This window comes from Sandaracinaceae bacterium (assembly GCA_016706685.1).
GTDB lineage: Bacteria > Myxococcota_A > Polyangia > Polyangiales > Houyiibacteriaceae > JADJJE01.
In genome coordinates, this window is sequence record JADJJE010000051.1 from 227,085 (window position 1) to 270,876 (window position 43,792).

General features: G+C 70.1%; 43 protein-coding genes and 2 pseudogenes (1 of these 45 running past the window's edge). 26 read left to right on the plus strand and 19 right to left on the minus strand.

The features are described from left to right. The 3 genes in view from IPI43_31605 to IPI43_31615 are tightly spaced (at most 53 nt apart) and all read right to left on the minus strand, a layout consistent with a single transcriptional unit that may run on beyond the window. Positions 1-629, minus strand: the beginning of a protein-coding gene (locus tag IPI43_31605; protein ID MBK7778611.1) for a DUF3427 domain-containing protein. 2,467 nt of this gene lie to the left of the window's left edge; 629 of the gene's 3,096 nt are visible here — the first part of the coding sequence; the start codon lies at positions 627-629; the stop codon falls past the left edge of the window. A 53-nt stretch (positions 630-682) separates the two neighbouring features. Beyond that, on the minus strand, positions 683-1,210 hold the full coding sequence (locus tag IPI43_31610; GenBank protein MBK7778612.1) for a hypothetical protein: 528 nt from the start codon (positions 1,208-1,210) through the stop codon (positions 683-685). A 51-nt stretch (positions 1,211-1,261) separates the two neighbouring features. Further along, positions 1,262-1,813: a hypothetical protein gene (locus IPI43_31615; protein ID MBK7778613.1), complete on the minus strand. Its 552-nt coding sequence runs from the start codon at positions 1,811-1,813 to the stop codon at positions 1,262-1,264. A gap of 231 nt (positions 1,814-2,044) precedes the next feature. Here IPI43_31615 and IPI43_31620 point away from each other — a divergent pair, with 231 nt between their 5' ends. Beyond that, positions 2,045-4,501: a penicillin acylase family protein gene (locus IPI43_31620; GenBank protein ID MBK7778614.1), complete on the plus strand. Its 2,457-nt coding sequence runs from the start codon at positions 2,045-2,047 to the stop codon at positions 4,499-4,501. An 88-nt stretch (positions 4,502-4,589) separates the two neighbouring features. Next, positions 4,590-5,060: a hypothetical protein gene (locus IPI43_31625; protein MBK7778615.1), complete on the plus strand. Its 471-nt coding sequence runs from the start codon at positions 4,590-4,592 to the stop codon at positions 5,058-5,060. Here IPI43_31625 and IPI43_31630 read toward each other — a convergent pair whose 3' ends face one another. Both IPI43_31630 and IPI43_31635 read right to left on the minus strand, forming a co-directional pair. Next, positions 5,061-5,675 carry a TetR/AcrR family transcriptional regulator gene (locus IPI43_31630; protein MBK7778616.1) on the minus strand — a complete coding sequence of 205 codons (615 nt, stop codon included), beginning with the start codon at positions 5,673-5,675 and terminating at the stop codon, positions 5,061-5,063. It lies immediately after the preceding gene. 65 nt (positions 5,676-5,740) lie between these two features. Then, the gene (locus IPI43_31635; GenBank protein ID MBK7778617.1) at positions 5,741-6,697 is read right to left on the minus strand and encodes a ferritin-like domain-containing protein; all 957 of its coding nucleotides are present in this window, start codon (positions 6,695-6,697) and stop codon (positions 5,741-5,743) included. A 118-nt stretch (positions 6,698-6,815) separates the two neighbouring features. Here IPI43_31635 and IPI43_31640 point away from each other — a divergent pair, with 118 nt between their 5' ends. Then, entirely contained in the window at positions 6,816-8,327 is a 1,512-nt protein-coding gene (locus IPI43_31640; GenBank protein MBK7778618.1) for an NAD(P)/FAD-dependent oxidoreductase, read from the plus strand. A 13-nt stretch (positions 8,328-8,340) separates the two neighbouring features. Here IPI43_31640 and IPI43_31645 read toward each other — a convergent pair whose 3' ends face one another. Next, positions 8,341-9,114, minus strand: coding sequence for a hypothetical protein (locus tag IPI43_31645; GenBank protein MBK7778619.1), 774 nt, complete (start codon positions 9,112-9,114; stop codon positions 8,341-8,343). Between the two features lie 233 nt (positions 9,115-9,347). Here IPI43_31645 and rnc point away from each other — a divergent pair, with 233 nt between their 5' ends. The 8 genes and pseudogenes from rnc to rpmG all read left to right on the plus strand — a co-directional run bounded on the left by rnc (position 9,348) and on the right by rpmG (position 16,414). Beyond that, positions 9,348-10,031: a ribonuclease III gene (gene rnc / locus IPI43_31650; protein ID MBK7778620.1), complete on the plus strand. Its 684-nt coding sequence runs from the start codon at positions 9,348-9,350 to the stop codon at positions 10,029-10,031. Between the two features lie 48 nt (positions 10,032-10,079). After that, positions 10,080-11,048: a DUF882 domain-containing protein gene (locus IPI43_31655; GenBank protein ID MBK7778621.1), complete on the plus strand. Its 969-nt coding sequence runs from the start codon at positions 10,080-10,082 to the stop codon at positions 11,046-11,048. Then, positions 11,045-13,225: a protein kinase gene (locus tag IPI43_31660; GenBank protein MBK7778622.1), complete on the plus strand. Its 2,181-nt coding sequence runs from the start codon at positions 11,045-11,047 to the stop codon at positions 13,223-13,225. Before IPI43_31655 ends, IPI43_31660 begins: the two co-directional genes overlap by 4 nt. A 73-nt stretch (positions 13,226-13,298) precedes the next feature. Beyond that, a complete protein-coding gene (locus tag IPI43_31665) occupies positions 13,299-13,523 on the plus strand; it encodes a hypothetical protein (GenBank protein ID MBK7778623.1) in 225 nt (74 codons plus the stop codon). Beyond that, positions 13,520-13,663, plus strand: a pseudogene (locus IPI43_31670) (FAD-dependent oxidoreductase). Before IPI43_31665 ends, IPI43_31670 begins: the two are co-directional and overlap by 4 nt. Before the next feature lie 640 nt (positions 13,664-14,303). Next, positions 14,304-14,897 carry an FAD-dependent oxidoreductase gene (locus tag IPI43_31675; GenBank protein MBK7778624.1) on the plus strand — a complete coding sequence of 198 codons (594 nt, stop codon included), beginning with the start codon at positions 14,304-14,306 and terminating at the stop codon, positions 14,895-14,897. Continuing rightward, positions 14,894-16,198: an MFS transporter gene (locus tag IPI43_31680; protein ID MBK7778625.1), complete on the plus strand. Its 1,305-nt coding sequence runs from the start codon at positions 14,894-14,896 to the stop codon at positions 16,196-16,198. Before IPI43_31675 ends, IPI43_31680 begins: the two co-directional genes overlap by 4 nt. Positions 16,199-16,252: 54 nt before the next feature. After that, positions 16,253-16,414, plus strand: coding sequence for a 50S ribosomal protein L33 (gene rpmG, locus IPI43_31685; GenBank protein MBK7778626.1), 162 nt, complete (start codon positions 16,253-16,255; stop codon positions 16,412-16,414). Positions 16,415-16,492: 78 nt separating this feature from the next. Here the strand turns inward: rpmG and IPI43_31690 are convergent, their stop codons facing one another. From IPI43_31690 to IPI43_31715, 6 genes are read right to left on the minus strand one after another with little or no spacing between them, the layout of a single operon-like run. Continuing rightward, complete coding sequence (locus IPI43_31690; protein ID MBK7778627.1) at positions 16,493-17,098, minus strand: cupin domain-containing protein; 606 nt, start codon at positions 17,096-17,098, stop codon at positions 16,493-16,495. Further along, entirely contained in the window at positions 17,095-17,643 is a 549-nt protein-coding gene (locus IPI43_31695; protein MBK7778628.1) for a sigma-70 family RNA polymerase sigma factor, read from the minus strand. The genes IPI43_31690 and IPI43_31695 overlap by 4 nt, the downstream gene beginning before the upstream one ends. A gap of 49 nt (positions 17,644-17,692) precedes the next feature. Beyond that, complete coding sequence (locus IPI43_31700) at positions 17,693-18,934, minus strand: hypothetical protein (GenBank protein MBK7778629.1); 1,242 nt, start codon at positions 18,932-18,934, stop codon at positions 17,693-17,695. Continuing rightward, positions 18,934-19,557 carry a DUF4331 family protein gene (locus tag IPI43_31705; GenBank protein MBK7778630.1) on the minus strand — a complete coding sequence of 208 codons (624 nt, stop codon included), beginning with the start codon at positions 19,555-19,557 and terminating at the stop codon, positions 18,934-18,936. Before IPI43_31705 ends, IPI43_31700 begins: the two co-directional genes overlap by 1 nt. Next, a complete protein-coding gene (locus IPI43_31710) occupies positions 19,554-20,297 on the minus strand; it encodes a DUF4331 family protein (GenBank protein MBK7778631.1) in 744 nt (247 codons plus the stop codon). Before IPI43_31710 ends, IPI43_31705 begins: the two co-directional genes overlap by 4 nt. A gap of 50 nt (positions 20,298-20,347) precedes the next feature. Continuing rightward, a complete protein-coding gene (locus IPI43_31715) occupies positions 20,348-20,941 on the minus strand; it encodes an HAD family hydrolase (protein MBK7778632.1) in 594 nt (197 codons plus the stop codon). A gap of 112 nt (positions 20,942-21,053) precedes the next feature. On the opposite strand from IPI43_31715, the gene IPI43_31720 reads away from it, so the two are divergent. From IPI43_31720 to IPI43_31785, 14 genes are all read left to right on the plus strand, one after another. Continuing rightward, entirely contained in the window at positions 21,054-21,827 is a 774-nt protein-coding gene (locus IPI43_31720; GenBank protein ID MBK7778633.1) for a hypothetical protein, read from the plus strand. Positions 21,828-22,104: 277 nt separating this feature from the next. Further along, positions 22,105-22,941: an SDR family NAD(P)-dependent oxidoreductase gene (locus IPI43_31725; protein ID MBK7778634.1), complete on the plus strand. Its 837-nt coding sequence runs from the start codon at positions 22,105-22,107 to the stop codon at positions 22,939-22,941. A 30-nt stretch (positions 22,942-22,971) separates the two neighbouring features. Next, positions 22,972-24,846: a hypothetical protein gene (locus IPI43_31730; protein MBK7778635.1), complete on the plus strand. Its 1,875-nt coding sequence runs from the start codon at positions 22,972-22,974 to the stop codon at positions 24,844-24,846. A 60-nt stretch (positions 24,847-24,906) separates the two neighbouring features. Then, the gene (gene ribA, locus IPI43_31735) at positions 24,907-25,542 is read left to right on the plus strand and encodes a GTP cyclohydrolase II (protein ID MBK7778636.1); all 636 of its coding nucleotides are present in this window, start codon (positions 24,907-24,909) and stop codon (positions 25,540-25,542) included. Between the two features lie 269 nt (positions 25,543-25,811). Continuing rightward, positions 25,812-26,057 carry a hypothetical protein gene (locus IPI43_31740; GenBank protein ID MBK7778637.1) on the plus strand — a complete coding sequence of 82 codons (246 nt, stop codon included), beginning with the start codon at positions 25,812-25,814 and terminating at the stop codon, positions 26,055-26,057. Between the two features lie 10 nt (positions 26,058-26,067). Next, positions 26,068-26,865: a PspA/IM30 family protein gene (locus IPI43_31745; protein ID MBK7778638.1), complete on the plus strand. Its 798-nt coding sequence runs from the start codon at positions 26,068-26,070 to the stop codon at positions 26,863-26,865. 66 nt (positions 26,866-26,931) lie between these two features. Then, on the plus strand, positions 26,932-27,663 hold the full coding sequence (locus IPI43_31750; protein MBK7778639.1) for a hypothetical protein: 732 nt from the start codon (positions 26,932-26,934) through the stop codon (positions 27,661-27,663). 73 nt (positions 27,664-27,736) lie between these two features. Continuing rightward, entirely contained in the window at positions 27,737-29,203 is a 1,467-nt protein-coding gene (locus tag IPI43_31755) for an MFS transporter (GenBank protein ID MBK7778640.1), read from the plus strand. Positions 29,204-29,327: 124 nt separating this feature from the next. Continuing rightward, positions 29,328-29,723 carry a hypothetical protein gene (locus IPI43_31760; GenBank protein MBK7778641.1) on the plus strand — a complete coding sequence of 132 codons (396 nt, stop codon included), beginning with the start codon at positions 29,328-29,330 and terminating at the stop codon, positions 29,721-29,723. Between the two features lie 18 nt (positions 29,724-29,741). Then, entirely contained in the window at positions 29,742-30,635 is an 894-nt protein-coding gene (locus IPI43_31765; protein MBK7778642.1) for a DUF2263 domain-containing protein, read from the plus strand. A gap of 332 nt (positions 30,636-30,967) precedes the next feature. After that, positions 30,968-31,714, plus strand: a complete 747-nt coding sequence (locus IPI43_31770; GenBank protein ID MBK7778643.1) for an Rpn family recombination-promoting nuclease/putative transposase — start codon at positions 30,968-30,970, stop codon at positions 31,712-31,714. A gap of 285 nt (positions 31,715-31,999) precedes the next feature. Then, on the plus strand, positions 32,000-33,787 hold the full coding sequence (locus IPI43_31775) for a hypothetical protein (protein ID MBK7778644.1): 1,788 nt from the start codon (positions 32,000-32,002) through the stop codon (positions 33,785-33,787). Between the two features lie 25 nt (positions 33,788-33,812). Then, positions 33,813-34,718, plus strand: a complete 906-nt coding sequence (locus IPI43_31780; protein ID MBK7778645.1) for a VCBS repeat-containing protein — start codon at positions 33,813-33,815, stop codon at positions 34,716-34,718. 227 nt (positions 34,719-34,945) lie between these two features. Continuing rightward, on the plus strand, positions 34,946-36,799 hold the full coding sequence (locus tag IPI43_31785) for a hypothetical protein (protein ID MBK7778646.1): 1,854 nt from the start codon (positions 34,946-34,948) through the stop codon (positions 36,797-36,799). Positions 36,800-37,507: 708 nt separating this feature from the next. Here the strand turns inward: IPI43_31785 and IPI43_31790 are convergent. The 5 genes from IPI43_31790 to IPI43_31810 all read right to left on the minus strand — a co-directional run bounded on the left by IPI43_31790 (position 37,508) and on the right by IPI43_31810 (position 42,430). Then, positions 37,508-38,728: a LamG domain-containing protein gene (locus IPI43_31790; protein ID MBK7778647.1), complete on the minus strand. Its 1,221-nt coding sequence runs from the start codon at positions 38,726-38,728 to the stop codon at positions 37,508-37,510. A gap of 40 nt (positions 38,729-38,768) precedes the next feature. Then, entirely contained in the window at positions 38,769-39,287 is a 519-nt protein-coding gene (locus IPI43_31795; protein ID MBK7778648.1) for a sigma-70 family RNA polymerase sigma factor, read from the minus strand. A 2-nt stretch (positions 39,288-39,289) separates the two neighbouring features. After that, positions 39,290-39,694, minus strand: a complete 405-nt coding sequence (locus IPI43_31800; GenBank protein ID MBK7778649.1) for a hypothetical protein — start codon at positions 39,692-39,694, stop codon at positions 39,290-39,292. A 555-nt stretch (positions 39,695-40,249) separates the two neighbouring features. After that, complete coding sequence (locus tag IPI43_31805; protein MBK7778650.1) at positions 40,250-40,789, minus strand: hypothetical protein; 540 nt, start codon at positions 40,787-40,789, stop codon at positions 40,250-40,252. A gap of 381 nt (positions 40,790-41,170) precedes the next feature. Then, positions 41,171-42,430: a VCBS repeat-containing protein gene (locus tag IPI43_31810; protein ID MBK7778651.1), complete on the minus strand. Its 1,260-nt coding sequence runs from the start codon at positions 42,428-42,430 to the stop codon at positions 41,171-41,173. Positions 42,431-42,582: 152 nt separating this feature from the next. Between IPI43_31810 and IPI43_31815 the strand changes: the two genes are divergently transcribed. Beyond that, positions 42,583-42,900, plus strand: a complete 318-nt coding sequence (locus IPI43_31815) for a TM2 domain-containing protein (GenBank protein ID MBK7778652.1) — start codon at positions 42,583-42,585, stop codon at positions 42,898-42,900. A gap of 44 nt (positions 42,901-42,944) precedes the next feature. On the opposite strand, the pseudogene IPI43_31820 reads toward IPI43_31815, so the two are convergent. Both IPI43_31820 and IPI43_31825 read right to left on the minus strand, forming a co-directional pair. Further along, positions 42,945-43,537 (minus strand): annotated as a pseudogene (locus IPI43_31820) (2-hydroxychromene-2-carboxylate isomerase). 5 nt (positions 43,538-43,542) lie between these two features. After that, positions 43,543-43,792, minus strand: a 250-nt coding sequence (locus IPI43_31825) for a hypothetical protein (protein MBK7778653.1), incomplete at its 5' end; no start/stop codon positions are given.

Here is a 43,792-nt window from a genome sequence, read left to right on the forward strand (position 1 = left end):
GAGACCCGCACGTCTGCCCCGATGTCGCGCAGCATCGTGAGCGCGGATAGCTCGGTGGACTGGGTGTAGGTGGTGGTCAGCACGCGCAGCGTTCCTGGCTGCGCTCCACAGTGCTTTCGTAGGGCGGCCTCGAACGGCATGAGACCGCTCCGTCGGATGAACGCCATCACTAGGTCGATGCGGTCCGCCGAGTCGATCTCACTGAGCACCTGCTGGCCCACGCGCGGCTCGCCGGGCGCGTTGGTCAACAGGGTGGTGTCGAGCAATGGGGTGAGCGGTGAGGCGATGTCCTCGAGCGAGCCATCGGGTCGGAGCTGCTGGATGGCGCGCAGCAGCTCGCCCGGTTGCACAGGGCGTGGGTCGTCCTGCGGCTTGCGGGGACGGTGGTCGCGCAGCGTGTCCAGCAGCGCTCGCGCCACCTTGACGCTCACCGCGACGCGTTCCTTGGCGGGCACGGAATAGAGCTCGCGCTCCACCACCCGGGCCAGGTGCAGGGCGATGCGGTCGGCAATCTCCTCACTCTCGGGGGACTGACGCTGCGCGTGGAGCGCAGGGTCGAGCGCGCTCAGCTCCTGCTCCAAGTCTTCGGTGATGAGGACTTCGTAGAGACCCCTGCGACGCTCGGACATGCCTCGAGCGTACAGGACACGGCGCTCCGAGAGGAACGCCACGCGAGCCCGCCTCAGCGCACGATCACGTCCCCCTGCAGCGCCGCGCCGCGCCACGGCGAGAACGTCCACCGCACGCGCGCAGGGAACGTCGGGCAGCGCGTCACCACGTACGTCACGTTGCCGCCCGCAGGCAGGGTGGCGCGGCGCGGGCTGGGGTAGACCTCGGGGCCGAGGGCTGTGAGGGGCTGGACGTCGATGTCCACCTGGAAGGGGTTGGTGGCGATGCCGATGACGCCGCCGGTGAGGTAGTCCACGGTCACGCTGCGGCTCGTGGTGTTGAGGAGCACGCCCACGATGCGCACCGCGTTGCCCGTGCGCTCCACGGTGGCGGTGAAGGTCACGCCGGGGATGGGCCAGGGGACCACAGCGTCGTCCGCCACGTCGCCGAAGGTGGTGCCCGGCGTGGAGGTGATGTCGTAGGCCTCGGTGCAGGCGTCGGACGGTCCGGTGACCGTGGCGCTGCTCTCGCCGGGGGCGCTGGGCGACGCAGCGGGCGAGCCACAACCAGCAATCAGGAGGGTGAGCAGGACCACGCGCATGGGGAACAGGCTAGCGCGCGACCGGGACCTCGTCTGCAAGTCTGTGGGCACTCACGGCGCTGCCACAGAGCTCGCAGGCAAGCAGGCCGACCGGAAGACGCGGCCCTCGGCGTCGCGCATCCACGTCTCCCACCCCGTCGGGCGAGCTCGGCAGCCGTACTCGTCCTCGTACGGGACACAGTCCCCTTCGGTCCAGGGCTCGGGGCCATCCACGCCCGCGTCGCTCACCGGGCCCGCGTCCGACTGGGCCACGCCGCCATCCAGGTCACCTCCGCACGCGCGTGCGGTGCAGCTGACGCCGCCGTTGCTGCACACGCACCAGTTGCAGCCGTCGTAGGTGGCGTAATAGGGCTGGGCGTCCACCACGCCGCAGGCTGTGCCGATGAAGCGAGCGTCGCAGGCGGAGTAGACCTCGACGCCGTCCACGTTGGTGAACCACCCGAGGGTCTGCGGTGGCCCTTGGTCGGGTGGGCCTTGATCGCCCCGGTCGTAGTCGTTTTCGGAGGGGTACACGCAGCAGCCCGAGACGCCCAACAGGCACAGCAGCCCCAGGAGCCTACCTCCTTGCCGCAGCAGCCAGCCGGTGCGTCCTCCGCTCAGCATCTAGCGAATGTAGCGGACGTCACCGGGGATCACACTCACCTCCCGCTCCCCGCCCAAACTCAACCATGCATCGAATTTGTTGCATTGACGCACAGGGTGGGGAAGTGTAAGGCTTACCCCTGCGGGTGTACCCATCCGCGCTCCCCACGCTGGAGGATGGAATGTCGCTCGACTTGGCTGACGTGCTTTACCCCTCCTTCTAGTTATACGATAGTCTATCGTAGTGTTCTCATGCGTACTCAAGAGTCCTCCCTCCGAATCCGATCGCTGGCCTTCAGCGGTCTCTCTCTGTGCCTCGCCCTGGGCCTCGCCTCATGCAGTGACAGCTCTCCCGCGCGCTACGAGGTCGAGGTCATCCGCACCGCCTACGGCGTGCCGCACATCATCGCCGACGACTGGGGCTCCGCGGGCTACGGCCTGGGCTATGCCTATGCGCAGGACAACTTCTGCGTGGTCATGCGTGAGATCGTGGCGTCCAACGGCGAGAGCGCGCGCTACTTCCTGCCGGGCGAGGGCGGCAACCTGAAGCAGGACTTCATCTGGCGGTACTACAACGCCGACGACCGGACCCAGCGCGAGTTCGTTCGGGAGCTGCCAGGCTACGCGCGGCAGACCCTCGACGGCTACGTGGAGGGCATCAACCGCCACTTCCGCGAGGTGGGCGTGGACGGCCTCGCGGAAGGCCCCGAGGGCTGCCGGGGCGCAGTGTGGGCGCGCGAGATCACGCTGCTGGACCTCGCCAAGATGTACCGCAAGCTCACGTTCCGAGCCGGCACCGAGGCGCTGGCGGGCGTGATGATCGACGCCGACGCCCCCATGGCGTCCACCGCCGCGCTCGACCCCGCCCTGCGCGAGCCGCTCAGCGCGCCCTTGGACGTGCGCCCAGAAGCCTATGCGCGCCTCGGGCTGACCGACCCGTCCGAGATGGGCAGCAACGCCGTCGCCTATGGCGCGGACGTGACGGACAACGGCCGCGGCCTGCTGCTGGGCAACCCGCACTTCCCGTGGTCCGGCATCGAGCGCTGGTACCAGAGCCACATCACCATCCGCGGCGAGTACGACGTGGCCGGCGCCAGCCTGCATGGCGTGCCCGTGATCAACATCGGCTTCAACGGTCACGTGGCGTGGTCGCACACGGTGTCCGCCACGCGGCGCTTCGTGTTCTACGAGCTCACGCTCGACCCGAACGACCCGCTTCGCTACGTGGTGGACGGCGAGTCGCGCGAGATCGAGCAGATCCCCGTCACCGCCGAGGCCCTCCTGCCCGATGGCAGCGTCGAGACGCGCTCGGAGACCATCTACATGACGGAGTACGGCCCTGTGATCAACGGCGGGTCGCTCAGCGCGCTGGCGGGGGGCTGGCCCATCAGCCTCACGGGCACGATCCTGGCCGTGACGGACATCAACCTCGAGAACACGGGCTTGGTGGAGGCGTGGGTGGAGATGGGGCGTGCCCGCAACATGGACGAGTTCGAGGACGCGCTCCGTGCGGTGACCATCCCGTGGGTGAACACCGTGGCCGCCGACCGCGATGGTCAGGCCTATTTCGGCGACGCCACGCGGACACCCGGCGTGACGGCCGAGCTGCGGGAGCGCTGCGCCAGCCGCAACTTCGGGAACATCCTCTACAGCGCCGCCGCCATCATGGCCCTCGATGGCTCACGCGCGGAGTGCGAGCTGATCACGGTGGACAGGGCCGCAGAGGGCGTGCTGCCCTACGACCAGCTGCCCACGCTGCGCACCACCGAGTATGCGGCGAACGCCAACGACACCTACTGGATCGCGAACCCACGGCAGCCCTTCGAGGGCTTCACGCCTGCCCTCGGGCCCACCGACTACGAGCAGCGCGTGCGCACGCGCCAGATGTTCCTCGAGGCTGACGCGCGCATCAACGGCACCGACGGCCGCGGTCCGGGTGGCATCAACATCGAGCAGCTGAAAGACATGATGTTCGACAGCGGGAGCTACGCGGCCACGCTCACCCTCGGCGGGTTCACCACGGCCTGCGAGGGCGTGGCCGACTGGAACGCGTATGGCGCCAACACGGCGCAGTACGCCGAGGCCTGCGCCCTGCTGGGCAGCTGGGACGGCCGGTTTCGGGGCGAGAGCGTGGGCGGCCACATCTTCTACGAGTCGTTCGTGCGGTTCGCGGACGACTTCGGCATCACGGGCGTCATCGGCGCGGGCGTATCGGATGACTACTGGCTCGTGCCGTTCGACGCGAACGACCCCGTCCACACGCCGCGCGACCTCGACCTCGCCAACCCCGTGCTCATCGAGGCGCTGCGCACTGCGCTGGCGGCGGGCGTGGACCGCTTGGTCACGGCCAGCCTGCCCATGAACGCGCCCTGGGAGGACCTTCAGTTCCGAATCGTGGGCGACGAGCGCATCCCCATCCACGGGATGGACGGCAAGCTCGGCTTCTCGGCGATGGGGTCCACGCTCGTGGACGGGGTGGGCTACATCCCGACTGGCGGAAACAGCTACATGCAGGTGGTGACGTGGGACGACAGCGAGTGCCCAGAGGCCTATGCGCTGCTGTCCTACTCGCAGAGCAGCGACCCGGCTTCGCCGTTCTACGCGGACCAGACGCGCGCCTACAGCGAGGGCACGTGGCCGGAGTTCCCGTTCTGCGACGCCGAGGTGCGCGCGGCGCAGGTCACCCGCGAGGTGCTGGTCGGGCCTTGAGAGATTGAACCCACGCCCACCGATTGACGCGTTCCGGAGGGGTGTGTTAGCTGCCGAGCGCCGTTCAACCCGTACAAGGAGTTTCGTCGTGAAGTTCTCGAGTCTCGCCTTCGTGTTTGCGTGTGCTCTCAGCGCCTCGTTCGTTGCGGGCTGCGACGAAGAGGCGGCTTGCGACCCCGGATTCGAGCGTGAAGCGGGCGCATGCGTCGACGTGCGCCTCCGGTTCGTGGGGGATTGGACGGTATCGGACACCTGCAACGCGAGCGGCACGGACATGTACAACGTCCAGATCGCGCTCGACCCCGCGGTGCCGGACGGGCTGCTCATCTCGGGCTTCTGGAATGCCTTCCTCGCTCCAGTGAGTGCGACTCTGAGCGGCGACGCGATCACCATCGACCGTCAGGAACCCGACGCTGACAGCTACTTCGTCCAAGGGAGCGCCGTCGAGGCCACGCCCGGCACCCTGGGGGCCAATTACAGAATCACGGGCGAGGACGACCCGACCGCCATCCTCACGGACATCTGCCAGTCGACGTGGACCAAGCAAGAGGGCATCTGATCACGTGGGCGGCGTGAGCGCCGGCAGCAAGATGGTGCTCACGAACGGCCGCAGGGGCCCCTTCGCGGGCGCGAGCACCAGCGTGATGGCGATGCGGATGACCCACTGGGTCAGCATCACGGGGTCGCTCTTGGCCAAGCGGCCGTCTGCCATGCCCGCCGCGATGAGGGGCGAGAACGTGGTGGTGAAGCGGTCGATCACGTCGGCGAACTGCCGATGCAAGAAGCCGCCCACCAGCTCGGGGTCGTCGGCGATGACCTTGGCCATGACGGGGTTTGCGAGCACGTGCTCCACGGCCATGCAGACCGCCTCCACCACGAGCTCGGGGCCACTCTGTGCCCCGGTGTCGAACGCCATGGCGCGGTCGATGAGCCGGTACACCTCGCGTGCGATGAGCAGCTGCCAGATCTGCTCCTTGGCGCCCAGGTTGCGGTAGATGGTGGTGCGCTCGACGCCCGCCTCCGTCGCGATGTCCTTGGGCGACACACGCGACCAGCCGTAACGCGACACGCAGCGCTCCGCGGCGTCCAAGTAGACATCGAGCGTGGCCGGCGGGCGGGGTGGCAGGCCAGCCCCGATGGCGCTCATGGGCGGCGGAGGCGGAGCGGCTTTCATCGGGCGACTATGCTCCCGAGCATTCCAGCTCGCAACGAAGCCATCATGCGGTTGCGCGACGGCCATCACGCCTGCGCAGCGGCTTGCATCTGCCGCGCGTGAGCTGCCGGTGGGTGCTCCAGCAGTGAGCGCGTCCAGCTGGGCAGGGGCCCGAGCGCGCGCTCGGGGATCGCGCCCGTCAGGCTCACGAGCGCGTCGGCCACGTAGTGATAGGGGTGGCTGCGGTCCACCATCATGCGGCCGTGGGCTCGCACGAAGCGGTAGGCTGGCAGGCGCTCGGTGGCGGGGCTGCGGCTGCCCACCTCGTCGAAGCGCCGGATGGCCTTGTAGAGGCGCTCCTCGTCGAGGCCCATCTTCATCAGGTTGTTCCGCATGCGCGAGAGCAGCGGCACATAGGCCAGCAGGCCTCCCAGATGCACGGGCTTCACGGTCTTGGCCGCGAACTTCAGCGCCTGTCGGGACCGCGCGTTCATGCCGACCAGCTCCATGACGTGGAAGTCGATGGCCAGGTGGCGCGCCTCGTCGCGGTTGATGAGCGCGAACACCTGGTGGCAGACCGGGTCGGCCACCTCGTCCAGCAGCAGCTTCACCAGCGCGCCATCGAGCGCCACCTCGAGCATGGCGATGACGCACGTGAGCGTGGCGAAGTCGAGCTGGTCGGCGTGCTGGTCGAGCCACTGCATGACCAGGCGAACGTTGGTGTTGGCCACGGGGATCTCACCCGGCGCCACCATCCCCCAGCGGCGCATCAGGGCCAGCTCGGCGCGCGCGTGCTGCTCTTCCTCGCGCTCGAAGTGGTGGTAGATCGCCACGAGCTGTGGGTCGGGCGCCAGCCGTGCGAGGGCGGCGAAGCCCTTGGCGCCCACGTGCTCGATCCACACCAGGTCGCACATGAAGTCGCGCAGCTGCGCGTACTGGTCTTCGCGAATGAGCTCCTGGCCGGGCTGGTCCCAGTCCACGTCGTCGAGGTGCCAGTAACCGGCTTCGATCTTGGCGAGCATCTGCGTGAGGTCGAGCTGCATGGCGGACTCCTTGTCGTTTGCGGGACTATGGGGCCCCTCGGCAGATTAAGCAACCAAGCAATGAAACTGTTGCACGGTTGCCAGGGCTGTGCTTCATTAACAACAAGGAGCAACGCTGATGCCGCCAACTCATGTGGATGTCCTGATCGTCGGGGCCGGACTCTCCGGTGTGGGAACGGCTGCGCAGCTGACCATGCGCTGCCCAGGGAAGTCGTTCTTGGTGCTGGAGCGGCGCGAAGCGATCGGCGGCACCTGGGACTTCTTCCGGTACCCGGGCATCCGCTGCGACTCCGACATGCACACCCTCGGGTACTCGTTCCGGCCTTGGCCGAGCGACACCATCATCACCGAGGCGGAGTCCATTCGGAGCTACATCGAGGACACCGCGCGTGAGTACGGGGTGCTCGAGCGCGTGCGTTTCCGGCACCGCGTGGTGCGCGCGTCATGGTCGTCCCGCGAGGCGCGTTGGACGGTGGACGCCGTGGTGGAGCCCACCAACGAGAAGGTCACGTTCACCGCCGGCTTCGTGGTGGGCTGCGCGGGCTACTACAACTACGACCGGGCCCACACGCCAAGCTTCCCGGGCACCGAGCGCTTCGCGGGGGACATCGTGCACGCGCAGTTCTGGGACGAGGCCTACGACTACCGCGGCAAGCGCGTGGTGGTGATTGGCAGCGGCGCCACGGCCGTCACGCTGGTCCCCGCCATGACCAAGCAGGCTTCACACGTGACCATGCTGCAGCGCTCGCCCACGTACATGGTGTCGCTGCCCAAGCACGACGCCACCGTGACGGCGCTGAAGCGGGTGCTCCCGGAGCGGCACGTGGGCGCCATCACGCGCCTGCGCAACACCGCGCTCCAGCTGGGGCTCTACAAGGTGTCGCAGCGCTATCCGGCCGCGGTGCGCAAGCTGCTACTGCGCGGGGTGGAGCGGCAGCTCGGGCCGGACGTCTCCATGCGGCACTTCACGCCGGACTACGACCCTTGGGACGAGCGCCTCTGCGTGGTGCCCGACGGCGACCTGTTCAAGGAGCTCAACGCGGGGCGCGCGTCCATCGTGACGGACCAGGTGGAGACGTTCACCGAGTCCGGCGTGCGGCTCCGGTCGGGCGAGACGCTGCCCGCGGATCTCGTGGTGTTGGCGACCGGCCTCGAGGTGCAGCTCCTGGGAGGCGTGGCCGTCACGGTGGACGGCGTGAGCGTGGACCCGAACCAGCGGCTCACCTACCGCGCGGCCATGTTCGCCGACATCCCGAACCTGGCGATGATCTTCGGCTACGTGAACGTGTCGTGGACGCGCAAGGCCGACCTGGTGGCGGAGTTCGTGTGCCGCCTGCTCAACCACATGGACCGCCATGGCTACCAGCAGGTCACGCCGGGGCACAGCGAGGGCTTCGCCACGGACGAGCCCTTCGTGGCGCTGAAGTCCGGCTACCTGAAGCGCGGTGCCTCGGGCATGCCGCTGCAGGGGAGCGCCGCGCCGTGGCGGAACAGCCAGAACGTGTTCGTGGACACCGTGCTGCTGCGCTACGGGAAGCTCCAGGACGGCTACCTGCGCTTCACGCGTCGCCCCCGTGAGGCCAAGGTGAGTCAGCCCGCTCGCACCGTGCCGCGCGTGCTCCTGAACTGACGCGGGCGCAGAGCTATTGCAGCCGCCCGAACACCACGCTGGTGCTCACGACCCAGTCCGAGTGCCGCCCGTACCAGCCGTAGCCCGTGGCGTTTCCCGCGCCGTCGGTGGTGACCAGCAGGGTGCCCTCGCCGTAGCCGCCGCCGCTTCCATCGGGGCGCGTGTCGTCTTGGTGGCCGAAGCTGGTGGCGTCGGCCGCGCGGAACACGAACGCGCCGGGCCACTCGGGGACGGGCTCGGGGCGGGAGAGCATGAAGCCCACGTGGCCGGTGGCGCCCGGGCCCCAGTCGAGCGGGCGGCGCCACGCGAACATGTCGCCGGGGCGGGCCTCGGTGAGGTGCGCGAGGCGCCGAAAGCCGCGCGAGCCGCGGTGCGTGGGCGCGCGCTCGATGGCCTGCACGTAGTTGCGCGCCACCGGCCGGGCGCGGCCGAGGCCACGCAGGGCGCTGCGGGCGTCACGCGCCAGGATCCAGCTGACCATGCCGGAGCAGTCCCAGGCGTACTCGCCGCGCGACTCGCGCACCAGGGTGCGGTGTTGGTAGCGCGTGGTCACGAGGCGCGCGCGGATGCTCGCCAGGCGCGTGAGCACGCGGGCCCCGGCGGGGCTGGCTGCGGGCTCGTCCGTGCGCAGCGCGATGGGCTCACGTGGGCGCGGCCGGCGGGGCGCCGGGATGACCGACGCCGGCATGTCGCTGGGCGGCGCGCTCGCGTGGGCGGGCGCTGCTCCCACGGCGCAGCCATGCTGGTGCGTGAGCGTCAGGAGCGTGAGCGCGGCAAAGAGCCCCATGCCCGCGCGGGGGAGGCGGGGGAGGCGAGAGCGCTGCTGGACTCGGCGGGACAACACGGGCATGAACGAGGCGCCCACACTCTAGCGCGCAGCCATAGAGTGGGGACGCATCCGTTCAACACCACGACCGCGCCGACATTCCCGTGAGCCACGATCCGCCACCCCGCGCCACCTCCGCCACTCCCCCGTCGCCTGCGCCGGTCACGCTCGGCAGTGAGCGCGCGGCGGACCCCGTGGTGGAGCTGACGCGTCGCCTCGGTCACGCCTTCCGCGATCCGCGGCTGCTGCACGAGGCGCTCACGCACCGCTCGTATCACAACGAGCGCAAGGAGCGCGCGCCGCGCCACAACGAGCGGCTCGAGTTCCTGGGCGACGCCATCTTGGGCGCCGCGGTGACCGCGCTGCTGTACGAGAGCCTGCCGGACGTGCGCGAGGGCGAGCTCACCCGGAGGCGCGCCGAGCTGGTGTGCGAGAGCGGCCTGCACGCCGTGGCCGACGAGCTGAACCTGGGCGAGGCGCTGCTGCTCGGGAAGGGCGAAGAGAAGAGCGGCGGGCGCACCAAGCCGCGCCTGCTGGCCAGCGGGGTGGAGGCGTTGGTGGGCGCCGTGCATCAAGACGCGGGCTTCGAGGCGGCGGCGGCGCTGGTGAAGCGCCTGCTGGGGGCGCGCTTGAGTGACACGCGCGGCGAGCGCGACCACAAGACGCTGTTCCAGGAGTGGGCCCAGCGGCACCGCGCGCTCACGCCGCGCTACGAGCTGCGCGAGACGGAAGGGCCCGACCACGCGCGGGTCTTCCGTGTGGCGCTGTTCCTGGGGGACGAGGCCTTCACCGAGGGCGAGGGCCGCTCGAAGACCGAGGCCGAGCAGGACGCGGCGCGCAGGGCCATGGCGGAGGCCGTGGGGCAGCAGTCTGGCTAGCCCCATCCGGTGCTCGCCAGCCCGCTGACCTTGCGACATCATCGGCCCATGCTTCGTCTCCGCGGATTGCTCGCGCCGCTCTCGCTGGGGCTCGCGCTCCTCGGTGGGCTGGGCGGGCTCGGTGGGCTGGGCGGGCTGTATCCGGAGGCCGAGGCGCAGCGGCGCCCCACGCGGTCGTCCAGCATGCAGGCGCGGTCGTCGTCCATGCGCGCGAGCTCGTCCATGCGGTCGCGCTCGTCGTCCATGCGGCCACGCTCGTCCAGCATGCAGGCGCGGTCGTCCTCCATGCGCGGCAGCTCGTCCAGCATGAGGGCGCGTGCCCGCCGCGCCAGCGCCGCCTACCGCCGCCAGGTGGTCCGTTGGCACGCGCGGCCCAGCGCCGAGGCCGTGGCCGCGTGGGAGGCGCAGACGCCGCCCCCGTTGGTGTTCCGGCCGGTGCGCTATCCGGGGGAGTACGCGCTGGTCCCCGACGCGCAGGGCCTGTTCAGCGAGTATCAGCTGCGCGCGGCGCGCAAGGCGTTCACCTATCGTGACGCGCTCACGCACGACGTGCACCCGCGCCTGATGCAGCTGGCTTACCGCATCGTGCGCGAGTTCCGCGTGCCGCACCTGTGGCTGATCAGCGGGTACCGCGACGGCAGCCGCACCAGCCGCCACGGGCAGGGGCGCGCCATGGACATCGTGGCGCCCGGGGTGAGCAACGCGCAGCTCGCGCGCTTCGCCCGGCGGCAGGGCTTCGCTGGGGTGGGCGAGTACCCCAACAGCGGCTTCGTGCACGTGGACATCCGCGCCCGCAGCTATTTCTGGGTGGACTCCTCGCAGCCCGGCGGCCGCTCGCGGGAGCGGCAGGTGCGGCGCAGCGAGGCGCAGCGGGCCGACCGTGAGGCGCGCGCGCGCGGCGAGCAGGCCATCCCCGACGTGGTCGAGGTGGACGACAGCGAGGGCGACGAAGAGGCGGACGCCGATGACGCAGCAGACGGCGCGGACGGTACGGACGGCGGTACACTGGCCCCGTGACCAGCACACCCAACGACCGCATCGCCGAGCTGGCGCGCCAGGGGGACCACCGCGCTGCCGCCGCCCTCGCGCTCTCGGCCGGCGATGCGCAGCGCGCGGCGCAGCTGTTTGCGGACGTGTGGGACTGGCCTGCGGCGCAGCGCGCGGCCGTGAGCGCGGGGCGCCGTGACCTGGCCTACCAGTACGCCATCGCGTCCAACGACGCGGGCGTGATTGCCCAGGCGCTCGAGGCGCTGCTCGGCGACGACCAGCAGTGCCTGCCCGCCGCCGAGTACGCGCGCAGCCGCGGGCGCCACCACGACGCGGCCCGCCTGCTCGAGTCTGCGGGCGATCTGGGCGCGGCCGCCGAGGCCTTCGTGGCCGCCGGCGAGCTGTTCGATGCGGCCCGCTGCCAGGAGTCTCGTGGCGAGTACCGCGAGGCCGGCAAGCTCTACGAGCTGCGCCTGAAGGACGCCCCGGACGACGCCCGCGCCGCCCTGCGTCTGGCCCGCATCCTGGCCAGCTTCGGGCGCTACAAGCCCGCCATCGCGGCGCTGCAGCGCGCGGAGGCCGACCCCGAGCAGGCCACCGGCGCGCTGCGCATGATGGTCGCGTGCTTCGCGGCCCTGCAGATGGACGAGGCCGCCGGGCGCTGCCTCGAGCGGCTGGGCGCGCGCGAGCCCGGCGTGCCCGTGACGGTGCGCGCGTTCCTGGAGCAGCACTACGGCCACGGCGAGGGCCTGGCGGCGCTGCAGAAAGAGAGCGTGCAGGCCGAGCTGCTGGCCGGGCGCTACCGCACGCTGGAAGCGCTGGGCTCCGGCGCCACGGGCCGCGTGCTGCGCGCGCGTGACACCTTCTACGACCGCGAAGTGGCCATCAAGGTGCTCACCATCGGCGGCGGCGAGCGTGGCCGCGATGCCTACGCGCGCTTCGCCCGTGAGGCGCGCATCGCCACCGCGCTCGACCACCCCAACATCGTGCGCGTCATGGAGTTCCACGCGGCAGGGCCCTTCCTGGTCATGGAGCTCATGGCGGGCGGCACGCTCGAGCGGCGCCTCCAGCCCCCGGGCAAGCGCTTGCCTCTCGACGTGGTGGCGCACGTGCTGCGTGGGCTCACGGCGGCGCTGCGCGCGGTGCACCAGCGCGGCATCACGCACCGCGACGTGAAGCCCGCCAACGTGTTCTTCGGGGCGACTGGCGAGGTGAAGCTGGGCGACTTCGGCGCGTCGCACCTGGCCGACCTGAGCGCCACGCTCACGTCGGCCATGGTGGGCACGCTGGCCTACATGGCGCCCGAGCAGGTGACCGGCGGCGGGCAGCCGAGCGCCGCCACGGACCTCTACGCGCTCGGCGTGGTGGCCTTCCAGATGCTGACCGGCACGCTGCCCTTCGCCGGGCCCGACTTCGTGACGCAGCACCTGAACGAAGCCCCGCCGCTAGTCTCACAGCGCGCGCCCGTGCTGGGCACACAGTACGACGCGCTCGTGAGCGCGCTGCTGATGAAGGACGCCGCCGCGCGCGTGCAGGACGCCAACGCGCTGCACGACTTGCTGGCTGCACTCCCATGGGTGGACCCCGAGACCGACGCGCTCGCCACGGCGTCGCCGGAGGCCCAGCGCGCGCGGGAGCTGGCCGCTGCGGCCACCGCCGCTGCGAGCGCGGCCGCCCAGGCTGCCTCGGGCGCCGCCACGGTGGCCAGCGAGCGCTTCGTCCCCGTGGACTCCCGCTCGGCGGGCGGCCCCGTGAGCTCGGAAGCTCCGCCCCATCGCGGGGCGCTCGCACTGGCCGCCGCGCCTGCGCCCCCCGGAGCGCGCTTGCTGCGCGACACCCTGCTGGGCCGCGAGGTGTTGGTGCTGCCCGTGGACGCCGCGCGTGCCGCGCACCTCACCGCGCTGGCCGCCGCCGATCACCCCCACCTCCAGGCGGTCTTCGACGTGGACCCCGAGCGCGGCGAGGCCACACTCGAGCGCCCGCGTGGGGTGCCCCTCACACAGCCCGTTCCGCCCGAGCATCACGCGCGCATCAAGGCCGAGCTGAGCGCCGCCTTGCACGCCCTGCACGAGCGCGGCCTCGCTCACGGTTCGCTCACGCCCCAGCACGCGCTGCACGGGCCCGGGCGCGCCGTGCTGCTGCTGCCCAGCGCCCCGGGCGGCGACCCGGCCGACGACCTGCTGGCGCTCGAGCGGCTCTTCGCGTGACCGCGGTGGCCCGCGCGATAGACCCACGCCCACCGTCCACAGGCTGCTAGCATCAGCGCCCCGAGCGACCACCATGAGCACGCCCGAGCCCACCACCGAGCCCCTCGCCAACGAGGACGAGACCGACGCCCCCGAAGCATCGCCAGGGCAGACGCGCCGCAGCATCTCGGAGTGGGCCGTGGTGCTGGCGCTCGCGGCGCTGATCGCGGCCGTGGCCTGGTCGCAGTTCGGGTCACTCTTCAACGCGTCCACGCAGGGCACCGAGCAGCCGAGCGCACCGGAGAACAACGAGCCATGAGCAGCAGTGACCGAGACGTGGACGTGGTGGTGGTGGGTGGCGGCCTCTCGGGTCTCACCGCCGCGCGCAAGCTGATGGACGGCGGCGCCCGCGTGGTGGTGCTGGAGGCGCGCGACCGCGTGGGTGGGCGCACCTGGTCGAAGGACATCGGCGGCGCCACGTTCGACGTGGGCGGCCAGTGGATCGGGCCCGGACAGAACCGGCTCGCCGCGCTCACCAAAGAGCTGGGCATCCGCACGTTCCCCACCTTCGACGACGGCAAGAAGGTGCTGGACCTGAACGGGAAGATCTCGGAGTACCGCAGCCAGATCCCGAACATCTCCATCCCCGCGCTGCTGCAGATGCAGGCGGCGCTCACGCTGCTGGACCGCGAGCAGAAGCGCGTGCCCGCGCGTGACCCGCTGAGCGCCCCAGGCGCGAGCGAGCTCGACCGCGCCACCCTGGACTCGTTCCGCCGCAAGTTCGTGAAACTCGAGAGCGTGAACGGGCTGCTGGACGTGGCCGTGCGCGTGATCTTCGGCGCCGAGGCCGGCGAGATTGGCCTGCTCTACTTCCTGGCCTACCTCAACGCGGGCGGCGGCCTGCTCAAGTTGGCCGAGATCCGCGGCGGCGCGCAGCAAGACCGCTTCGTCGAGGGCGCCCAGAGCGTGTCCAAGCGCCTGGCCGCGAAGCTGGGCGACGCGGTGGTGCTGAGCGCGCCCGTCTCGCACGTTCGCCAGCGCGGCGGCAGCGTGGAGGTGGTCAGCGCGCAGGGCACCTTCCGCGCCTCAGCGCTGCATCGTGGCCATCCCGCCTGCGCTCGCGGGACGCATCGAGTACGACCCGCTGCTGCCCGGCCGGCGCGATCAGCTCACGCAGCGCATGCCGATGGGCAACACCGTAAAGGTGCTGGCCACGTACAAGACGGCGTTCTGGCGCGAGCGCGGCTACTCGGGCGAGGTGGTCAGCACCACGGGCCCCATGAGCGTGGTCTTCGACAACACCTCGCACGACGGCAAGGTGCCCATGCTGCTGGGCTTCGTGGTGGCCAAGCACGCGCGGGGCTGGTCGGAGAAGCCGGAGGCGCAGCGCCGCGCGCTCATCACGGACTCGCTGGTGCGCTACTTCGGCACGGACGCGGCCGACATCGACACGCTGACCGAGCAGGACTGGTCCACCGAAGCCTACAGCCGCGGCTGCCCGGTGGGGGTGCTCGGGCCCGGGAGCTACGACACCTGCGGCGACGCGCTGCGTGAGCCCTGCGGTGGCATCCACTGGGCGGGCACCGAGACGGCCACGGAGTGGACCGGCTACCTCGAAGGCGCCATCCAGGCCGGCGAGCGCGCGGCCCAAGAGGTGCTGGTCGTGCTGGGCAGCGGGCGTGACGCCACATGAGCGCCGCGGGCACGCCGGCCGAGGGGACAGAACGCCTTCCGGTCTCGGGCCTGCTCACGCTGCTCTCGCTCTACTTCATCCAGGGCCTGCCGCAGGGCTTCCAGTCCGTGGCGGTGCCCGTCATCCTCACCACCCAGGGCGTGGCCATCGAGTCCATCACGCTGCTGAGCGTGCTGCTGGGGCTGCCCTGGATGCTCAAGCTGCTGTGGGCGCCCTTCGTGGACATCGTCTACTGGCCCAAGGTGGGGCGGCGGCGCTCGTGGATCCTGCCCATGCAGGCCGGCCTCGCGCTCACCTGCCTGCTGATGGCCTTCCTGGACATCGAGCACTCGCTCACGCTCTTGCTGGTGATGGTGACCGCGCTGAGCCTCTTCAGCGCCACCATGGACGTGGCGGTGGACGGCTACGCCATCGACACGCTGAGCGAGCAGCACCTGGGCTACGGCAACATCGCGCAGGTGGTGGGCGCCAAGCTGGGCATGCTGGTGGGCGGCGGGCTGCTGCTCAGCCAGCTGAGCACGCTCGGCTACCGCGGCGTGTTCCTCATCATGATGGGCTGCGTGCTGGTGGCGCTGGCCATGACGGCGCTGCGCCCCGAGCCGCCCGGGCACCCGCTGGCGGATGGGCCACCCCTCGGGCCGCGCGCGCGCACGTCGCTGCGGGAGTCGGCCCGGCCCGTGATCCAGGCGCTCCAGCGGGCCCTGCGCCGGCCCGACGCGCGCATGCTCTTGCTCTTCGTGCTCACCTACAAGGCGGGCGAGTCCATGGCCGACGCCCTCTTCAAGCCGTTCCTGGTGCGCGAGCTGGGCTACTCCACCGAGGACATCGGCTGGATGCTGGGCACCTGGGGCATGGCCTTCTCGCTCGCCGGCTCGTTCGTGGGCGGGCTGGTGGCAAGCCAAGTCACCCTGCTGCGGGCGGTCAGCCTGTTCGCCGTCCTGCGCGTGCTGCCCATCGCGGGCGAGTGGTGGCTGGTGTCCGGTTTCAGCAATGATCCCCAGCACGTGCTGGTCATCACCTGCGCCGAGCACTTCTTCGGGGGCGCCCTCACCACGGCCACCTTCGCCTTCATGATGTCGCGCGTGGACGCCCGCATCGGGGCCTCGCACTACACCCTGCTGGCCACCCTCGAGGTGCTGGGCAAGACCATCGCCTCCGCCCAGACCGGCTGGTGGGCCGCCAACACCAGCTTCGCGGCGGTCTTCGGCATCGCCACCGGGCTGTCGCTGCTGTTCCTGCTCGTGCTGGTCCCGCTCGGCCGGACCACCCCGCCCCCGCCCGGCGAACCCAACGCTTTCTGATCCTTGACGAGCCCGGGTCGGGAGCTACACTCGCCGGCCTTCCCGAGGAATCCAATGCGTGATTTGATCAAACTGAGCTGTGAAGAGTGTGGTCGCGACAACTACACCACCGACAAGAACAAGCGCACGATGCCCGAGAAGTTCAAGATCTCGAAGTTCTGCGGCAAGTGTCGGAAGCACACGTCGCACAAAGAAGGCAAGATCAGCAAGGGCTGATCGGGTGCGCCCTTCGGGGTGCACACCCGCTCTCGGACACAGGGCCTGCCGCACTTCGCGGCGAGGCCCGTTTCGCGTTCACAGCTCCGGGGAGCCAGGGCCCATGACGGTGTCGCCGATGCGCACGCCCGTGTAGACCACCGCTAGGTAGACCAGGTCGGTGGCGCCGGGGAGCGCTTCAATCTCGTGGGCCGTGCCGCCTGGCCGCGTGACCACCTCGCCAGGACCGGCGACGGTGCCGGTGTGGGTCTCCACGCAGTGGCCCTGCAGGATGAGCACGTGCTCGTCGCCCAGGTGCTCGTGGTGTGGAAACGCGGTCCCAGGGCCGATGCGCACGAAGCCCGTGATGGCGTTCTGCACCGCCGGCCCGCCGCTGATGTGGCGCAGCGCGATGTCCAGCCCCGGGAAGGGCCCCGGCTCGAAGGGCTCGGGTTCGTCCAGCCCGTCCAGCAGCTCTTGGGCGGTGGCGTGGTCCACGTCCATGAGCGCGGCCAGCGGCTCGGTGAAGCGGTAGAGGCGGCCGCGCAGGGGGGCGCGCGTCAGCAGGTCACGCAAGCCGCGGGGGGCCGGGCGGCTCGCGTCGGACGCCAGGGCGTCCAGCAGGGCGGCCCCGAAGCGCTCGTCCTCCACGGGCAGGTCGAGCGCGCTCGAACTCGGGCTGTCGTGGTCTCTCTGCTGGCTCATGGCTCGCCTCCAGCATGGTCCAGCTCCACGCGCAGCGCCCGCAGGCCAGCGGCAGCGCGCGACTTCACGGTGCCGAGCGGGATGCCCAGCTCCTCCGCGATCTCGCTGGTGGTGAGCCCCTGGAAGTACGCCAGCTCCAGCACGGCGCGCGGAGCGTCGGGCAGGCCGCCGAGGCGCACCCGCAGGCGTGCCCCATCCAGGTTGGCGTCGGGCGCGGGCGAGGGGCTCACGCGCTCGGGCTGCTCGTTGGTCACCCGCTCCCGCCGCACGCGCGCAGACCGGAGGCGGTCGATGGCTCGCGAGCGCGCCCGCATCAGCAGCCAGGTGCGCACGCTGCCGCGTCGCGGGTCGTAGTCCCCGGCGCGCTCCAGCACCTCCACGAACACGTCGTGGAGCAGGTCCTGCGCCTCGCTCTCCTGGCGCAAGATGCTCACGAGCACCCCGTAGACCACGTCGCCATGGGTGTCGTACAGGCTGGCCAAGGCCTCGCGGTCTCCGCGCGCGATGCGCCGGAGCGCCTCGGCCTCGCGTGACTCGTCCAACATGCCGAGATGATGCCGGCCCCTTTATCCAACGGCAACGCTTCTTCTCGGGTCATGGGCAGTCCTGTGCAGCCAGCTCGGCCGCCAAGAGCGGGTGCGTGGCGCCGAGGGGCTGCGCCGCGTGAGCCAGCGCACACGTGCCCTGCTGGTCCCCACGCGCCTCGGCCGCCGCCAGCGCCAGCCGGTACGAGCGCGGGTTGGGGCGTGCGGTCAGCAGCTCGTCGGCCAGCGAGGAGGCCTCTTCCCCGTGCATGGGCCCGTGCGCCAACGCGAACTCGAGGGCGTGATCCAGGAAGGCCGCCCGATGGCGCGCCAGCAGCGCGCGGTAGTGCTCGCCCGCCAGCGCCACCAGCTCGGCGCGCAGCGGCGCTTCGGGGGTCAGGGAGGCCAGCCGCGACGCAGGCTCCGGGTCTTCGGAGGCGAGCGCCTTGGTCAGCCGTGCACGCGCCGAGGCCACGTCGCCGCGCTCGGCCTCGAGCTCCGCCAGGTGGACGGCGGCCCGCACGAAGCCCGGCACCAGGCGCAGCGCCTCGCGGTAGTGACGCTCGCCCGCGTCGAGGTCGCCCGCGTGCTCGGCGGCGAGCACTCCGCGCTGGAACGCGATCTGCGCGATGGGCAGCGGCGACACGTCGGGCGTGGACTCCATGGCGCGCCCCAGCAGGCGGTCCGCTTCGGCCAGCTGGCCGAGCGCAGCCAGCGCGGCGGCGTGGTCCACCAGCTGCCGCATGTTCGGGCGCTGCCGGGCGCTCGCCGCGCGCCGGTCTGCGATGGCGCGCAGCACGCTGGGCTCGGCGCCGAGCGCCAGCGTGATGGTGTCGCGCTCACGCTGCACCACGTCGAGCGGGGCCCCCTGCGCGAGTGCCTGGTCGAGGCGGGCGAGCGCCTCGGGGAAGCGGTGCAGCGCAGCCAGCGTGCTGGCCTCCAGCAACAGCTCGTCCACGTGCGGCACGCTGGGCCGCCCCTCGCGCGCAGGCTGTCGGTGCTGCGCGAGCACGAGCGCCGCGTCCAGGTCGCTCACCGCGCCGGTGAAGCGCGCCCGCTCCAGCAAGTGGCCCACCAGCGCCGCGCGCAGGTCGCGCAGGCGCGGCTGCCTCTCGAGGGCCGCGCGTGCGCCGTCGATCTGCGCGCTGAGGTTGGACAGCGCCAGCGGCCCGGGGGTGTACACCCGGTGCGGTCCCTCGGGGCGCTCTTCGTTCGCCACGACCCGCAGCGACGCCCCGAGCAGCAGCCCGAGCAGGCCAGCCACGGCCCAGAAGCGCAGCGTGCGGCGCACGAAGAGGGCCCGCGAGTCCATCAGTTGGGCCCTGCCAGGAAGGGGAAGACCTCGGCCGAGTGGTCGCCTGCGTCGCCGGTCACGAGGTCGTCGATGCCCGTGAGCGTCCCGGCCGCGAGCACGCTGAAGCTGCGCTCCACCACGTCGTCGTTGGGGGTGCGGCCGCCGCAGCCGCCCATGCCGGCGGTGAGCGCGCCCACCACCTCGCCCTCGAGGCCCAGGTAGACGCCGCACGTACCGGACGCTGTGTTCACGTAGAGGCGGTCGTCCAGCAGGATGTCCGCCAGCGCGTCATAGCGGTCGGCGCCGCTGGCTTCGGCCAGCAGCTGGTCCCCGCACACGCCGTTGAGCGCGTCCAGGATGCCGAGGCTGGTGGTCACCTCGGGTGCGAAGCTCGCCCAGGTGGCGGGCAGCGCCTGGTTGTAGCGGTCACGGGCCTCGTTGCGCTCGGGCAGCGTGGCGGCGAAGGTGGCCACCAGCGCGGTGCTGATGGCCGGGCGGCCGGCGCGGTCGATCTGTGCTCCGAGCAAGGGCCGCGCGTCGGCGCCCAGCGGCGCGGGGCCACCGTCACCGCCACAGCCCGTGGCGCCGAGTGCCAGCAGCAGGGCCACGCCGAGTGTGGATGTCGAGAAGCGGGGGCTCATGGGGCACCTACGAAGCTGGGGTTGGCGTGGGTGCTGGCCCAGACCGCCAGCAGGGGTCCGTTGACGTTCACCAGGGCGGGGTCCACTTGCACCACCACGGACAGCACATTCTGTCCCCCGAACGTGTCGCTGGCGGGCGCACCGTCGGCGTTGCTCTGCAGCTGCGCCACCAGCGCAGACTGGGTTCCGGCGTCCAGCGTGGGGCAGCCGTCCACGAAGGTCAGCGACGGCGCCGCGGCCACCACCATGGCCACCGTCTCGTTGAAGCCGTCGAACTCCATGAAGAAGGGGTCGTCACGCCGGCCCGCGAACACGCGTAGCCGCCCGGAAGCGGACAGGAGGCCGGCGGGGTCGCTCGGGTCTCCTTCCACGTAGTCGTCGCCCGCCCAGCACTCGATGCGGTTCACGTCGTAGAACTGGCAGAGCACCAGCGCTTCATCGGACACCGCCCCGTACTCCGTGCCGCTCTCGATGTGGAAGGCGTACTGCACGGCCGGCGAGAAGGCGGCGGTCGGGCCGGCCGAGTAGAAGACGTTGGCCACCAGGTTCAAGCGGCTGGCGTCCGCGTTCATCCACGCGAACACGTCGCTGATGTCTGCTGCGGGGTCGATCTGCGCCGACGGGCCGTCGATGTGGTCCGCCGCCGAGGCGTCGGGCGGGCGCAGCGCAGCCGCCACCGCGAAGGGCAGCAGCACGGCCGCGAGCCCCAGCGCACGCCGGGTCACTCTCGAAGTCATCATGGGGGGCTTCCTTTTCTGCGCCAGAGGGAGAGGGCGCCTATTGGGAAGCTCTACGAGACAACCTCGCGTTCGGATCGAGCGTCGCTGGCGATTCGCAGGCCGCTCACCTCCGCGCGCCACGAGCGCTTGTCCACGCGCCGGACGTCCTTCACCGGGTGCAGCCACGACACGTAGGTGAGCAGGTCCCCCAGCTCGTCGTCCTTGGCGTCACCCGTGAAGGGGCGCACCTGGATGATGTTCTCGGTGCTGAGGCACAGCCGGTGGGGCAGGTCGTCCACGAACAGGATCCGCGACGCGTCGTAGCCCGCCAGCTCCAGCTGCCGGATGTCCTTCAACAGGTCGAAGCGCTGGGTCTCGGGGTGCGTGGCAATGGAGCAGTGCTCGCGCGACCAGATGAACTGGAAGCGCGAGACGTCGGTGAGCAGCGAGAGGATCTCGTCGGCATACGTGGCGGTGGAGGCCGTCCAGATGCCCACCGCGAAGCGCGAGAAGGCGTCTTCCAGGAAGGCGCGCACGCCGGGCCGCTCGTAGACGTGGTAGCCCAGCACGCGGTGCTCCGCGTCGCGCCCGAGGCGCGCAGGGCTGGAGTGCACGAGGGTCTCGTCCAGGTCCAGCACCAATAATTTCGCGGGTTGAAGCTCCACCTCGCCTAGGAGGCTAGCCGAACTGGGCGTTGAGGTCCACACCCCCAACCGAGGACACGATTGGGTCGCTTGGCTCATGCACGACCCACAGGTGGCGAGTATGCTGCGCGCCGTGTCCCGCCGCTGCATGCGCCCTGTCTCTCGGACCGCCCGGCGCATGCTGCCGCGGCTGCTGATGCTCTTGGCGCTGCTGCCGTCTGCACCAGGCTGCATCGCAGCCAACCCATCGCTCAGCGGCGGGGCCACCACGCCCACCCGGCGCGTGGACATGGCGCTCGGCGGGGCGGCGCGCCTGCCCACCGGTCAGCTGCGCGGCGTGCCCGGCATGCGCGGCGACCAGGCGGTGCAGCGCTCGGCGCTGGGCGAGGGCATCACCCCCATCGGCTTCGGGCGCTACGGCATCAACCGGCACACCGACGTGGAGCTGGCCGTGCTGGGCGCGAGCGCGCGCGTGGCCTACCGGCACGAGTGGCTGCTGGCCGACGGCATCAACCGCACCGTGTGGCTGGTGAGCCCGTCGTTCATGCTGGGCAAGGCCTACGACCGCGAAGCCGACGCCGCGCGCGGCGGGGTGCGCGGCAGCCTCGAGGTGCCGCTGCTGTACAGCGCCGACTATGGCGGGGTGTACGAGACCTGGATCGGGCCGCGCGTGGGGTTCGAGTACATCGTGGGCGACTTCACCATCGACACCGGCACCTCGCGCGTGCAAGCGGCCGGGCTGCGAGCGGGCGCCGTGTTGGGCTTCGCGGCCGGCTTCCGGCGCATCCACGCCATGATCGAGCTGGGCGCCGCCTACGAGCACTGGTGGGTGCGCGCCGACGGAGAGCGCCGGCAACGCGGCGGGGTAGTGTTGATCCCGGCGTTCGCCCTGCGGGTGCGGCTGTGAGCGAGAGCCTGCTTTCTGCCTCGTGAGCGTGGTCGTTGACGGCGACGGCGACGGCGACGGGCCCTGAGTCAGCATGGCGACCACCTCGCCGAGGAGGTCGTCGTCCACCGAAGCCGCCCGGCGCAAGACCGCCGCCGTGGTCCGTCGCCGTCGCCGTCGCCGTCGCCGACAACGCCCACGCCCACGCCCACGCCCACGTTCAGAAAACGTTCCGGCTGCCGTCACGGTCGATCGCCCACTGTTGACTCAAGTTCAATAGGGCACTACCCTCCCACCCATGAAGAACTTCCAGGGCAAGGTCGCGGTCATCACGGGTGCCGCTTCGGGGATTGGTCGTGGGTTGGCGCTGCGGCTCGCCAGCGAGGGCGCGCGCCTGGCGCTGAGCGACGTGCAGACCGAGGCGCTCGAGGAGACGGCTCGCTTGGCCCGTGAGCGCGGCGCGAAGGACGTGCACACGCAGCGCCTCGACGTGGCCGACAAGGAGGCGTTCTTCGCCTATGCCGAGACCGTGGCCAAGCACTTCGGCGCGGTGCACCTGGTCTTCAACAACGCGGGCGTGGCGCTGGGCGCGACCGTGAAAGACATGGAGATGAAGGACATCGAGTGGTTGATGGGCATCAACTTCTGGGGCGTGGTGTACGGCACCAAGGCGTTCCTGCCGCACCTCGAGCGCGCCGGTGAGGGCCACATCGTCAACGTGTCCAGCGTCTTCGGAATCATCGGCGTGCCCACGCAGAGCGCCTACAACGCGTCCAAGTTCGCGGTGCGCGGCTTCACCGAGGCGCTGCGCCAGGAGCTCGAGATCGAGGGCAGCAAGGTGAGCTGCACCTGCGTGCACCCCGGTGGCATCAAGACCAACATCGCCCGCAACGCGCGCATGAGCGACAAGGGCGCGCTCGGCCAAGACAAGCAGACCTCGGCCGACAACTTCGACAAGATCGCGCGCACCACCTCGGACGAAGCCGCGCGCGTCATCCTCGAAGGCGTCCGGGCCAACAAGCGGCGCGTGCTCATCGGCGCGGACGCGCACGTGATCGACGCGGCCCAACGCTCGTTCCCCACGCTGTATCAGAAGGCGCTCAGCATCGCGTCCAAGTTCGGCCCGAAGCCTTGACGCGCCGCGCGGGGCGGTGTGGGATGACGCATGTCCCGCGAAGCTCCGCCTGAGTCGCCCCCGGATGTGCGGGTGCCGCCGCCCGAAGCGCACCACGCTGCGGTCTGGCTAGCGCTGCCGCTCGTGGCGCTGGCGCTGCCCGTGGCCTACCGCCTCGTGGTCACCGGTGATCTCGACGATGCGCTGCGCGTGAGGTTCGTCTCGCGCGAGCTCACGCGCTTCTGGTACGCGGCAACCTTCGTGTCCGCGCTTGTTCTGACGGGCTTCATGGCGGCGAGGCGCCGTGGGCGCACCGTCTGGCCGGCCATGGACGTCATGGTCGCGGTGTTCCCGTGGGTCATCGCGCTCGCCGCCCAGAGCCTCGTAGGGGACCCACACCAGTCCTACTGGGAGGACGGCGACAACGGCGTGTTGCCTTGGGGTCTCATCGACGTCTCCCATACCCTCTTTTTGGGGATGAACATGGCGGACGCACGCGGCGTGGGGGCTCTGGTGGCAGCGGCCCTGTGCGCGAGCGCCGCCGTGGGCCTGCTGCTGCCGCACGCCGAGGCGCCACGCTTGCGAGGCGCGGGCCTGGTGATCGTGACGCTGCCCGCTTGGGGTGTGGCCTACGGCTTTCTCTCGAGCGGCAGCGTGCTGCCCTTCATCGGGGCCGCGCTGCTGAGCGCCGTGGTGGCCTTCGCGGGGACGCAGTCGAGCCCCGATGCACGCGGCGCGGCGGGGGCGGCCGTGCTGCTGGCCTCCCTCTCGGCCATCGCGCTTAACGTGGCCGCGGCCTGCGAGACCGTGGTCGCGAGCCGAGCGTTCCTGGCGCCGGACTTCTTCGCCGCGCATGCCGGGCTCTACGACACGCTCCGCGCCGCCAAGCTGTCCGGCATCGTGATGCTGGTCCCCGCGCTGCTGGCCCGGGCGTGGCTCGCGCATCCCGACCTCCCGCGGCCCTCGGTGGGCAGTCGTCTGCTCTTCGCCTTGGCGCTGGTGGGGATGGTGGCGCTGGACGAGGGCGGCACACACATGGCGCTCGCGCGCATCACGCCGGATGTCTGGCCGCCCTGGGCCCATGTGGAGGTCACCCCGCTGCCACTCGGAGAGGACGCGCGCTCCGACCTGCGGTGGTCGGAGCCCCCGCGGTACATCCTGGCTGCAGGCGAGCTGCGGGACGCCTCGGGCCAGCGCGTGGCGCGGCTGTCCGACGTGGCGGCGCTTCGAGCAGCCCTCGCGAGCGCGCCACTGGCGCAGCGGGAAGCACCCATGCGAGCCGAGCTGGGGGAGCGGCTGGCCATCATGCCCGTCATGGACCAGGCGCCCACGCCAGCGCCGCTGTGCCCTGGGAGAGTGGTGAGCGTACTGCTCGACCGTACGGCCTCCATGGCGGACCTGCGCGCCTTCGTGGCGGCGGCGGTGAGCAGCGGCGTGGTGGAGCTGGACGTGGTGGGGCCCCTGGTGCTCTTGCCAGCGGACAAGCAAGCGCTGCTCGTGGCGGTGCGGGCGGCGGGCCTCGAAGCTTCCTGGCCGCACGGCAGCGCGGACGAGCTGGACTACACACGCGTGGCGGGCGCCCTGCCGGCCACGGGGTTTGCTCCCCTGGACCTGCAACGCCAGCCGCTCACGGCGCACACCGCGCTCCTGCCGAGCCCGTGCTGGCTCACCCAGCTGGCCGGACCACCCGCCGACTCGGGGAGCGAAGCACCCGACCAGCCCACACCCAGCACCGTTCCGGGCACCGCCGAGCTGGGCGAGCGCTTCAACGAGATGCCCGTCGAGAGCTACCGAGTCATCGAGCTTCGCACGGTTGGGCTGTGGCTCGACCCCACGCTCACGGTGGGCGACTTCTTGCTGGCGGCCACCACGGACACGGAGCGCGACACGAGGGTGATCTGGACCCTCGAGCCCCCCGCCCCTTGACCCCCGGCCCCACCCCCCTACATTTCGACGTCCTCGCGACCGCGAGCCGACGTCCCTTCCATGCCGCGCGCTGCCACGACCGCCCCGATGGCCCACCCCCTACGCCTCCGTCTCGAGCGCTACGCCGAGTCGCAACTGCCCACCGAGTACGGGGACCTGCGCTGTGTCGTGTTCACCGAGCCCAAGACCGGCCTCGAGCACGTGGCGCTGTACTCGGGCGACATCCGTGGGGCCGAGGGCCTGCTCACCCGCGTGCACAGCGAGTGCCTCACGGGCGAGGTCTTCCACTCGCTCAAGTGCGACTGCCGTGAGCAGCTGGACATGGCGCTCAAGCGCGTGGGCGAAGCGGGTCACGGCCTGGTGCTGTACCTGCGCCAAGAGGGGCGCGGCATCGGCCTCGGCAACAAGATCCGCGCGTATGCCAAGCAGGACGAGGGCTACGACACGGTGGACGCCAACCGCGTGCTGGGCTTCGACGACGACCTGCGCAGCTACGACATCGCGGCCGCCATGCTCACGGCTCTCGACGTGCGCTCGGTGCGCCTGATGACCAACAACCCCGAGAAGGTGGCGGGCCTCGAGGCGGAGGGCGTGGTGGTCACCGAGCGTGTGGACCACATCGCCGCGCCGCACGCGCACAACCGCGAGTATCTGGCCACCAAGCGCGCCCGCATGGGCCACCTGCTGGACGAGTAGCGCTCGCGTCCGGGGCAGCGTTCCCGGGCCGCGAAACTTGGGGCGCCCGCCAGATTCGCTGTGGTAGCCTGCCGGCTCTCACCGACCTGCGACCCTCGGAGGAGCCCCTCGGCCGATGCGAACTCGAGACGACATTGAAGCGTACCTGACTCGGGCGGCCCTGCCGTTCCGAGAGCTCGCCGAGGACGGCACCATGTGGCTCGTGCGCGACACGGGCTGGGGCGAGCACGTGGTGGTCACCATGGCGGGTCCGCTGGTGCTCTTCCCGCATGAAGATCACCACGCTGGCTGCGGTGGACCGGCACCCGGAGCTGTTCCGCACGCTGCTGGAGATGAACGCCAGCGACATGATCCACGGCGCCTACGGAATCAGCGACGGCGAGGTGGTGTTGACCTGCACGTTGCGTTTGGAGAACCTGGACTACAATGAGTTCCAGGGAACGTTCGACGACTTCTCGATGGCCCTCTCCAACCACCTCGACACCCTGCACGGGTTCGCCAAGTCCAATAGCTAAGGGGTAGAACGTGGGCTTCTTCGGCAGAATGGCGACGCTCCTCAAGAGCAACATCAACGACCTGATCAGCAAGTCCGAAGACCCGGAGAAGATGCTGAACCAGGTCATCGTCGACATGAACACCCAGCTGGTGGAGGCGAAGAAGCAGGTCGCCGTCGCCATCGCCGACGAGAAGCGGCTGCAGAAGCAGCTCCAGGGCGAGACCACCGTGGCCGAGGAGTGGCAGCGCAAGGCCATGCTGGCCATCCGCGCGGGCGACGACGAACTGGCCAAGGAGGCGCTGCTCCGCAAGAAGGAGCACGACCAGCTGGCGGCCACCTTCCAGGATCAGTGGCAGAAGCAGAAGAACGCCACCGACCAGCTCAAGCTGGCTCTGCGCGCGCTCAACAACAAGATCGAAGAGGCGAAGCGCAAGAAGAACGTGCTCATCGCCCAGAAGCGCCGCGCCGAGGCCATGAAGTCCATCCAGGACACCATGAGCGGCCTCTCGCAGACCAGCGCGTTCGACACGTTCGACCGCATGGCCGAGAAGATCAACCAGATGGAGGCCGAGGCCGAAGCGGGGGCGGAGCTGTCCGAGGAGTACTCGGGCGACGTGCTCAAGCACAAGTTCAGCAAGCTCGAGGCCACCAGCGGCGCCGACGGCGACCTCGAGGCGCTCAAGCGGCAGATGGGCCTGCTCCCGGCGGTGGAAGTGGCCCCCGTGCGCGTGGAGGCCGAGGCTGCCCCCGAGGAGGCCGAGCTCTCCGAAGAAGAGATGGTGGAGCTCGAGGCGGCGCTGGCGGAGCTCAAGGCCCGCGAGGCCTGAGTCGCACTGCTCCCCCCGGTCGTCATCGCGCTCGCCCTCTACGGCTACCTGGGCGCCGTCGCCGGCGTGTCGCTGCTGCTGCGTTGGCGATGGTGGTTCGATGGGCGCTTCTCGCTGCGCAAGTTCTATGCGCTCATGGGCTGGGTCCCGCTGTGCTTCGCCCTGCTCGGGGCGTTCTCGGGGCCGCGCTACCTGGCGTTCTTCCTGGCCGCTTCGTGCGCGGGCATCGCGGGTGAGCTGCTGGTCTCCCTCGCCTACCACCGCTTCCTCGGCAGCCCGGTCTGGACGTACAGCTATGGCGCGAGGTCGAGTGGCTACACCAGCACCCTGAACGTGCTGCCGTGGGCCTTCGGCGGCCTGCTCTTCCAACAGCTCGGGCTGGTGGCCAACCTCGCGTGGCCCACCGCGGTCCCGGTGCGAGAGGTCATCGTGGTGAGCGCCGTGGCCCTGGGCTCGGGCTGCGTCCTGCTGTGGCCGCTGCGGCGCGTCACGGCAGCCGCAGGAGGGAAGTTCTCCATCGCCGCCTTCGCGGTCTTCTGTGCGCCCATCGGGGTGGTGGTCCTCGCGGTCAGCGTGCTGTGCGGCCCACGCTTCGGGCTGCTCATGCTGGCGTGCTCACCCCTGGGCTTCTTCACCGAGTACGCCTACGGCCGCATCATGAGCCTGTTCTTCGAGGAGCCCCTCTGGCGCTACCAGCACCTCCGCATCGACCACGGGCACACGAGCTTCGTCACGCTGCCCCTGTGGGCGCTGGGCGGCCTCTACTTCTACCTGTTGGCCGGGATGATCGGCCTCTGAGATGCTGCGCCGCAGGGGACTGGCTTGACAGGCGCGCGTTCGGCCTCAACTTCCACATCGGAGTTCCCCCCCGATGCCGACCTACGACTACGCCTGCGATGCTTGCGGACACGCGTTCGAGCGCGAGCAGCGCATCACCGAAGACGCCATCAAGAAGTGCCCCAAGTGCGGGAAGCAGAAGGCGCGCCGCATGATCTCGGGTGGCGGCTTCATCTTGAAGGGCGGCGGCTGGGAGTCGGACCTCTACTCGGGGGCCAGCAACCGCAAGAGCAGCGCCCCGCCGCCGACGCCAGCCCCGCCAGCAGCTCGTCCTCGGACGACTGAGCGCATGACCCTTGGCGCCCCCAGCGGCGCGGCCTCCGACAAGCCAGAACGCCTCTTCACCCCCGTGTTCGCGCAGCTGCTGCTCACGCAGGCGCTCTTCGGCCTGGGCTGGTCCATGTTCTTGGTGGTCCCCAAGTTCGTGGTGCAGCAGTTTCAGGCGGACCCGGCGCAGGTGGGCTGGATCACGGCGGTGCCGGGCATCGCCATCGTGCTCAGCATCCCGCTGGTGAGCACGTACATCGACCGCTTCCCGGCGCGCTGGTTCATGAGCGCGGGCAGCCTGATGGTGGCGCTGGCGGCGCTCGGCATGGCCACGCTCCCGGCGCTCGACTGGCGCATCTATGGGTACCAGGCGCTGCAGGGGCTGGGCTTCGTGTTCTGCTTCAACGCGGGCGGCGCCATGGCGGCCAACCTGGCCCCGCCCACCAGCTTGGGGCGCGCCATGTCGTGGTACGGCGCCGCCAACCTGTGCATGAACGGCGTGTCGCCGTACATCGGGGAGCTGCTGCAGCCCGAGTACGGGTGGCGAGGGGCGTACCTGTTCGCGGCCGCGGCCGGGTTGCTGGCCACGCTGTTCGCGGCGCTCTTGCCGCGCCAGGCCCGCCCCGAGCGGCAAGAGACCGACCTGCACGCGCGCGCCGGCACCTGGGGCTTCATGAGCTGGTCGCTCGGGCGCGTGGTCATCAGCTCGGCGCTCAGCGCGTTCGCGTTCATGGCGGTCATCGCGTTCTACCAGCCGTTCGCGTTGTCCGAGGGCGTCATCGAGGTGCGCAACTACTTCTTCGGCTTCGTGCTGTTCGCCCTGGCCGTGCGCTTCGGCATGGGCGGGCTGTCGGACCGCGTGGGCACCCACCGCGTGGCGCGCGCGGCGCAGTTTGCTTACGTGGTGCCGCCGCTGGCGCTGGCGCTCTTGGGCCCCAACTACCTCTTCGTGGTGGGTTCGCTGCACGGGCTGGTGCACGGCGCCCACTTCCCGGTCATGAGCGCGCTGGCCGTGGAGCGTGTGGACCCGCGCGCACGTGGCCGAGCGCTCACGCTCTTGGTGGGCGCCTTCAACGGCGGCACCAGCGTGGCCAGCCACGTGCTGGGGCCCATCGCCAAGGCGTACACGTTCGAGGCTGCGTTCGTGGTGGGGGCTGGCGTGGCGTTGCTCGGGGCGTTCACGCTAGGCGGGGCGGAGCCGTCGCAGTTGCCGCGCGACACCCGCGTGGACTGAGCCGCCTCAAGAGGTGCTCAACCCCGGCTGCGGGCGCAACAACGCCTGCGCTCGTCCGAGAACCTGACGTTCGCCATGCGGCGCGGACGTGAAAGGACCGGAGCATGCAGCGAGGCGAGGGCACATGGACGCGCTCATCGCGCACCTTCCGGCCTTTCAAGAGGTGCTCGAGCGAGTGGTGGAGGAGTCTCCCGATGAAGCCCTCTTCTTTCTGCGCTACATTTCCTTCACCGCGACCGAGCGCTCCTATCAGGAGTTCCGGCGCGCCATCCTCGAACACGTCCCCGCCGCGGAGGCTCCCTTGGCAACCATCGCTGAAGAACTGAAGCAACTCGGCCGGCAAGAAGGCCAGGAGGAGGCGATGCGTAACGTACTGCGTCTGCTGACCAAGCAGCGCTTCGGCCCGCTGGATCCTGCGCACGAAGCGCTCATCGCCACCGCAACGCTCGATGAACTGCAGCGTGCGGTCGAGCGTGTGGCCCTCGCGTCGGACGTCGGCAGCGTGTTTCAAGAGCACTGAGGGTTGGTGACGGGGCGCATGGCCGGACGGACACTGCGCGACGAGGCGCACTTCGCGGGAACCCACTATGCGGGGCGCGTGTTCGCGCGTCGGCGCGAGGTGCTGCGCGAGACCATAGAGCGCCTCTCGGGAGCTGGCCGCGCTCGCTATGCCGCGCTCGCCCAACAGAACCTAGAGCGGTGGAGCGCGGCGGCCCGTGATGCGGGCGAGCCCGGCCTGACGGCCACGGAACCCGGGACCATGGGTCCGCGGGTGCGCGTGGTGCCCCACGACTGGGGCGTGGCCACCGCACGCCTCACGCGCGAGACCGGAACCTGCTGCGCCGTGCTCAACATGGCGAACGCGTTCTGTCCTGGCGGGGCCTACGTGGAGGGCACGCCCGCCCAGGAGGAGAACCTCTTCCGCCGTACGGACTGCCACTTCGCGGTGGCGCGCGAGGACCTGGACCCTCGGTCCGAGCTCTACCTGCCCCACGTCACGGCGCTGCTCAGCGCGCGCGATGGGCGGGTGTACCTGGACACCGGGACGCCGCGCGTGTGCGTGCGCGGGCCGGAGGAACGCGGGCGCGAGGACCTGGGCTACGGCTGGCTGAGCGAGGACGAGGTCTTCCCCTTCTACGAGCTGCGCGCAGCCGCGGTGGACCTGCGCGACGGCACGCACTTCGACGAGCGCGAGGCTCAGCGCCGCATCGAGGCGCAGCTGCACACGCTGGCCGAGGCGCACGTCACCCACGCGGTGCTGAGCGCGTTCGGCTGCGGGGCCTTCCTGAACCCGGCGGAGCGGGTGGCCGTGCTCTACCGCGAGGCGCTCTCGAGCCACGGGGGTGCGCTCCGCGAGGTGGTGTTCGCGGTGTACGCGCCGGGCTACGGACCGGACAACTACACGCCGTTCGCCCGCGCGTTCGGGGCGTAGCCGCGACCTTCGCTCTCGCCTGCGAAGCGCAGCAGGACGGACGCAAGACGGCCCGCGCTGGTCCGAGAACCCCACGTTCGCCATGCGGCGCGAACGCGAAAGGACCGGAACATGCAGCGGTGCGCGACGAACGCAGGGGAGAGGCGAGATGGGTGACCACGACGCGCTGTTCAAGCGCGTCTTCGCGGGCCCGAACGGGCGGGATGCTGCGCAGCCGTGGGCTGGGGGCGGCGTTGGATCTCGGGCTGGGCTGCTCGGGCGAGTCGATCACCGCCACCTGGATGAGCAAGCGCGGACTTGCTGTTCCGGCGCCGCTCTGAGCCCGACGAAGGATGGCCAGGAAGAGGCGCGTTTACCTGCCGCTGCACCTGCTGGTGGAGCACCAGAGCACGCCGCCCCCGCGCATGCCCCTGCGCGCGCTCCGCTACATGCTGCCCGTCTGGCTGCAGGCGCTCAGCGAAGACCCCGCCCGGAAGACGCTGCCACCCGTGATCATGTTGGTCGTCTACCACGGACCAAGCGGCTGGACCGGTCCGCGCAGCCTGCACGAGATGGTGGCCGGGCTCGACCGGTTCCCTGCGCTGCGCGCTCACGTCCCGAACCTGGTGCTCCTGATTGATGACCTGTCGTCTCTGGAAGACGCGGCCATCCTGGCACGCCCACTCTCGCCTGTGCCCATGACCGCCGTGTGGTTGCTGCGCGACAGCCGCCACATGGACGCGCTCATCGCGCATCTCCCCGCCTTTCACGAGGTGCTCGAGCGCGTGGTGAGGGAGTCCCCGGATGAAGCCCTCTTCTTTCTGCGCTACATTTCCTTCACCGCCACCGAGCGCTCCTACCAGGAGTTCCGGCGCGCCGTTCTCGCACACGTCCCCGCCGCGGAGGCTCCCTTGGCAACCATCGCTGAAGAACTGAAGCAACTGGGCCGGCAGGAAGGCCGGCACCAGGAGAGGCCACAGAAGGCCGGCAAGAAGAGGCCAACACGAGACCTTACGGGACGTCCCCGCATGCGGGTCCCGCAGCGCTTTGGCCCGCTGGATCCGCGCACGAGCGCTCATCGCCAGCGCGACGCTCGATGAACTGCAGCGTGCAGTCGAGCGTGTGGTGCTCGCGTCGGACCTCGGCAGCGTGTTTCACGAGCACTGAGGGCCTCGATACGGCTCGAAAGCGCCCACGACGCTGACGGAATATTGCAGGGGCGTCCAATGGATGGCGTGTGGGGCGCTCTGGCTGCGCTTTGCCGTCATCAAGGATGGACTACGTGGGCGTACGTTGGGCGTGGGTTGCTCCGCTGGGGTGGATGGTGGTCATGGGGCTGTTCGCGGGGAGGGTGTGGCCCGAGTGACGGAACCCTCGACCTCGGCATGGACTCCGCCACGGAGGACCTGGGAATGGCAGACACGTCCGTGCCAGACGCTGGGCCCACGCTCACGCCCTGCGCGTCCAACGTGGAGTGTGCGGGCGGTGAGGTGTGCCGCACGGGCTTCTGCCGCACGTCGTGCTCGTCGGCGAGCGAGTGCACGGGGGCGCTCTCGGTGTGCGACGAAGACGCGGGCTACTGCGTGGGCTGCACGCTCGACGAGCACTGCGGGGCCAACGAGGCCTGCGTGGACCGCACCTGTGAGTTCTTCTGCCGAGGGAACGCTGCCTGCGACGCGGACGAGTACTGTGTGCTCGCCACGGGCGCCTGCGCGGAGCGCGAGTGCGAGCTGTCGAACCAATGCCCAGGCGGGTTTCGTTGCGACGCCTTCCTGTGCGTGCCCATCGACGACATCGTCTGTGTGGCGGACAGCGTGACCTGCAGCGGAGGGAACACGGCGGTGCTGCGCTGCAACGCCGACGGGACCATGGAGGCCATGGAGGCCTGCGATGTGGACACGCGCTGCGTGGCTGAAGCCGGCGCCGCGACCTGCGACGCGATCCTCTGCGAGGCAAACGAGCTTGGTTGCGCTGACAACGCGACGGCCTTCGTGTGTGACGCCACAGGCACGGTGCGCACCGACACGGACTGTGGCGCGGGCCGCTACTGCGCGTCCGGCGCATGCCAAGACCAGGTGTGCACCCCCTCCAGCGTCTCCTGCATGGGCGCCGGGGTGCTGAGCTGCGACGCGCTCGGCGCCGCAGAGACCTTCGAGGCGTGCTCGGCCCGCGCGGAATGCAGTGGCAGCAGCTTCGGCTGCAGCTGCGCGTCGGGCAGCTGCATGACGCGCGTGTGTGTTCCCGCGAGCACGCGCTGTGCAGTCACAGGCTTTCAGACCTGCGCGGCCGACGGCCTGAGCTGGGGCAACGTGACGGGGTGCGCCATGGACGAGACGTGCGTGCCCGCGCTCGGCACCTGCGCGCCAGTGCTGTGCACCGCCAACAGCCGTGAGTGCATGACCGACGTGCTGGTGGCGTGCGACGCCACGGGCACCGTCCGGACCACCACCAACTGCGCGGCTTCCAGCCAGATCTGCACCGGGTCCGGCCCGAGCGCGGCGTGCACCGCGCGCGTGTGTGTGCCGGGGTCGTTGGCGTGCAACGCGGGCTTCGACTCGGTCCTCGAGTGTGACGCGCGCGGCGCCTCGCTCTCCAGCACGGCCTGCCCCAGCGGCGACTACTGCAGCGCCGGAGGCTGCGTGGCCGAGGTGTGCACGCCGGGCAGCCTGTCGCGCTGCCTCGGGGGGCGACGTGCGGCAGTGCAACGCGATTGGCAGCGCGTACCAGCTCATGGACGACTGCACCGCCAGCGAGACCTGCGTGGAGAACGCCAGCGGAGGCGCGTGCGTGGCGCACGTCTGCACGCCGAGCGCGGTGAGCTGCACCGGAGACGACCTGGTGAGCTGCGCGGCCAACGGGCTGAGCCAGAGCACCACGGACTGTCAGTCCGTCATGAGCTACTGCAGCGCGGGGGCGTGTCTGCCGTGGGTGTGCACGCCGGGGTCCGTGGACTGCACGGGGACCGGCGCGACGGCCACTGTGGCGACCTGCGACGCACGCGGGGCCGTCCTTACCCAGACCATGTGCGGCGGGACGCTAGGGTGCGACGTGGGCGGCACGGCATGCAACAGCGTCCCGTGTGGTGGGACGTGCGAAACGGACGAGTTCTGCAGCGACAACATGTGCTCCACCCCGACGTGCGGCGCGGCCGGTTGGTGCGACGGGTCATGTGACTCGCCTCGTACCGCCCAGCCCGGAATGAGCGGGTCGTCCGAGATGCAGGGCTGGGGCGCCGGCGACATCAATGGGGACGGACACGATGACGTCTGGGCCATCTACCAGCTCGGAAACCGTGTGGACTTGTACCACGGGAATGGCGCGGGAGGGTTCGCGGCGCCGGTCGTCCTCGCCACGGGCCGAAACCACGGCGACTCTACCTACGGCGACTTCAACGAGGATGGCCGCGTCGACATGATCTTCAGTCAGCCGGACAGCAGTCAGTATCGATTGCTGATCGGGTCGCCTTCCGGACTCGTGGACGGAGGGACCATCGCCCAAGCGAGCACGCCCCGGTACGTCGACACCATCGACTACAACCATGATGGTCACCTCGATCTGCTCATCTATCTCGGTGGGAGCAGCTGCGTCCGGGTTCGAACTGGCAACGGCAACGGCACCTTCGCCGCAGCATCGGCCTGCTTGGCGGGCATCGCCCCGGACGTCGAGACGTACAACGCGTACAGCATCGTGGTGTTCGACTGGGACGGGGATGGCTTCGGGGACATCGCGGCCGTCAACGACACCATGCTTCGAATCCATCGCACGACGGGGTCGGGGACGACGCTCCTCTCTAGCATCCCCATCTCGACACCAGCAGGGGTGGCGGCGCGAGCGGTGGACGTTGTCTCACTGCGCACCGCAAACGGCGTTCGCGACGTGATCGCGATCCGTGGAGTGGCGAGCACCTCCAGCCTCGAGCTCGTCCGCCCAGATGGCGCGGGTGGGCACCGCATCGAGTGTCGGGGCGTCGCGGCAACGACCAGCGCGTCCGCCAGTGGCATGCAGGGGCTGTCTGGGCTCGCCGCCGACTTCGACGAGGACGGGTTCCCAGACCGCATCTGGCGCGAGAATGCAGCCAATGTGCTGCATGTCGATCTGCCCTGAGCCGACAACGGCGCACAGGGCAGCGCTCGATAGCGACGACGATTCTGACGGAACACTGCAGAAGGCCCCAATGGAGGGTGTGCGGGCGCTCTTGATGCGCTTCGCCGTCATCAGGATGGATGAAGTAGTGGACGTTGGGCGTGGGTGGCTCCGATGGGGTCGATGCTGTTCATGGCTCTTCTCGCGGGAGGATGCGGACCGTCGGACGTGTCGACGGACCAGGTGCGATGGACGCCACGCTGGATGCGCCGCTCGCAGACCTCGCAATCATGGATGCGTCCAACGGCGACGGGACCTCGTGGGACAGCGCGACGGCAGACGCCAATGGGCCTGACGACGGGACGGACGCGGGCCCGTCTCCCGACTGCCTGGTTGCGCAGGTCATGGGCTCGCGAAGTGACGCGCCAGCAACCCTGGTCGACCTCTTGAGTATCCGCGCATGTGATGGCCGCCCCGTCTCTGGGCTTGGCGCAGGCGATCTGGTTGTGAGACAAGATGATGTACTCGTCGGCGTAGACGCCGCCCTCCACGTCGAGACTCGATCGCACTCGGTGGTTCGGGTGATCCACTTCTTGGTCGACACGACGTCCGTCTCGAACCGAGTTGCTACAGTGGCCTCGCTCCGTGCTGCGTTGAGCGAACTCCAGGGGGCGGGGAACCCAGACCGAAACTATGTCGCGATCTCACTGTTCGCAGGACAGGCAGGCGTTGTGTCGGGGAGCCCTACGCTCGACTACGACACGCTCGACAGTGAACTTGTGGCGCTCGGCACATATGTCGCCCCCGACAGCGGCGCGTCCAATCTCAACGAGGCGCTCATAGACCACGTTGCTGCTGCGCGCGAAGCGCGGTTGGCGATCGCCGCACGTGCAGACGGCGGCGCCTTCGCGGTGGGATACACCGTGGTCTTGACGGCCAGGGGCGATACGGCGGGCCGCGCGTCCGATCAGGCAGCAGCCGACGCAATCGAGGCGTCGGGCGAGCAGGTCTTCGTGGCCGCCTCAGAGATCCTCGGGGCTTCCGAAAGCACGCGTCTCGAACTGGTAGCGAACCGTGACGTCCGCGATGTCATGACGGAGGGGGGCAATCCAGTGGATGGGGTCACAGCCCGTGTGGTCGACGAGATCGAGGCTTTGTACCTCGTGTCACTGTGTTCGTCCGCGCGTGCGGGCACGCACACGCTGTCGTTTCATGGGGCCCTCGGAGTGACCTTCGAAAATACGGTGTCGCGGAGCTTCAACGCGGTGGGCTTCACCGGCGGTTGCAACACTGCGTTTCTGGATGCCGCATGCGCCGAACGTGAGTGCGGCGGAGTGCTCTGCGGGGCCTGCGACGATCGGGTGGCGGCATGCGATGACGCTACCGGGACCTGCGAGAACTTCTGTGCCGGCAACGCGTGCCGCGGCGAGCAGATCACCAACCCTCTTGGCTACTTACAGACCTGTATCGAACGAAGCGGAGCCCGCGTGTGCCGCGATTGGGCAAACTATTGTTACGACGTGCGCCTCGATGAGCCGTGTCCGTGCGTGCCTGAGGTTATCACGGGCGTCCCGGATCCCGAGTGCCCAACAGGAACCGCATGCTACCCGGACGTCATGGGTGAGCCTCAGTGGACGGGTCGATGCGAGGCGACAGGGGGCGCACAGATTGGTGACGCGTGTGACGACATCACTGACTGTGCACCCGGCCTTGCGTGCGGAGTCGATGCGCGTGCATGCGACAACTACAGCGAGACATGCGCCGTTCGCCGCTGTCGGCCGCTCGCTGACCTTGCGACTCAACAATGCCCTTCGGGTCAGCTCGCGTTGCTGGCGTCGTTCGCATACTTTTCCGGCGGCGAGGGCGCCTCGCTCGGCCTGCTGGAGAATTTCTTCGGCCGGCGATACTCTTGGTGTGAAGAGCGCGGCGTAGCCTGTGAGAGCGACGCACACTGCGACGCATTCTCGAAGTGCTGGCAGGGGCTCTGCGTTCAACGCTCGATGCCTCCATGTGCCGTCGACGACAGCTTGGCCGCGGGTACCGCTGTCCCGACGGGATGGAGTGCATTGAGTACTTGGATGACGACCCAGTCCAGCCTGTGACGGGGCGCATTTGCGCGCCGGCGTGCTCATGCTCTGGGGCCACCTGCTGCGATGGCGTGACGGCGGACGGGTTCCCGACGGTGTGCTCATCGGGTCGATTTCACGACAGTTCCTACGATGCATTCCCAGTCCGTGGCCTCGACGAACGGGGAAAACTACTGTATACCTGCGTGGTTTCCTACCTCGGTCACAGTGGGTGTGTTTGACTGTACCTCGACAGCGTCGATTGGAAGGACGTGCCGGAGAGTACCGGGGCCGCGTTGTCCAACTGGGCTCGTCTGCGTCGCGGTTCAAGCATCTCACTCAACTCTTGTGTTTTCAGTCGGCCCCCAGAGGGTGAAGGCTGCGCATTCGTTGGAGACAGCTTTCTCGGAGTGCGAGGCTCCTCAGTCTCAAACCGGCGTGCCCGACGCTCGCTGTCTCACGGGGACGTCGTGCTATGCATCCGCGTCGGGGCCGCCTCGCTGCTACAGGACGGGCTCCGGGGTCGTCGGTGCCACCTGTAGTGCGAGCGCGGACTGCCAGCCTAGCCTCGTGTGTACCGCAGCGCAGTGTGCCGACCCAACGCCGTGACGCACCCATCGCTCCCGCGCGACCAACGGGAGCACTGCAACTTGGCCTAAGGCAGCACAACTTGGCTAGCGTCCACGGAGCCCAGCGCTCCGGGCACCCCGCTCCCGCTGGCCGCACCGCCCGCCACGCTGACACTCATCTCCACAGGCAACGCGGGGTCCTCGGTGACGACGAGGATCCGCCGCCGCCCCCGCCGTCTTGGTCACCGGCGCCGCTGGTGTCTCCACCGCGAGCACTCAGGGTGCCGCCACCGCTCAAGCGGCTCGCCCGGAGCCTAACGCGCCCGCCCGGGGCGCCGGGGCCGCCATCATCGCGCAGCGCGCCCTCGATCAGAGCGTTGCGGCGAACACGCACGAGGTGGCCGTGGGTGAGGACCTCCCCCGTGGCCGTGATGTGCAGCTGCTCATACTCCACGTCGCGTGAGAGCTCGAGACGGCCGTCGACGATGACTGAACCGTCGAGCCCGTCGCCGAACTGCGTCCGTCGCTCGCAGCCGTCCAGCCATGAGCCCTGTTCCAGCACAGCCGGCGCGGCGTGACCGCTCTCGTCCGAGGCGAGGGTGCCCACGCGCTCATCCAGTCGGTAGAGGCCCACTGTGCTGGCGTCCGAGTAGAGGACTGGCGGGGGCGTGAAGGGCGCGACGTACCTGAGGCTGCGGTGCAGGGCGAACTCGTCGATCTCTGCGTTCGCCGAGAAGAAGTACGCCATCTCGCTCGCGTGCCAGGCGCCCCCACCGTAGTCCCGTACGCCGGTGCAGCGGAAGGGGTGGAGCGGCGTGAGAAAGTCCCCGGTCGCGCTCTCGACGCCATTGATCCAGATGCGAGCCATGGTCCCGTCGATGACGAACGCGGGATGAAGCCATGTGTCCACGAGGAGCACCGGACCGGTGCACACCGAGCGGGACGCGCTGGGCGAGTCGCGACTGACACAGAACCGAGGGCTGGACATGGTGGTGACGCTGATGACGAAGCTCCCATCCTGCTCATCCTTGCGAGCGAACAGCGTTCCGCTCGTGGGGAGGGAATCCAGCGGTGGACGAAGGCGCACCCACGCCTCGAACGTGAACACGCTTCCAAACGGCGTGATGCTGGTGTCGTCCAAGACCAGCACGTCACCGAACGCACGAAAGCCGACACCAGCGGCTTCAGGGCGCTGACAGAGTTCGGCGGGACCCAGGTCACCGCCATCGGCCTCCGCATCCCTGCGAGCCAGGTCGAGATCGCTTGCCGCATCCTGGCTGGCGTCTCCGAGGTCCGCGGCGACACCGCTGTCTCGCGCGGGAAGCGCGGGGAGGTCCACACAGGCGGCGAGGCTCGCCGTCATCACCACCCAGCCAGCGCTCTGAGGCCAACCCACGGGCGGAGGATAGCTCGGCGCGCGACGGACGCGACTGGAGTCACTCGGAGTCGGTGGCCGCGCGAATCGCCGCCACGAATTCCTCCCGGGCAACGCGCAGCCGGCTGTACGCCGTGTTCAGCGGGATGCCCATGGCCTCGGCCACCTCGGGGATGCTGTGCTCTTCGATGACGGCCATCACGAAGACCTCGCGGCGGCCCTCGGGGAGGGCGTCGAGCGCACGCTCCACGAGGGCGAGCTGCGCACGGTTGCTCGTGTGTTCTTCGGGGGTGGGGTCCGAAGAGATCAGCGAGAGGGTCATGCCGGTGCGCTCATGGCGGCGGAACGAGCGCTTGCGGTAGTCCGCCACCACCCGGAACAGGTAGCCGAAGAGGTAGGCGCGCAGCGGCCGGGTGGGGTCGTAGTCCTCCCGCCGCCGGTGGAGGGTGATGAGCACGTCTTGCGTCACGTCGTCGACGTCCGACGGCTGAACGCCCAAGCGACGAAGCTGACGGTGCATCCACGCGATGTGGGGCTCGATGGTGCCCCAGAAGTCCGTGGCGAGCGGGTTGTCGAGCACGGTCAGGGGGGCCCCGAGTCTTCGAGCGCGCGCGCGAGCGAGGCGGCGAAGGACCCTCGCAGCAGGCTCCCGGGCCAGCGTGCGTCGAACGCCTCTGTCCGCTGACGGGCAGCATCCACGCGGCCCAAGCGGAGCAGGGCGCGAATGGCCAACGCCTCGCGCTCGGCCGCGAGGCGGCCCTGAGGAAACTGCTGCGCGTGCTCCGCCGCGTGCTCGAGGGCGGTGGCAGCTTGGCCACGCGCGAGCGCGCTCTGCGCGGCCTCCACGAGCAAGCGCTCGGTGTTGAGGGCGCCGTCTCGGGCTCCCGTCGCCCCATGAGCTGCGCCCGGTGGCTCTCCCGGAACGCCCGTGGCTGTGGTGCCGGCGGTGACTCCGGCCACGGGGCTATCACGAGGCGTGCGGGGCATGGTCGGCACCGGCGCCTCCACTTCAGTGCGGACCCTTGCGCGGCTTCACCCAGTGAGGGCTGCTGCGCCAGCTCCGCCTCCTGCGGGGCAGTCGCTCCAAGGTGCATCGATGAGACGCCCTCGTCCGGCACACCCGCGTCCATCAAACGGGAGGGCGTGCTGGGTGTGTCGGTCATGAGCCAGCGAGTCAGCGCCACGCCCGTGCCCAAGCCCGCCACGAAGATGGCCACCGACCAGACGGCCGCCTTCGATGCGCTTATCCCCGCAGCCGAGGCCGGCGCCGGCGCCCCCTCGGGACCCACGGCGACATCGAGCGCGATGCGCTGTGCGGCGGCGTCGCGGAGGGCGCGCACGTGCTCGGGCGTGATGTCCGGGCGCTGTCGCTCGCGCGCGAGCAGCTTCTCGATGTCGTCGTCGAACGGGTCCATGCGGCGGGGTCTCTACTTGCCTGCTTGGGCGCGCGGCGGCGTATCCGTCATGGCTGGCCCCACAAGATGGCCAGGCCCACCGTGACGTCCAGCGGGTTTTCGCGGAAGAGAGGCGTGCCCTCCACGCTCACACGCATGCGCTGGAGCGGCACGGAGAAGCCCGCGTGCGCCTGCAGCATGCTGCGCCCGTGCCCCACAGGCGGACACCCAGCTCGGCCCCCAGCCCGCCTCCGACCGAGCGTGGAAAGGTGGTGCGCGGCTCGCCCGCCGGGGGCACGTAGGCCACCGACAGGCGCGCGAGGCCACAGGCCGTGAGCGCGCGGTAGCGCCCGCACACCCCGAGCGAGGCCAGCACCCAGCCGAGGCGCAGCACGGGCGTGCCTTCGTTGAGCGCATGCGGAAGGTCTGCACGGAGCCCAATGCGGACCACGATCGTCTCCCCGCCCACAGCAGCGACAGCGCGGAGTCCGAAGCTGGCGCTGGGCAGAGCCGTAGCCACCACCGGCCCGAGCCCGAGCCACCAGCGGAGCGCAGGGAGTGCCGGGCTGGGGCTGATTGCCGGGGCCGTGGCCATGGAGCTGCGCTCGTTCGTGGTGAGCGCGTGGCTGGTCTCCGTGCTCGTGCTGGTCTCGCCAACGGTGCTGGTCTCGAGACCGTGCCCCCGCATCGCGTCCGGCGCTCTCCTCGCGGACCGTGTCGTGAACGAGGCTGAGCGTGAGCGCCACGCTGGTCATCAGCGCCGTGCAGTCGCCCTCGGAGCCGAGCGTGTGTGTTTTGCGCTTTTGGCCGTCTGGGCCCAGCAGGGAGACCTGCGCCTCGAGCGCGTAGCCCGTGGCGCGGACGGTCACGCGCACCTCCCACGCGCCGTCTGCCACATAGGGCACACCACCAATGCGCGACGCCACCAGCGACCGCAGCTCGGCCTCGTCAGGGCAGCCTGGCACCCCCTCGGCCGCATAGACCAAGCGCACGCCATCGGGCACCGGGGTGACCGGCTGCGCTGCGGCGAGCGAGGGCTGCAGCAACAGGTGCGCTAGCGCGAGGACGGCTAGTCGAAGGGAGGGTCGAGCCATCGCCGTATGTAGAGGTCGAGGGTGCTGGTGGGCTGCTCGCAGCACGCGGCGCGGCCGACGAGGTCGATGAGGCCGTCCCCGTTGAAGTCGCCTGCGCCTAAAATCCAGAGCGCGAGACCGTCTGCGTTCGGTGCGAAGCCGCTGTCGTAGTCGCACGAGGCGGCCGGGGTGGTGCTGCGCTGGATGACCACCGGCCCACTGGTGGCCATCGGAACCGACGCGACGATGAGGTCGGGCTGGTCGTCACCGTCCGCCTCCAGCACGGTGAGGTGCGCAGCCCGTTCGACCCCGGGGACGACCTGCCGCGCGGCGCTCACCACGACACCCGCGTCGGTGATGTCCAGCCGCCAGACGGCCTCGCTCACGACGCGCGCAAAGTGGGTCACTCCCGGATCGCGGGCGACCACCACGATGTTCGCACCGTCGTCTGGGCTCGCCGGGATGCTCCAGACGCAGAGTGGGTCCACGGTGTCGAAGAGGCCGCGGCCGTTCCCGGGCAGCAGCACCATGCACGCGTCCGCCGCGCCGGGGCGGTCCATCAAGAGGTCGAGGTGACCATCGGCGTCGAGGTCGGTGAGCACCATCGCGCGCGGGTTCCCGTCGAACATGATGTCCGACTGTCGCGGGAACGTGCGCATGCCCCCGCCAAAGAAGATGCGGATGCGATCCGTGAACGGAGGGCCCTCTCCCTGCAGCGCGACGAGCATGTCCTGGTGGCCGTCCTCGTCCACGTCTCCGAACGCCATGTGCGGGCTCACGCGCCCGCTGGCGAGGCTGAGCGGCGTGCCCAGCGTGCCGGCCACGTTGCCCCAGTAGAGCTCGATGCTCTCGCCGAGCTGACACGGGTACACCGCGTCATCGAAGCCGTCCGCGTCGAGGTCATACAGCAGCGCGCCCACACACTCCGAGGGACCCGTCCGGCGCTCCACCACGAACTCGTCCGCAAGGCAGACCGCCCCGCAGACGGTGCTGCCGCAGCATTGACCGCCAGCGCACACCTCGTCCCCAACGCACCCGTGCCCGCACTCGCCACAGTTGGCCTCGTCGGCCTGCAAGTCCACGCAGTCGAGCTCTGGGCCATCGTCGCAGTCCGTGTCGCTCGCGACCGAGCAGACGGGCGGCGAGGCCGCGTCCACATCCGGAAGCGTGATGGCAATGCCCGGACTGCATCCTGCTTGCATGAACCCCAGTGACACGCCCCACAGCGCCCACTGAAAAGACCTCCAGCGTTTCATGGCCGGGACTCTCCCAGAAGCGGAGTGGGCTGGCGAGCGCTATTGCCTTGCAACAGCTCGAGCTCTCAAAAGCAGAGCGACCGTGACGGATTGCGGTGGCGCCCTCCAATGCCCGTCATGGCCCCTGATCCGGGGGTTGCTGGGAGAGTCGAATGGGTGAAGTCGGGTTCGCGGAGTTGGCGTCGTTGCAGCAAGGGATGAACGACCACCAGAAGATGCTGTTCTTGACCCAGTACAACGCGGGCAAGAAGGACCGGGGGACCGCGCTGCTCCTCGGATTCCTGTTTGGCGTGCTCGGGGCCGACCGCTTCTATGTCGGCGACACGGCGCTGGGCGTTCTCAAGCTGCTGACGTTCGGATTTTGCGGGGTCATGGCCCTGATCGACCTGTTTCTCATCATGGGAAGAACCGACCAGGTCAATCGCCAGAAAGCCCAGGAGATCGTGATGATGATGCGGGCTGGGTATTGATCCGGTCGCGACGTGCACCAGCAAAGATGCCGCGCCCGTAGAGCTCAGCCCCGGGCGGCCCAGCGCAGCGCCTGCGCCAGCCGGTCGTGGCCCCAGAACACCTCGCCGCGGTCACGAAGCTGGGCGCGCCGAAGATGCCTTGCTGCATGGCATCTTCGGTCTGCGCGCGCAGGCGGTCCTTGTTGGCCGGCGCGTTGGCGGCCTCGAGCACGGCGGCTGCGTCATGGCGGAGGTCGGTCAGGATCTCGGCCAGCACCTCCGGGCGCTCGGTGCTGCGGTCCTCGCCGAAGTTGGCGTGGAACACGGCCTGGGTGAACGGCTGTGGGTCCGCGAAGGTGAGCGCCACGCGCGCCGCATGCAGGCCGTTGCGCGGGAACACGCTCGGCCGGCGCAGCGGCAGCCCGAGGTCCGCGGTGAGGCGCTCCATGTCGCGCCACATGTACTGCCCCTTGATGGGGAAGAGCTTGAAGGGCGAGTCGTTCCACCCCTGTGCGGCGAAGATGGGGCCCAGCAGGAAGGGCCGGAACGTGAGCGTGACGCCGGCGTCCAGTGCTGCCTGCGGGGCGCGCATGACGCTCAGGTAGGAGTAGGTGCTGGCGAACTCGTACCAGAAGTCGAGGGTGGGTGCGGTGGTCATGCGGGCTACGGCTCCGTGGGCGCCACATGGCGCCGCGTGGGGTCTTCGTTGAACTGGCTTCCGTCCCACACCCACAGCTCGTGCTGCTCGGTGCTGGGGCAGCACATGGCGTCTTCGGGGCCGTGGATGGCGCGCGCCAGGTGCAGGCCTGCGGCGTCCACCCCGGTGAGGCGAATGGCCCCGTCGGCGCGGTCTCCGCCGATGAGGGTGGCCAGCAGGGCGGGCTCGGACGCGCCGCTCGGGACGGTGAACACG

Bases quoted from the DNA above. Each gene is read 5' to 3' on its own strand.
- IPI43_31610 (MBK7778612.1), bottom strand. From the start codon at position 1,210: ATGCGCGTGGTCCTGCTCACCCTCCTGATTGCTGGTTGTGGCTCGCCC.
- IPI43_31615 (MBK7778613.1), bottom strand. From the start codon at position 1,813: ATGCTGAGCGGAGGACGCACCGGCTGGCTGCTGCGGCAAGGAGGTAGG.
- IPI43_31620 (MBK7778614.1), top strand. From the start codon at position 2,045: ATGCGTACTCAAGAGTCCTCCCTCCGAATCCGATCGCTGGCCTTCAGC.
- IPI43_31630 (MBK7778616.1), bottom strand. From the start codon at position 5,675: ATGAAAGCCGCTCCGCCTCCGCCGCCCATGAGCGCCATCGGGGCTGGC.
- IPI43_31635 (MBK7778617.1), bottom strand. From the start codon at position 6,697: ATGCAGCTCGACCTCACGCAGATGCTCGCCAAGATCGAAGCCGGTTAC.
- IPI43_31640 (MBK7778618.1), top strand. From the start codon at position 6,816: ATGCCGCCAACTCATGTGGATGTCCTGATCGTCGGGGCCGGACTCTCC.
- IPI43_31645 (MBK7778619.1), bottom strand. From the start codon at position 9,114: ATGGGGCTCTTTGCCGCGCTCACGCTCCTGACGCTCACGCACCAGCAT.
- IPI43_31655 (MBK7778621.1), top strand. From the start codon at position 10,080: ATGCTTCGTCTCCGCGGATTGCTCGCGCCGCTCTCGCTGGGGCTCGCG.
- IPI43_31665 (MBK7778623.1), top strand. From the start codon at position 13,299: ATGAGCACGCCCGAGCCCACCACCGAGCCCCTCGCCAACGAGGACGAG.
- IPI43_31680 (MBK7778625.1), top strand. From the start codon at position 14,894: ATGAGCGCCGCGGGCACGCCGGCCGAGGGGACAGAACGCCTTCCGGTC.
- rpmG (MBK7778626.1), top strand. From the start codon at position 16,253: ATGCGTGATTTGATCAAACTGAGCTGTGAAGAGTGTGGTCGCGACAAC.
- IPI43_31690 (MBK7778627.1), bottom strand. From the start codon at position 17,098: ATGAGCCAGCAGAGAGACCACGACAGCCCGAGTTCGAGCGCGCTCGAC.
- IPI43_31695 (MBK7778628.1), bottom strand. From the start codon at position 17,643: ATGTTGGACGAGTCACGCGAGGCCGAGGCGCTCCGGCGCATCGCGCGC.
- IPI43_31700 (MBK7778629.1), bottom strand. From the start codon at position 18,934: ATGGACTCGCGGGCCCTCTTCGTGCGCCGCACGCTGCGCTTCTGGGCC.
- IPI43_31705 (MBK7778630.1), bottom strand. From the start codon at position 19,557: ATGAGCCCCCGCTTCTCGACATCCACACTCGGCGTGGCCCTGCTGCTG.
- IPI43_31710 (MBK7778631.1), bottom strand. From the start codon at position 20,297: ATGATGACTTCGAGAGTGACCCGGCGTGCGCTGGGGCTCGCGGCCGTG.
- IPI43_31725 (MBK7778634.1), top strand. From the start codon at position 22,105: ATGAAGAACTTCCAGGGCAAGGTCGCGGTCATCACGGGTGCCGCTTCG.
- IPI43_31730 (MBK7778635.1), top strand. From the start codon at position 22,972: ATGTCCCGCGAAGCTCCGCCTGAGTCGCCCCCGGATGTGCGGGTGCCG.
- ribA (MBK7778636.1), top strand. From the start codon at position 24,907: ATGCCGCGCGCTGCCACGACCGCCCCGATGGCCCACCCCCTACGCCTC.
- IPI43_31740 (MBK7778637.1), top strand. From the start codon at position 25,812: ATGAAGATCACCACGCTGGCTGCGGTGGACCGGCACCCGGAGCTGTTC.
- IPI43_31755 (MBK7778640.1), top strand. From the start codon at position 27,737: ATGCCGACCTACGACTACGCCTGCGATGCTTGCGGACACGCGTTCGAG.
- IPI43_31760 (MBK7778641.1), top strand. From the start codon at position 29,328: ATGGACGCGCTCATCGCGCACCTTCCGGCCTTTCAAGAGGTGCTCGAG.
- IPI43_31765 (MBK7778642.1), top strand. From the start codon at position 29,742: ATGGCCGGACGGACACTGCGCGACGAGGCGCACTTCGCGGGAACCCAC.
- IPI43_31770 (MBK7778643.1), top strand. From the start codon at position 30,968: ATGGCCAGGAAGAGGCGCGTTTACCTGCCGCTGCACCTGCTGGTGGAG.
- IPI43_31775 (MBK7778644.1), top strand. From the start codon at position 32,000: ATGGACTCCGCCACGGAGGACCTGGGAATGGCAGACACGTCCGTGCCA.
- IPI43_31780 (MBK7778645.1), top strand. From the start codon at position 33,813: ATGAGCGGGTCGTCCGAGATGCAGGGCTGGGGCGCCGGCGACATCAAT.
- IPI43_31785 (MBK7778646.1), top strand. From the start codon at position 34,946: ATGGACGCCACGCTGGATGCGCCGCTCGCAGACCTCGCAATCATGGAT.
- IPI43_31800 (MBK7778649.1), bottom strand. From the start codon at position 39,694: ATGCCCCGCACGCCTCGTGATAGCCCCGTGGCCGGAGTCACCGCCGGC.
- IPI43_31805 (MBK7778650.1), bottom strand. From the start codon at position 40,789: ATGCGGGGGCACGGTCTCGAGACCAGCACCGTTGGCGAGACCAGCACG.
- IPI43_31810 (MBK7778651.1), bottom strand. From the start codon at position 42,430: ATGAAACGCTGGAGGTCTTTTCAGTGGGCGCTGTGGGGCGTGTCACTG.
- IPI43_31815 (MBK7778652.1), top strand. From the start codon at position 42,583: ATGGGTGAAGTCGGGTTCGCGGAGTTGGCGTCGTTGCAGCAAGGGATG.